Here is a 57,671-nt window from a genome sequence, read left to right on the forward strand (position 1 = left end):
CACAGAAGTTAAGCTTCTTAGCGCCGAGAGTAGTTGGGGGATCGCTCCCTGCGAGGATAGGACGTTGCCATGCAAAGTTAGGATCAGCTGAGGCTGGTTCTTTTTTTTACATCCAAATCAATTATGCCAAGACTATAGCGCCGGTAGGGGTTCCTAATGAGGAATCGCTACCGGCGCTTTTTTTGCGTGCGAAAAGGTTTTGGCATTACTGACTGATGATTAAAACTAATAGACCCTACTTATTATAGTGGTGGTTATTGGTTATCCCAGGGCACAAAAATAAAGCTGTTAAATGAGCTGTGTCAATCAACTCGTCATTAAAAATTAAATATTAAAAGATAATTTAAATACTATAAAAAGAATTCAATGATAATATCACTAAACCCGATGAAAATATTGGTCTAGTAAAAATAAATATGATATTATTTTAAGTACAGGTGCTTATCTATATTGTTGATTAACCATTTATGGGCGTTATATCTATGAATAATAAATAAGTTATAAAAGATAAGCATTCGGCATCAATATGACTATTTTGAATAAATATATATGGGGATTAATCACGCTATTTAGTTACTTTGACTAATAAATATATTTAGATTCAAATGACTTTCGACAAGTGGAAGGGGACCATCATGAAGTTAGAAAATCAAAAATCACATTATAAGATGTATAAAAAAGGTAAGTTCTGGATTTTTGCTGGTATGACGTTGCTTACGCTGAGTGCTAATACGGCCATTGCGCATGCGGATACTGACCAAAATGCAAGCGCTTCCGACAACCAAGAAAATACCGATCAATCTGCTTCACCATTACAGGACACGGTCGTTCCGTTAACAGCTGGAACGACTCAGTCTGAGGAGACTAGCAATGAAACCCCAACATCAGCTGACAAAAAAGACGAGCAACAAGAAGAGACGACGCCTGGGTCACAGGAAGCGACTTCTGAAGATCAAGGCGCGTTAAAGACGTCAGCCACTCAAAATATTCAATCAAAAGTTCAAGCCCAGCGTTCAGTGGCTAACTCGCCAGTTAAATCGGATGGGGCTAAGACGGAAACCGTTACTGAGGAATCTGATAAACCAGCACCAGTTAGTGAGACTAACGAAGAGAAGATCAGCAGTGAAGAACCAACGACGCAGGCCGCTCCTGCTGAACAGACTGCATCAATGCAAATGGCTAAGCAGGCCCGCGCCGTTAAAGCGGATGCAACCATTGTTGATAGTAATACGTTATCAGTTGCCGGTGGTAGTTCATGGACCATTGATAGCGATGGTGTTTTAACAATTGGTGCAGGTAATTGGAAAAGCATTGCGGGTGATGATAATTCCTGGGCCAAAAGTTCTCAGTGGAACAAGGTAACGACTGTTAATATTACTGGACGGGTCGACGGCGATGGTACACTGGTTAACGCCTTTTTTAAACGCGTCATGTTTACAGTTAAACCAATTACTAGCATCACTGGATTAAAGAATGTTCATACTGACAATGTGACTAGTTTTAGCGGTATGTTTAGTGGAAATAGCATTACAGACTTCACGGGAATTGAAGAGTGGATTACAAGTAAAGTTACTAGTATGAACAATATGTTCTCAAGTAATCAAGTCACCGATGAAAAGCTACTTCCAGTTAAAAACTGGGACGTCAACAACGTTACTGAAATGGACGGCATGTTTTCTAACATGCCTTTGACTAGTCTTGATTTAAGTAACTGGCGCCCGACAAGCTTAACATCAGTTGGTGGGATGTTTTTGAGCTCGAGTAAACTAGCCAGTGTAAATTTTGACGGCTGGCAGACTAGCACCATAACACAAGCTGCAAATATGTTTTCTGGAGACAGTAGCCTAACATCTTTAGATCTCTCTGGGTTTGACTTGACTGCGCTAAAGCCAGCAGCTGTTGTTACTATGTTGGCGGGTACAACCAGCCTTAAACAGCTGACATTGGGTGATAATTCGCGTTTAATGGTTGATACCGCTAATGCAGGCTTGCCTGATATTCCTGCTAATGCGAATTATACTGGCAAGTGGGTTGCCGCTGAAAAGGACGCTAATGGGAACTGGGTCGCTGCAACCAAGGATGCGGCTGGGACCAGTGCCGAGTTAATGGCGCTTTACAGTATGGGGAGCACCGTTCCCGCTGGAACCATTACCTATATTTGGCAAGAGGCCGAACCCGTTGGTGCTGGAAAAGTAAACGTTCGCTATGTCGATGAATCCGGCAAAGTGATTGAGGTGGCGGACGAAGCCACCTATCCAGATGGTCAGTGGGTCGGCAAACAGTATACGACCACACCTAAAGATATCGCCGGCTATGAATTTTTCCAAATAGCTTCCGATGGTCTAGCTGCTAACGGGACGTTAACCGCAGATGGTGGTACGGTCACGTATATCTATCATCAAACTGCAGGCAAAATCAACGTTCAGTACGTTGATGAGGCCGGTCACGTCATTGATACGGGCGAAGCCGACTATCCGGATGGTCAGTGGGTCGGTTATAAGTATACGACCGAACAAAAAGATCTGGATGGTTATGAATTTGTCCGTGTAGATTCAAAGGACTTGGATGCAAACGGAACGTTAACGGCGGATGCAGGCACGGTGACGTATGTTTACCGCCAAGCCGCTGGCAAAGTGGACGTTCAGTACGTCGATGAATTTGGCAACGTCATTAAGACGGGCGAAGCCGTTTATCCGGATGGTCAATGGGTCGGTCAGAAGTATACGACCGAACAAAAAGACCTAGATGGTTATGAATTTGTCCGTGTAGACTCAACTGGTTTAGACGCCACCGGCACGTTGACAGCTAATGGTGGCACGGTCAGGTACGTCTACCGCCAAGCTGCTGGCAAAGTAAACGTTCAGTACGTTGATGAGGCTGGTAACGTCATTAAGACGGGCGAGGCCGATTACCCAGATGGTCAGTGGGTTGGTCAAAAATATACGACCGAACAAAAAGACTTGGATGGTTATGAATTTGTGCGCGTAGATTCCGAGGGCTTAGCTGCCGATGGGACGCTGACAGCTAATGGTGGTACGGTCACGTATGTTTACCGCCAGGCTGCCGGCAAAGTAAACGTTCAGTACGTCGATGAAGACGGCAAAGTTATTAAGACGGGCGAAGCCGCTTATCCGGACGGTCAATGGGTCGGTCAAAAATATACGACCGAACAAAAGAACTTAGATGGTTATGAATTCGTCCGTGTAGACTCAACTGGCTTGGATGCAAACGGAACGTTGACTGCCAAGGGTGGTACGGTCACTTATATTTACCGGGCAATTCCCGCTACTCAGGGAACGGTCAACATTAATTTTATTGATGATACGACCGGTAAAACGTTAACAACTAAAACGCAAACGGGCGCTGAAGGGACGCAAGTCGACTTCAGTACCGCGGATTTGATCAAGTATTATCAATCATTAGGGTACGTGCTAGTGAGTGATAATTATCCTGCTAACGGTGCCACTTATAACGATGGTACGCAGACGTTTAGCGTTCACTTGAAACATGAAATGATCGCCGTTCCCGCCGAAAGTAAAACTGTGAGCCAAACGATTCATTATGTTTACGCAAATGGGCAAACCGCAGCGGAAGATTACTACGCAAAATTGGTCTTTACCCGCCAAGGTCAACGTGATTTAGTCACTAATGAAATTGTCTGGAGTGCGTGGACCGCGGATGCAACGACGTTTAACGCGGTTACATCACCAGTACTCAAAGGGTACCATGCTGATCAGCCAACGGTCGCAGCAGTTACGGACGTCACAGCGGATAGCGCGGATCAAGTTATCACCGTAACGTATACGGCAGATGCGGTTGATCCAGAAGAACCGGTCGACCCAGAAGAACCGGTCGACCCAGAAGAACCGGTTGATCCAGAAGAACCGGTCGACCCGGAAGAGCCGGTTGACCCGGAAGAACCGGTTGATCCAGAGGAACCAGTTGGCCCGGAAAATCCTGGTGAACCTGACGTCATCGATCCTGACAAACCGGTTGATCCGGGAACGCCAACCGTACCAGTTACACCGACATTACCAAGCAAGCCTGGTACATCGACTCAGGTTGATAAGGATAAAATTGTTGGGACTCGTCCAGGTCATACGGACGTTGCCGATGCCACCGCACCAATTAAGCGTGCGACGGCAGTGACGCCAGCGACTGCCCAAGCAACCGGCGACCTACCACAAACTAATGAAAACCGGCAGCGTGGCGTATTGTCATTAGCGGGAGTCGGTTTACTAGCCATGCTAGGATGGTTCGGTTACCGCCGGAAGTCGTAATCAGAACTAATGAATTTAAGTCGTTCTTTGTCAGCAACTGTTGATAACGAACGAAAAAGGAAATCAATTCATTTCGAATTGGTTTCCTTTTTGTGTCCTGAGCTAATATTGATAATCGTATTGGTTTTTATTAAAGCCGACAATTGCGGTTACCTTATCATGGTTACTCAGGCCTAGTAATAATTTGTCATTATGACTTTTATCAATGTACATCACGACTTTACCGTATCTATCGGTGTTAAATGTGATGTAATGAGGCCCTAACAGCTGTTTCACTTTATTTAAAGTCATCCCCAGTGCTAAACCGTTGTCAAAGTGTGAACGACAACCGGGGACTTTATCTACCAATTTTAAACCGACAATATCATTGTTAGCAGTTGTCGTAACGTAAAAGGCGTTCATGCCGCGGTAATTATAGTCGTTCAATTTTGCCGTGTCACCTTCTTGTTTAACATAAGAAGAATCGGGTTTGAATTGACGACCTAGACTCAGCTGGTCATACGTGAGGTGACTTAAGTCAGTCTCTTGAACGGATAAAGAACCAAGCCGTTCCTTTAAAGTATCCCGATAAAGAAATCCAAGTGCTATGACCAGTATGAGTAATATTGGAATACTAATTTTCCAAAGCTTTTTCATGCTATTTCCCCGTGCAATCCGCGATGAACAATTGGACTGTATTTATTGTTTTTAAATTTTGATCCCTTAGAACATTATAATATATATCATGGTAATTATTTTTGGCAGTTAATAACGTTGGCTAATTTAATCATGGTCGATTTTGGGTGTAAAAATCGTGTAAATTCGTGATCATTAATTGTTATTAATAGCATTAAGTGCTATGTTATTAGCATATTTTATGAAGTGGAGTGATAGTAATGGCTAATATTGCTGTGGGAGATCGGGTTAAGTGCCAGAAAAATGGTAATACCGATTACGATTTCTATGCTAAAGTGGAAAAAGTTTACGAGAACTCCGCGTACGTCACGATTACCCATTATGATTTACGGGATGATATCAACGTGGGTGAGCTTCAATACCGGGCCGTGATTGCTTTAAAGAAGATGAAGGTTGCCCAACCAACGGACAGCGAAAAAGAAAAGATGCAGGCGGTCAGTGCAGCCATGTTGGCTGAATAAGCGCTCCGTCTAAGTACCTGCTAGTTCCATGTAAAATGAATACTAAAGTTAAGGCTTGGGTCGATTGTGCTCAAGCTTTTTTTCGTGTCGCCAAACTTCATTAAACGTCTTCCATGAAATTTTGTCAGTGCGATAGCTGAATATCCCTGTACATCATTGCTTAGAATGGTACAATGGATTATAGCAGTTAATAATAGTTCTAAAGTAAGAGGGAGGAATTTATAATGAATGAAACCGATAAGACGCCGTCATTAACGGGTCGGCGACGATTTTGGTTCATTTTTACATTGTTGACTGGGACGTGGACGATGTCCATTAGCCAGTCTTCATTGTCGACGGTTTACCCGACGTTTATGCGCGACTTTGGGATCTCCGCCTCAACGGTCCAATGGCTCACAACGGGCTTCATGTTGACGATGGTTGTCATGATGCCAATCAGTCCTTGGTTATTGAATAACATTGGGTTTAAGAAGTTGTTCTTAACAGTTCTGGTCCTGTTTGATGTTGGATCGATTATTATTTATTTTGCGTCAAGCTTTCCGGTTATGATGGTTGGACGCTTAATAAAGGCCGCGGCGGTCGGAGTCCTGTTTCCTTCCTACCAGTCAATCTTACTGACGATTACGCCCGAAGAAAAACGTGGTACGACGATGGGGGTCGCGGGTCTGGTCATGGGATCGGCATTAGCCTCTGGCCCAATTATTTCGGGGGTCGTTTTAAAGTTTACTGACTGGCACGGGTTGTTTGCCGTCTTCATTACGGTTGCGACAATCTTAATTTTACTGAGTTTCCTAACGATTCAAGACGTGATGGTCAACAAACCATCGAAACTCGATTTGATTTCTATCGTGACGTTACTAGGCTTTGCGGGAATTTTATACGTGGTCAACGAAATTGGTAAACCAAATGTTAACTGGACGTTCGGTTGGGTCTTACTGATTGTGTCTATCTTGGCCGTGGCCTACTTTACGTACCGGCAATTTCATTTGGAAACGCCGTTATTGGAACTGCGCGTACTTAAAACGTTTAATTATGATTTAGCTATTTTTCTAACGGCAATTTCGTACGTTGCGTTGATCGTGGTTACGATTATTTTCCCACTCTACTATCAAGGTGTTCTAAAAGTATCGCCCTTTGTATCCGGGATGGCATTAGTTCCCGGCGCGGTTTTCTTGAGCATTTTAAACCCATTAACGGGGCGTTTAGCGGAAAAAATTGGGTATAAACAGATCATGTTACTCGGGATGAGTATGATTGTGCTAGGTTGGTTGATCTTAGCGCTCATTAGCCAAGAGTTAAACTTAGTCACGATGATTTTGATTGCGGCCCTGATTGAAGGTGGGAACGCCTTTGTCATGATGCCAGCGGTGACCCTCGGTGCGAACTCGTTACCGAATGAGTTGATTTCTCACGGGACCGCCGTGATTACTACGGTACGGCAGATTCTAGGATCAGCCGGCGTTGCCGTCGCAACGCTAGTTTTATCTAACGTAACGGCTGCACAGCTGAAAGCCGGGGCACCGACCTTGACGGCGAACTTACAAGGTTATCACACGGTTTTCTGGATGATGTTAGGAATTGAAATCATGGGCTTACTCTTAGCGTTACTGTTACGGGATGGTCGCCAAGCCAAGAAATAAGGCATATGACATAAATTATAATAAAAGCAGGTTTTCCGGATGAAATAGCCACCCGGAGAACCTGCTTTTGTCATGATCAATTAATTGAGACAGTGTTTACTTTTGTCGTTCGTTAGTTTGAATTTTAGCTAATTGCTGGTATTGGCTGAGCATCCAGCTTTCATAAGTCTGGTGGGCGGGTAACGTTTCGGTCACTTTCAGGACCGGGACGTCGTACTTCTTAGCTAATTTGACCATGTTGGTGATCAAATTACTATCTGTTTGGGTGTTTTCCACAAAGAAGGCGATGCGATGGTGCTTGATATCGCTTTGCATGCGGGAGATGTCTTGTGGTGACGGGTCAGCACCGTCCTCGATTGATTTGGCAAAGTGATTATTGCTGATTTTGTAGCCCAGTGCCTTCAATGAATAGTCGAAAACCGGTTCGCTAACGGCGACGCGTTGTCCGTGAACGTGTTTTTTGAGTTCGGCGAGTTCTTTCGTAATGGGTGCTAGACCATCTTGATAAGCGCGTGCTTGTTGCTCGAAGTAACGTTTATGTTGAGGTTGGATCCTAGCCAAGTCGGCCGCTATTTTATTAGCTAACCGGGGCATGGTCGTCGGGTTATACCAAACGTGTTCGTTGGCACCATCCGTTTGTTTCGCAATCGTCGTGCCGACTTCAATCACCCGTGTACCAGGTTCTTTGTTAACGATGAGCTTTTGCATCCAATCATCGTACCCAATGCCATTGTAGATAATTAGTTGCGCTTGGCTCGCTTTTTTAGCCGTTGCAACGGTTGGTTCAAAGCTGTGTGGATCAAGGCTGGGGCGATCAATAACCGACGTCACGTTGCCGTATTTACCCGCGACTTTTTGCGCCGTTTGCCCGTAAAAATCGAGGCTCGTAATAATGTTGATTTTGCCATCAGTTGTCTTCGGTGCGGCGCTCTTAGACTGACAGCCGGCTAACAAGACACTGATTCCTAGTAACAGGCCGAGGTAGCCCCATATTCGACGGTAAGACATGTTTAAATCCCATCCTTTTTAAATCGTAACAATTACTATTGACTTTAGCGAAAAAACGGGTTGCCGTCAAGTGTTAAGATAACGTTTAGATCTGGTCGTTATCGTACCCGTTACCCGGGTAACCTGCTAAAATAACTGTACGACTAAAACAAGGGGGGCGACGTAGCGCATGATTTTTACAATTGTCATTTTATTTTTGTTAGGAACAGCCATTTTTAGGGGCTTTCACCGTGGCTTTGTGATTGAGATACTCCACCTAATTGGGACCATTGCGGTCTTGATCTTTGCGCGGTTACTTTACCAACCGCTTGCACAGACGATTAGTCATATTTTAACGGGTCTTCATCTAATTGAGGCTTCGATTGCAAGCACCCTGATTATTAATATTATTGCGTTCTTTATTTTGACGTCGCTAGGGTGGGCCGTTGTGCGGCTACTAGCCCGCGTTTCACGGAGCATCACCTGGTTACCCGTCATCAAGCAAGTCAACAGCATTGCGGGTGGAATCGTTGCCTTTACACTTTCCTACCTCATCATCTTTGTTTGCTTATCGTTGGCCAACTTATTTAATACCGACTTTATTCAGACTCAAATGGATCAGTCACCGCTCGCAACGTTTATCGTTAAGAAAACGCCGGGGTTGACCAGTCAATATTTGGGAACCCTGATCAAGTTTGAAACGGGCACTCAAGATTCATAACTAATTCAAAAGTAGCGACTGGAAAATAATTCCGGGCGCTTTTTTTAATTGAAATTAAAGATTGAAAGCTAAATTAATTCCGGTTGTCACTGATGACATGCGGTCGTGGGACCGGGGCCAGCCTGGGAAGCGGTCTAGCCCCTCGCCCAGAACAATTGCAAAATACGCAATTGTCCTGGACCGTCCGTGGTGTAGGCCCGGCAAAAAAATCGCCGCGCCAACACCACCAGCACGACCGATGCCATCAGTGGCAACCTCCGAGCATCCGACTAAAATAATAATAGTAAGACTATTAGGAATTCAAAGACGTCGGCTATCGGTTTTGAATTGAAGTCCCGGACCATCCTGTGGCTGAAGGATCAAACTTGACTAGTTTGTTTTAAAACAGTCTTAGCGTAGTCGGCAGAATTAGCGGGCCATGTCGGCACTGTTAGCTGGCGTTTTTTGCCAGGTTACAGTGCGGGGCGACTTGAAAGACTCGTTCTTTGAGGCTTTCAAGCGAGGCGGAAGACCGTTGTTTGTCTGCAGCCGACCCCATGGCCCACTGATTCTGCCGGCGAAGCGGGAATAGCTATCACTACTGTTACGCTGCTAAGTGTGATTTTAGATTTTTCAACCTTTAGATTGAAATATAAAACGTTTCTGAGATGAGTCGGGGTATTTATCGGCTTACTGACGCGTTTCATGCTATGATTATAAGTAAAAATGAACTTGAGAGGGATACTTATGGGAATGATTCGAATTAACAACTTACGCTTCCATACGTTTAACGGCGTGCTACCGGAAGAACGGCGGAACGGACAGCAATTAGGCTTGGATATCGCCATTAAATATCCGATTGAAACCAAAGTTTTACATGATGATGTCCACGAAACAATCAATTACGCGGAAGTTCGGAATGTCACCGAACACTTTATTACAACGCATTCGTACAAGCTAATCGAGTCACTGGCCAACCATTTGTTGGAGACTTTACTGGCCAGTTTTCCAACGGTTGATTCGATAAATATCAAAATTCGTAAATTTAGTGTGCCAATGCCAGGAATTTTTGATAATGTTGAAATTGAGGTTCAAGGGGCGCCCGATGCCAAGTAACGAAGAACGCGTTTACTTGAGTATTGGCTCCAATATTTATCCGCGGGTCGCAAATATCCAGGAAGCCTTAACGCGTCTACGGGCGCTTAATGCGGTTGACGTGCTGGCAACGTCACACTGGTATGAGACTGAACCGTGGGGCAATCGCGACCAAGCAAATTTCTATAACGTTTCGGTTGCGTTGACGACGACCTTGACACCGGATGAACTACTAGACCAGCTCCATGAGATTGAACAGGCGTTACACCGCCAACGATTGATTCACTGGGGCCCCCGAACGATCGACCTCGATATTATTTTCTGGGGGGCTAGGAAACTACATACGGCAACGTTGACAGTACCGCATGCGCAGGCAGCCCACCGGAACTTTGTGTTGCTACCGACCCAAGAAATCGCGGCGGATGATCCAATCGTTGGTCCCCAAGTCGACGCGTTGATTGCGCAAAATCAAGATCAGAGTTGGATAAAAAAAGTGAGAAATGTGAGTGAGTTAGATGATTGATGAACAAAATAAGGCAAAAATTGAACGCGCCGTTCGTGATATTTTAACGGCGGTAGGTGAAGACCCCGACCGGGCCGGATTAGTTGAAACACCTGAACGGGTGGCACGGATGTACGCGGAAGTTTTCTCCACCAAGACTGCGGCGCCGTTTGATAATTACAAGTTATTTAAAGTGGAAGATCCGACTGAAATGGTCTTATTGAAAGACATTCCGTTCTATTCAATGTGTGAACACCATTTGTTACCGTTCTTTGGCACGGTTCAAGTGGCGTACGTCCCACAGCATGACCAAGTGATCGGGTTAAGTAAGATTCCACGGCTGATTGATTACTGTGCCAAACAACCAAACGTTCAGGAACGGTTAACGGTCAACATTGCAAAGGAACTTCAACGGATTTTAGACCCCGCTGGGATTGCGGTCTCAATCACGGCCCGGCATATGTGCATGGAGATGCGTGGTGTTTCTAAACCCGGTGTACATACCGAGAGTAGCTATTACAGTGGTCAATTTAAAACAAATTTGGATTTGAAACGCGAATTTTTACAACGAATTGCAAAGTAGGGTGATCGTGTGGACGCAGCGGCGGTAATGGAACAATACCAAGCATTATTAGGACAATTGAATCAAGCCATGCTGGCGAATAATCATCAACGGGTCCCGCTATTACGGCGAATTATGGCACATCTGGGTCACCCCGACAATTACTTTCACGTCATTCACATTGCCGGAACGAACGGTAAGGGCTCGACGGGTGCCATGTTAGCCAGTATTTTACGTGCGCAAGGTTACCAAGTCGGGCGCTTCAGCAGTCCGGCCATTAATGATGACCGAGAGCAGCTCCAATTAAATGGCCAGTGGATCAGTCCGGCAGATTTTATTGATACCTACCAAGAAATCGTACCAGTCTTGACCAACATGGGATTACAAGTGCACGACGTCTCAATTTTTGAGTGGTTCTTCCTTATTAGTATGGTCTGGTTTCGGAACCAGGACGTTCAATGGGCCGTGGTTGAAGCTGGCTTAGGTGGGCTATACGATGCCACTAACGCGTTAGCTGGTCCCCAGTTGACGGTCTTTACTAAGATTGCGCTGGACCATACTCGCATTTTAGGACCAACGATCAAAGCAATCGCCCAGAATAAGTCCAAAATTATCAAATCACATACAACGGTCGTGACGTTAGCAGATCAGCATCCGGATGCGTTAGCCGTCTTAAAGACGGAAGCCTTGAATCAAGGGGTGCCACTGGTAACCGCTGAACAGTTGCAAATGACGATGACGGAAGCATCGATCGACGGCATGGTGGTAACGGCCCACAGCCAACTGTTCGATTGGTCGGATCTGCACGTTAATTTATCGGGAACCTATCAGCTTCAAAACCTCAGTTTAGTTTTGACCGCGGTGGCCGTCTTAGTTCGTCAGCACGTGACAATTACTCAAACCGCTGTGCGGACGGGCCTACAGCACGTGACGTTACCGGGCCGCTTGACGGTGTTGCAACGCAGTCCGTTAGTTATTGCGGACGGGGCGCATAATCCGGATGGGATGGCGGCACTAGTCAAAAGTGTGCAGCACCTGCTACCGGACCGGGAGCTCATTTACGTGGTCGGCGTTTTGCGTGATAAGGCGTACACTCAGATGCTCCAAAGTCTGTTGCCAACTGCTAAACTCGTGATAACGAATACGCCAGCCAATCCTGAGCGGGCCATGCCGGCGGACGAACTTGCGCAAGTCGCAACGAGTTTAGCGGGCGCGCACGGACCAGGAATTATCGTCCAGCCGACCATTGTTGCGGCCTTAGACCTTGCGCAACAACGGGCAACGGAACACAATGTCATTATCGTGACCGGGTCATTTTATGTCATGCGCGAATTACAACAAGCTGGCTGGAAGGGACTGAGCCAATGACGTGGTTAATTGCATCGAATAATGGTGGGAAGAGTCGGGATTTAGCAGCCTGTTTAGCCTATTACGGCTTGTCAGCCGAACCGTATTTTCAGACGCAACCTCACTTAGAATTTCCGAACGAAACAACCACCAGTTACGTGGAGAACGCTGTGACGAAGGCGCAGTTTGCCGCTAACCGGTTAGGAGTTGCGGTGATTGCAGATGACAGTGGCTTGGAAGTTCCCGCAATGCCCGATTTTTTAGGGGTGACCACGGCGCGTGACCTTGGTGTCCGGGTGGGTGGCTTTGATCGTAATCAGGAGATTATTCGAGCGATGGTCGCTTTACCAAACTCACAACGTCGAGCAATCATGCGGGCAACGTTAGCCGTTGCGTGGCCCGACGGACGGGTCATCACGGCCCAGACGACGATTACGGGCTACATCACACGTCATCAAATTGGCCAGTATTCAGGGGGCTTCGATCGGTTATTTTGGTTACCCCGATATGGTCGAACCCTAGCCGAGTTACCTGATTTGTGGCGGATTCCGCTAACGCATCGGGGCCAAGCCGCTCGCAATTTAATTCAACAACTGAACGAGATGAAAGGATCGGTGGAATAACATGCAGGTACAAGATATCACCAGTTCATTAGCACAAGCGAAGGATTTTACTAACGTGGCACTTAACGCTCAAGTTCAGCGCCAACAAAAAGTAATTTTACGTTTCAGTGACTACAACCGCGAGCAACAGATGCGGTTGGTTCAGCTTTGTCACCAGTTGGACGGGACCGTTCAAGCAAGTCCGGAACAACTGACTGTTTTGTTGGATCAAGCAGCGGGGCGGTTACTAGCTAAACGCTGGGCTGATTTCTTTGACGACCAACCAACCGTTCAAATTCAGTTGACCCAAATTATGAAGCAATATGATATTTTCTGGCAGGCCGGCGAGCACCGGTTTAACTTAACAAAGCGGCCAATGATTTATGGCATCATGAACATTACCCCGGATTCGTTTTACGACGGCGGGCAATATAAAACGATGGATGACGTGTTGAATCACGTTGGCGACATGCTTCAGGCCGGAGCGGATGTGATCGAAGTTAATGGTCAAACGACTCGTCCAGGGTTTAAAGAAGTGACCCCGGAAGTTGAATTGGAACGGACGTTACCATACGTTCAAGCAATCAAACAACGTTTTCCGGATGCGGTCTTAGCCGTGGATACTTATAAATACCCCGTCATGAAAAAGCTGATGGCGGCGGGTGTTAGCATCATTAATGACGTTAACGCGTTTACCGACGACCCCCGTAAGCTGAGCTTGATGGCTGAAAGTCACGTGGGCTTATTAACGATGCATAGTAGTCGGGACCGTGAATACCCCGACTTAACTAGCGGGATGCGTGCGTTTTTTGAACATAACTTAGCCACTCTAACGGCTGCCGGAATCGATATTGAACGGATCGCCCTGGATCAAGGCATCGGCTACTCACAAGTTGCTCACGGCACTCAAGATTACGTGATGATGCGCAACATCGATGAATTCAACTACTTACGGCGACCAATGATGGTGGCTATTTCACGGAAGGGCTACTTAGGATTACTACTTGGACTAAAGAAGGAAGATCGGTTGCCGATGACCTTAGTGACCGAAACCGCGATGATGCTTAAGGGTGGCCGTATCATTCGGGTGCACGATATTGCTGAAACCAAGCAGATGGTGACCTTGTTGGATCGCATCGAGAACGGTTACTGGTTGGTCAGCGACCATGATTAGTCCCACTGATTTTAGTGACATTGCGGCAAACGGCGCTAAGGACTACGATGCATACTTCGGCACGCCCACGTACGATGATCACGTCTTATTTGAGCTGTTAATCGTCGGTATTTTGCAAGTGGGACTGGGCTGGCAAGTTGCTGCGAGTCAGTTGCCAGTCTTGCGTGAGCACATGGACGGGGTGCGCATTGAAAAAGTAGCTGGTTATGAGGAACCGGAATGGGAACGGCTGATGGCGACGCCCAAAGTGATGCACAACGGTCGCAAACTGCGTGCCATCATCACGGATGCCCGTGGCATTATGATGATTCAGCGGGAATTTGGCCACTTTAGTGACTATCTCTGGCAGTTTGTTGATGCCACGCCGTTATTAATGCCCGCTCCAGATGACGAATTACCGCACCAATCACCGCTTGGTACGCGGGTTGCTAAGGATTTACATCGACGGGGCTTTACGTTTGTTGGCCCCGTGGTGACCCACATGTTCCTACTGGCTGCGGGGATAATCAAAGTCGATTAAATGAAGGGGATGCGTTGAGCACCTCTTTTTTTTAATGGAAAGATTAGGATCAAGCTGTAAGTTATGATAAGACGTATGGTATCCTAATAGAAGGAATGATAGGGGGCAGGACGGATGAAAACTGAAACGTGGGCGTGCCAACGAACGTTTATTTGGAACCTGATTAAAGTGGGTATCATGGTTTTACTAATTGGGACGTTTAGCGCCGCACCACTCATAATTTTCTTTACTTGGTATCATTGGTGGACGGTGCTACTGGGATTCTTGGTCTATGCGCTCGAAGTCTGGGCGCTTTACGCGATTTATCGGCGCTATGCGCGCATCCGGCGGTTAAAATTACCGGACTTAACAGCGAAAATGGCCCCACGGACTATTATGATGATTGGCGTTGCACTGGTGATTTTAGTGTTGCTAGCGTTGGGCAACGCGGTGTTAACGAACTGGTTACACCTACCCGTTGCGGAGAACCAAGTCGTTATCGATCGCATGATGAAAGCACATCCGGTTCCTTTAATCATTGGGGCTTCTTTCTTTGGTCCGATGTGTGAAGAATTAAACTTCCGGGGGATTTTTGCTAACTATACCGTGTTTGGACAATATCAACGGCGGACCTACACGGTGGTAGTATATCTTGTTAGCAGTGTTCTATTTGGGTTTACACATACAGGGTTCAGTAATTTTCCCCAGTTTATTTATTACACCTTGTTTGGGATGGTCGTCGGTAGTACGTACTGGCTATCGGGACGCGACATTCGGGTCAATACCGTGACGCACATGCTTGGCAACTTGATCCTTACACTGATTTGATGGCCGACTTCGCTAAATATCGTTTTAAGGGTTGGCGGTTACTACGGATAGCAATTAATTTTTAGGTAACAGCTAAAGATTGAAAGTCTTAGAACTGGTTCTGCCGGCTACGCTGAGATTGGTTTAAAGCAAACCGGAAGCGGGAATCTTAACAAATTTATTGGTACTAACGGTGCGATATCAGTATCTAGACCAATACAAATTAACTATTTATGAGTTAGTCTGGTTACCGCTGATGACTTCCAATTATCCGATAGTAATAGCAATAGTAAGACTATTTTGAGCGCAGTCGGGTAGTGTTGATGTGCTGTGTCGGCAAAATTGGCAGGTGTTTCTTATCTGCCAATTTTGCGGGGCGATTCAAAGACGTGGGCTGTCGGCTTTAAATCGAGGCGCCAGACCGTACTTGGCTGGGGCCGTCCCCCATAGCACATCAACATTACCCGGCGGAGCGGATAATTTAGGAATGACTATCGGTACTGTTACGGTGTTAATAGCGGTTTTAGATTTTTCAACCTTTAGGATAGCAGTCAAAAAAGGCACCGGACGATTCTGCAGTGAAATACTGCGTTTGTCCGGTGTCTTTTTAATTATGGATAACTGACTAAATCGAGTCATCGGTGGTTTCAAAGTCCACCTTACCCAGTTCAACCTGGATCGTGATGTGGGTTAATGGAAACTGCGAGCTTAAGTCTTTATTGAGTTTTTCCAGAAATTCGTTGTTACCATCGAGTGTCGAACGACAGAGGTGAACGGTCATGGCCGTTTCTGTCGTGCTCATGCCCCAGATGTGCAAATCGTGAACTTGATTGACCGTTGGCTGTGCCACTAAGTAGTCATGAATCGCCTGTTGGTCAACATTACTAGGCACCGCTTCGAGGGAGTAGTTCATGGCGTCGCGTAATAGGCCCCACGTGCCAATCAGGATGACGATGGCAATTAACAGTGAAACAACTGGGTCAAGCCAGAACCAACCGGTTTGTAAAATAATGAAACCCGCGATCACAACACCGACTGAGACGCCGGCGTCCGCCGCCATGTGCAAAAAGGCACCCTTGATATTGAGATCGTGCTTTTGCCCCTTCATGAAGAGAAAGGCGGTAAACCCGTTGATTACAACCCCTACGGCGGCCACGATAATGACGTCCCATTCAGCGACGGGGCCGGGATGTGAGAGTCGTTGCAGTGCCTCAACGGAGATGGCGCCAATCGCCACTAACAGGAAGACCGCGTTGAAGAGGGCGGCTAAGATAGAAGAACTCTTGTAGCCGTACGTGTATTTCGCGTTGGCGCTTTTTTGGCCGAGCCACAGTGCTAGCCATGAAATGAGTAAGCCTAAAACGTCGCTGAGGTTGTGACCAGCATCGGCAACGAGGGCTAATGAACCGCTAGCAAAGCCATAGCCAGCTTCCAGTACGATAAATGCTGAGTTTAATAGGACACCAATTTTAAAGGCGTTCGTTTGTTGTTGGATTTGATGACTGTGCGCCATACTTAACACCCGTTTCTTAAGTGAGTCTTAACAATCAGGACTCATGATTGTTTTTTATATATGAGTAGATAAACATATGAATGGTTGCTCATGTGTATTGTAACACGCTAATTAGCGGATAACAACCTGAACCGGGACCACCAAATGTCATGAAAATCGACGTTTGATTTTCGTTAACAGGATACCTAGTTTTAATAACTAGATGTATTGATATCAACACGATATGATGGTATGCTAATTACAATAAAAACATGAGGTGATTAACATGAAGCAATCCTCGCGACGTTATCAAATTACAAATGAAGTCTTAAACTCAGTCACTCACGGAATTGGATTGGCGTTAAGTATTGTTGGGTTTGTCTTTTTAATGTTAAAAGCTTATACGGATGGTAGTTCCATGGAATGGGCGGCATTCATTATTTATGGGTGCTCGCTATTCGTGCTATATACCTGCTCAATGCTATTTCACGGGTTGTATTTTACCCGGGCACGCGAAGTTTTTCGCATCTTTGACCACAGTGGTGTCTACATTCTCATTGCTGGAACGTATACCCCGTACAGTTTGTTAGCGATTAAGGGCTGGTTAGGCTGGACAATCTTAATGACCATCTGGGTCTTAGCAATTACCGGTATCGTTGTGAATGCGGTGTGGCCCGGCCGGCTACGCAAGATTGAAACGGTGATCTACGTACTGATGGGCTGGATGTGTTTAGCTGGGGGCAAACAGTTATGGACTAACCTTGGGGTAACTGGCTTTTGGCTGCTAGTTGCTGGTGGAGTTGCCTTTACCTTGGGGGCGCTGCTCTACAGTTTTCCGCATATTAAATACTTACACGTGATTTGGCACTTGTTTGTCATGCTCGGGACGACGTTAATGTATTTTTCAATTTATTTCTATATTTAATTGAAGGCTACAAGGTGATTTTGAAATAACCACTAAAGCGATATTTGTGAAGACATCGAGTAATGATACTCGGTATCTTCATTTTTTTAACCGATAAATTGGTCATTTGGGCTTGTAACAAAACTGTAATCAGCCAGGCGTCTCTTTTTGATTGTGTTTTTGCTAAAACTTCCGTAGAATGGTAGGACAACTGAAATTTTAGCGAGGTGATCAAAATGGCATACGGTTTATTGTTTGGTGGCATTTTTATGGAAGTAGTCGGGAGCTTTTTCTTGAAGCGCGCGAATGGTTTTCGAAATTTAATACCCACGGTGATGGTGTTAGTCGGGTATTTTAGTTCGTTAGTGTTAGTAACCTTGGCGATGCAGCACTTACCACTCGGGGTGACGTATGCCATGTGGGCCGGTTTGGGAACCTTCGCAACCGTTGTTTTAGCGGTTGTTGTTTACCGCGAACGGCTCAACCTAGCACGGATTAGCGGATTAGTCGCAATCGTTCTGGGCGCAATCTTGTTAAATGTATAGGGGGAATTAAAAATGCGAGCATGGGTACAATTGATTTTTGCAATTGGCGTTGAAATTGCGGGCACGAGTTTGTTGAAGTTGTCCGCGGGGTTCAGTCACCCGTTTATCGGGATGGCAGGCATGTTGCTATACGGCTTAGCCATTTTTAGTTTCTCACGTGCGTTGAGTCAGATTCCATTAAGCGTTGGCTATGCCATCTGGGCCGGCGTCGGTACGGCAATTACTGGATTAATCGGCATTATCGTTTTCGGAGAATTGATGACCGCAATTAAAATTGTGGGCTTTTCCGCAATTATCGTTGGCGTTATTCTCCTGAATGCACCAGTTAAAGCGCCAACCGATGAGGCCACTGTGAGGCAATCTCGGTGGCGCACGCGGATTAACCGTTAGATTTTAAAACAATTAAATTTAAAGCGTAAACGCTCCTCAGAAAGCTTCAGATTTCTGAGGAGCGTTTTTTCTTTGGTCAATTGATGATGACAAACGGGGTGAAATCAGATAAGCTGATTAAAAATAGTCGAAGAAGATGATTGAATGCAAAAACCAATGGCGCTTCGGCGCGGAGATCAAGTTGCCATCGTTAGCCTATCCAGTGGGATTTTAGGCGAGCCTAGTAGTGCGCACCAACTCAAACGTGGTCTGATGCGGCTCAAACAGATGGGACTAGTTCCTAAAATGATGCCAAATACTTTGCGTGGCTTAGCCTATATTAAGGCCCATCCGGAAGCACGGGCGGCGGATTTAAAGCGGGCTTTTTTGGACAATGCAATCAAAGGAATTATTTGCGTTATTGGTGGCGATGATACGTACCGAATCGTCCCTGAGTTAATGACTGATTCTGAATTTGTGGCGGCCGTCCGCGCTCACCCGAAGTTGGTGACGGGGTTCTCTGATACGACTGTTGACCACTTAATGTTTTATCGATTAGGATTGCAGACCTTTTATGGGCCTAACTTCCTAAATGATTTGGCGGAGTTGGATACGGCGTTACTACCTTATACTGCGCAGACGTTGGCGCACTATTTTGAGAATCCGGCTACGACGGCCATTACAAGCAGTCCCGTCTGGTATGAAGAACGCACGGATTATAGTGTGGCAAGCCTAGATCAGCCACGGATTAGCCATCTTGAACGACGACACTATGAGGTGTTACGTGGTACGGGACGAGTCAGCGGTCGATTGCTGGGCGGTTGTTTGGATAGCTTATATGAATTATTGACGGATTCCCGGTATCCGGATGAAGCAGTTGTCGCAAAAAAGTACGGGTTAATCCCGGATCAAGCCGATTGGATAGGAAAAATCCTTTTCATTGAGACGAGTAACGAGCGGCCGACACCGGCAAAGTTCACTAAAATGTTGGCTAAATTGCGGTCGGTGGGGATTTTGGGAGCAGTAGCCGCCATCGTTGTGGGCAAACCACAAAATGAACAGTTTTATGAGGCGTATCGTGAAGCGCTACTCACTGAGATGGCTGGCACGCAAACGTCCATTTTGATGAACGTTAATTTTGGCCACGCCTACCCCAGAACGGCCTTGCCTTACGGGGCATTGGCAACGATAGATTTCGATGCCGGTACCTTTATTATTGATGAACCTTTCTTTGATGGCCCGGTGATGACCGATTAGTTAGTCCGGTTGTCACTGATGACATTCGGTCGTGGGACCGGGCCTAGCCTGGAAAACGGTCTAGTCCCTCGTCCGGAACGCTTACAAAAAACGTAAGTGTCCCGAACCGTCCGTGGTGTAACCCCGGCAAAAAACGCCGCGCTAACACCACCATCACGACCGATGCCATCACTGGCAATCTCTGAGCATCTGCTGGCGAAGCGCCGAAATAATCTTCTAATGATAAGTAGTGCTATGGCAACGATTGAACTCGTTTAGCACTTTCAATCTTTAGTAAAGAAATAAAACAGGCTCGAACCACTGGTTAACAGTAGTTCGAGCCTGTTCTATAAAAATCTGACTTAAGCTTCTGGCCAGACGGTTTTAGCCGTATCGATGACGAGTTTTAATTTGGCCCATTGCTGATCTTCACTTAACTGATTACCTTCTTCAGTTGACGCAAAGCCGCACTGAGTGGATAACGCTAAGTTTGCTAGGGGAACCTTTTTGCTGGCTGCTTGGATACGCGCCTGAATGTCTGCAGGATTTTCTAGTTCGGGAAACTTAGACGTCACGAGGCCCAAAACGATCCGCTTGTGCTCGTCGTGGTTCCAAATTTGATCCAAAATTTCGAACCCACCAGCCCGTTGGTTATCGTATTCGAGGAATAGGCCATCATAGTTTAACTGTCCGAGGTACGGCGCAACGACGTCGTAACTTCCAGAGAACAGGTAGGTGGATTTGAAGTTACCACGACAAATGTGGGTGGTGACCGTCAAGTCTTTTGGTAAACCTGCTAACGCTGCGTTAATGACGGTGACGGCGTCGGTGGCCATCTTGGTGTATTGAGCGTGATCAGTTTGGTCATCGTTTAACTTGCTGATTAGAAATGCCCAAGTCGTATCATCCAACTGAATATATCGGCAGCCAAGGTCGTAAAAGTGTTGGATGGTTTCGTGATAAGCTTGCGCTAAGTCGGTTAAGTAGTCTTCCCAACGGTCGTAAAACTTGCTCCAGTTGTCGCTACGGTTATCACGGAAGAGCATCGTTGGTGATGGAATGGTCTGCTTGGCGAAGACACCGTCGGGAACGAGTGACTGTAAGTATTTGAAAGCGGCAAAGAACGGGTGATCTGGGTTATAGGCGACTTTACCAGTGAGTTCAGCATTGTCCGTTCTGGTGTGGTCGCCTTTGAATTTATAACTCTTATGGTAATCATATTTGCCGACACCGGTTAAGCCCCAGAGAAAGTCTAAGTGCCACCAGCTTCTTGAAAATTCGCCATCAGTGACGGCTTTTAAGCCTAACTTAACTTGTTCGGCGACGATGCGCTTAATTTCAGTTTGTTGAATAGCTAATTCTTGATCACGAGTGATTTCACCCGCGGCTAATTGTGCGTGGGCTTGTTTCAGACTAGCAGGTCGTAAGAGACTACCAACGACGTCGTAACGGAAAGGTGCTTGGATTGTAGTTGTAGTTGTCATAATATCAAACTCCTTATTTTTAAATAGATTGAGAACGAAAAAAGCGTCGTCCTAAATGATGTGATTCATCATTCAGGACGACGCTTGGCCGTGGTACCACCTGGTTTTAAGTAGTGCTAACTACTTACTCAAAGCGACTGTTAAAGTGCCAATCGCCAACTAGGTTAACGGGTAGTTAAACCGGCTTTGACTAACCATTGGCTCATCAAAGCGAACTGTTACCGAGACCATCTTCATTGGTTGCTCCGGTATCGTTCCACCAACCCGATACTCGCTGTACGGTTACGCCAACTACTCATCTTTTAATCGTTCTCTAATTATTGATGTTTATCTTACTGGGTTTTTAATTGAAAGTCAAATTAAAGTTAAGGAAACGGGCAATCACTCCCGGTGAACTTATCATCATGCTATAATGCAACTAATATAGCAGATGGGGGCTCACGATGGATCGAATTATTCGTTTTTTTAAGCGGGACGACGTCGATATGTACTTAACATTGGCGTTTCTTATTATTGTTATTTACTTAATGCGGGGGTTTGCGACCGTCATTTTACTGACAACGATCTTTGCATTTTTAGGGATTAAGGTCAGTCGGTGGTTGAATTTAAAAACGCACTTACCTTATTGGATTGCGGTCATTGTCACGTACCTACTAGTTATCGGGATCTTTGTTGGGGCGTTATCCTACGCGGCACCAACACTAGTCACACAGCTAAAAGTGATTCCGGATATGCTGACTAAGGCCATCACGAATCATCCTGTTTGGAATGCCAACATTGATAAGTGGGTGAACCAAGCCATTCACAGTAGTGAACTGATTCAGAATGGTAAGTCACTACTCATGACCGGTATTAAGGAGTTAGGGCACGTTGGGACCGGCTTTACCCACGTGATTATAGCGATCTTTTTGAGTTTCATCTTTTCCGTTTCGCGTGGCCGAATGATGGCGTTTGGCCGCCAATTTACGCATTCGAAATTTAAAACCTTTTTTGGCAACGTCTATTACCTTGTCCATAAGTTCGTTATGATTTTGGGCAGGATTATTGAAACGCAGTTAGTCATCTGCACGATTAACACGATTTTAATGACAATTGGATTCATTATCATCGGGATGCCAAGTATCATGGTGTTGGCCATCATCGTCTTTATCTTAGGCTTGATTCCGGTTGCCGGGGTCTTACTCTCAATGATTCCGTTGACCTTACTGGCGTTTGCTTCTGGTGGCATTATGCGGGTCGTCTGGGTGGTTATCCTTGTTATCCTGATTCACGCGTTTGAGTCGTACTTCTTACACCCACGTTTAATGGCGGACCGGACGGATTTACCCGTCTTTGTCACTTTTATTACGTTGATCATCATGGAAAGTTTACTAGGCGCATGGGGATTAATGATTGGGATTCCAATCGTGTCCTTCTTCCTCGACGTTTTAGGTGTCCAGGATTCGGAGCCACACCGGGTGACGTCCACGAATAAAACGAACAGTTAAAGTGGAATAAACTGCTTTTGGCGCATGTTTTAACCGTAATACTAAAAAAGTCGTTCAGAAAATAATTCTGAACGGCTTTTTGGTAGTCATCGAAATTTAAATTATGATTAGTCTTGTAGCGTTTTACCGTCACTAGCAATCACTTTTTGGTACCAGTAATAGCTGTCCTTAGGGTAACGCGTTAGCGACTTGGCATCCGTATCGTTACGGTCAACGTAGACAAATCCGTAGCGTTTGTCATAGCCATTTAGCCAACTCAACAAGTCGGTAAATGACCAAGCACAGTAGCCGATAACGGGCACGCCGTCATCCAATGCACCCTTAAGGGCAAGCAAATGTTGTTGTAAGTATTTGATCCGGTAATCATCGTGAACTTGATGCTTTTCCGTCAGCTGGTCAAACGCGCCCAGCCCATTTTCGGTGACGAAGATGGGAAGCTGGTACTTCTCGTAAATCTGGCGAAAGGCCACTTGAAAACCGATTGGATCAATTTCCCAGCCAAAGGACGTCTTTTCCAAGTGTGGATTTTCAACTGAATGGAAGAGGAGTTTTTCAGGCGTGATCCCGTTTTCAGCGTCACCAGCCATCAAGTAAGGGTCGATGTTAGTCAACTGCTTCGTATGTGCAGGTGTCGTCATGGTTGGTGCTTCGACCGTCCCGCCGTGGTAGTAGTTGAGCCCGATGAAATCGGGGTGCGCTGACTTCAATAACTGGTCGTCAGCGGACGTGACTTCAGGGGCAATACCGAGTGTTTGTAAGGTCTTCATGATTTTAACCGGATAAGTTCCCCGGCAGTAAACGTCCATCCACCAGTCGTTATTGAACTGGTTGGCGTTTACAGCTGCCAAGACATCGTTAGGGTCACTCGTTGCGGGGTAAACTTCCCCGTAACCAAAGCTAGGCCCAATCAGACCGTTGGGAACCAGCTTGTGAAAGAGGTTGATAGCAGTGGCGTTAGCGAGGTTAACGATGTGATTAGCCGCGTACATCCGTTTAATATCTTTGACGTTAGGCGGATGGGAAGCCCAACGATAGCCTAGCGCAGTAAAGACGTTTTGTTCGTTGAAGGTGACCCAGTACTTAACGTCAGCACCCAGCCGTTCAAAAACGACCCGGCAGTACTTGGCGAAAGCCGCAATGACTTGGCGCGATTCCCAACCACCGTACTTATCCTGTAAGGCTTGGGGCAGATCCCAGTGATAGAGGGTGACGACTGGTTCGACACCGTGTGCTTTGAGGTCGGCGACCAGGTCGACGTAAAATTGAAGACCGGCTTGATTGATTGCACCATCACCATCTGGGATGATGCGGCTCCAAGCGATGCTAAAGCGATAGGCTTTTAAGCCCATTTTTTGCATTAATTCGACGTCTTCGTGGTAACGGTGATAATGATCAACGGCGATATCACCATTGGTGCCGTTTTTAGTTTTCCCCAGGATTTTAGCAAAGGTATCCCAGATTGAGGGGCCCTTGCCGTCCGCGGTCGGCGCGCCTTCAATCTGGTAAGCTGCTGATGCGGCCCCCCAGAGAAAATCTTTAGGAAACTTAGTAGAAGATTCCATGGTAAAAATGCCTCCTTGAATGACTTGTTAACCCTAACTTAGCATAGCCATTCGGCAAAGTAATTACCGAGATATACGTAAAAATATAACAAAATGAAATTGATATACTTTTAGAAATAGAAATGACGGAACTTTCCGGGAGTCACGCGTTCAGAACGTTTGAACATCATGATGAAGTAACTGTAAGTGTTAAAACCGACCATTCTACCAATTTCCTCAACTGAAAGGGTGGGTCTGTTCAATAGTAACTCTTTAGCTTTTCGAATTCGGAGATCGATTAAAATCTGGTGGGGTGTATTGCCATAATAAGTCCGAAAAGTTTCTAGGATGTACTGGGTACTATAGTGGGTCACCCGCTGGAAATCCGTATTATCAAGGTTCTCGGTATAATGTTCTTGGATCAGTTCCAAGATTGGGGCAATAATCTTTTGGTAGCTTTGCTGATTACGCGGATTATCCAACATATACTTTTTGAGCATCAGTAGAAAGCTGTAGACGAGTTCGGAAGAGCCGTAGATTCGAAATGGATCCCGGTTCTCGATCTCATCGTAGTGATTTTTGATGAAGTCTTTGATTTTCTCATCGGGTTGGGCCAAGTATAAGTAGTCGTGAAAGCCCAGCGTCGTTGTAATCTCACTAACCAGGGCACCACCAAACGTGAAGTACCCGGTCCGCCATTCGGTGGTTTCATCAGAATTTTCACTATGGTAACGGTGCGCGATTCCTTGATTGATGAGGATGCCCTGACCCGGAGCTAACTTGAGGGCTTGATTTTCAATTTCTACAATCCCATTACCACTGTAAGTCTGGAGCCAATGAACATATGGATAGCCTTGGGGGCGGTTAACCGCCTCTTGACGCCAATCGTAGCCGATGCTATCTAAGTAAAGCGGCAGCGAACGGTCCTTATCTTTAAAACTATAGCGCATAGTTTCACCTTCAACTTGTGTTATTTAGTGAGCAATTTCTTTAATTACAATACCACAGGCCTATGGTATTGTGAATGTGTTGAAAGAAATTAGGAGTTGATAAAATGAAAACGCTAACTAATTGGTTCCAGAATAAATTTACGCCAGCTTTGGCCAAATTCGGGAACATGAAATACCTCGTTGCTTTACGGGACGGGATGATTATTACGGTGCCGTTCACGGTGTTTGGGAGTATCTTTATGATTATTGCCAACCTACCAATCAACGGTTGGGCTAACTTTATTAAGCCAATTCAGCCCATGCTTCAAGCGCCAGTTACCATGACGTTTGGTATCTTGGCTTTGATCGTTGCCGTTGGGATGAGTTACCAAACCTCTAAAGCCAACCATATTGATCCACTATCCGGGACGGCGATTGGGACGGTTGCCTTCTTACTAGCGATGTTGAACAGTAAGGGGACCATTGATCTCGCCGACCTCGGTTCTAGTGGGATGTTTACAGCCATTGTTATTGCAATTCTATCTTCTGAAATCATGCGCTTCTTTATCAAGCGTCACATTGTCATTAAGATGCCCGATGCCGTGCCACCGGCCGTTGCTAGTTCGTTTGCATCATTGCTACCTGGTAGTGCTGCTTTACTAGTTGTTTGGATCATTCGGGTCGTCTTTAACATTCAAATCAACAGTGTTATTCAGACCATCTTCTCACCATTAGTTGTTGGTTTGAACAGCTTCTGGGGTGTTGAATTTATCCTCTTCTTAACGTTACTCATGTGGACCGTTGGGATTCACGGGAACAACGTTATCGGGGCGGTCGCTTCACCCGTTTACTTACAATTCTTAACGGCGAATATTAACGCGGTCTCAAACGGCCACGCTGCTACTCACATCACTGCCGATGGTTTCTTAAACTTCGGGATGAACATTGGTGGTACCGGTGCGATTTTAGGATTAGTTATTTGTATGCTATTTGCTAAAAGTCAGCGTTACAAGCAATTGGGTCGCTTAGGCTTCTTACCAGCCATCTTCCAAATCAGTGAACCTATCATGTTTGGTTTCCCAGTGGTCTTGAACCCTGCGTTGATGATTCCATTTATTACTGTTCCAATGGTCTTGCAAGGAATCAGTTACTTCTTGATTAAATACGGTGTTATCGGCATGGTGATCGCACAAGTACCATGGACAACGCCAACCATGATCAACGGTTACCTCATTACAGGGGGCGACTGGCGCGCACCAGTTTGGCAATTGATTCAATTAATCGTGAGTGTCGCTTGTTACTGGCCATTCTTTAAGCTCAGTGACCGCAAAGCTTACGCTGAAGAACAACAATCAGCTGCGGACACCGAAGCTGTCGATGGTGTAAAGAATCCAGCTTAGGTCAATAATTATAGGTTGAAAATAAAATTTAGGAATTGATTACCGTTGTATCAGTATCTAGATTAATGTAAATTTTGCGAGCTATTCCGGTTGCCACTGATGATATGCGGTCGTGGGACCGGAGCTAGCCTGGGGTGCGGTCTAGCTCCTCGCCCGAGATAATTGCAAAAAGCGCAATTGTCCCGGACCGTCCATGGTGTAAAGACCGGCAAAAAAGCGCCGCTCTAACGCCACCTTCACGACCGATACCATCAGTGACAACCTCCGATTATCTGACGGTAATAACAATAGTAAAGTTATTTCTAGCGCAGTCGGGTAGTTTTGCGTGCTGTGTCGGCAAGATTGGCAGATGATTTTTGGCTGCCAATCTTGGGGGGCAATTCAAAGACGTGGGTTATCGGCTTTGAATTGAGGCGCCAGACCGTACTTTGGCTGGGGCAGTTCCCCCCATAGCACGCAAGGCTACCCGACGGAGCGGCTAATTTGGAAATATCTATAAGTGTTAAAGTGAAAGTTGTCGTGTTTAGCATCATCAAAAAGCGGTATTACGGAATTTCTTCAAGTTTCCGTAATACCGCTTTTTGATGGGTGCGTAGCAATGAAATCAGTCGTCATTATCGGATGATTTAGCGTGATAGGGCTTGCCTCTTTGGGGATGCATCGCGTGGCGGACGGTCAGACTAGTTAACGTTGGGTCCGTTGCCGGCGTTGTAAATAATGGCGTCGTTTCTTCCAAGACATCACTGAATTCCAAGCCGTACCAAATGGCCGGCGAAGGGGTGATATTTTGTAGAAGGACGCGTCCGCCAATTAAAAAGCGGTCCAGTTGTGGCATCGCCGGGTAATTTGCGAGATCCATCACCTGCTGATTTTGAACGACGAATTTAAAATCACCGACTAACCGGGGGTGAAGCGTTCCGTAGGCGGAGCGCTGAGTGTCAATACTGTGGTTATTGATTAAAGTTGTCACGATTTGGCGGAGGTAGAGGTTCACGTGTTGGGATTTACGAAATCCTAAGTTTAAGCGAACCTCGACAATATTGCGGGTTCCTAACATGTCCACGCTGTAGTTACAGTCGTAAGGGCGGTTAGTTTCGTTAATCGTGATGAACCAGTAAACTTTAGCCCGCTTGGGACGCTTATCTAAAATGGAGTACAGAATGGATCGTTTGACCCGGTGTTGCCGGTCGATTTTTGCCAAATAGACCAAGTTCGTGGCAAAGATTGGGATACGGTCGTCGTGGCTAAGCTGGATCAGTTGCTGGCGGTAGTTTAGAAGGCAGATTTGCTCATTAGCCTGGTTGTATTGGAGCCGTCTGCGGTTACCAAAGAACCAAATTACCATGATTAAGAAGATGGCTAGCGTTAGGCCCAAGGTTAAATAGCCACCATGAATGAACTTCGTTAAACTGGCCGTCAGAAAGACCGTTTCGAGTAACCCAAAACCTACTAAGAGCATTAGCGACAAGCTGCGGTGTCCCCGCATGCGAATCCACTGGCTGAGTAGGATCGTTGTCATTAACATCGTAATGGTAATGGCTAGTCCGTAGGCGGCTTCCATCCGCGCTGAAGTTTGAAAAATCCAAACGATACCCAACGTAACGGCACATAGGAGCCAGTTAATGGCACCGATATAAATCTGACTGCGCACGTTACTGGGATGTCGAATGAGCATGCGGGGCAGAAATTTAAGCCCGATTGCTTCGTCCACGAGGGTGTATGAGCCGGTAATTAAGGCTTGCGAAGCAATGATGGCGGCTAGCGTTGCGACTACGATCATGGCAATCCGGAGGTTTACTGGAATCATTTCGTAAAATGGATTGAGGTTGGTCGCGCTTTGCCACGGCGCGTGGTTGTAGTGTCCGATAATCCAGGCGCCCTGGCCTAAATAGTTTAAGGTCAGTGTTAGGTAAACAAAGGGCCAGGTCGCGTCAATGTTGGCTTTGCCAACGTGGCCCATGTCGGAGTACAGGGCTTCCGCACCGGTCGTTGCAAGAAAGACGCTCCCGAGAATGAAAATTCCCATTTTATTGGTTGGACTAAACAGGACTTGCAAGGCGTATAGGGGGGAGAAGGCTTTAAGAATTTCTGGCGCTTGCCCGATGTTGAGTACACCGAAGACGCCAATCGCACTAAACCAGAGCAACATGATGGGGCCAAAGGAACGCCCAATGACGGCCGTGCCAAAGCCTTGGATCATGAAGAGGACTAGCAAAATCACGCTGACGGTTATCGGAACAAGCCGCGGGTGTTGGCTGAAGACCGTAAAACTGGCGATGCCCCGTAAGCCTTCAACGGCAGAAGTGACCGTCACGGCGGGGGTGAGCGTCCCGTCAGCTAGTAGCGCGGCCCCGCCAATTAATGCAATGAAGATCAACCATTTGGCCCGGTGACGAACGAGTGCGTATAGCGCAAAAATACCGCCTTCGTGGTGGTTATCCGCACGTAAGGCGATTAAAACGTACTTGATTGTCGTAATTAACATTAGGGCCCAAAAAATAAGGGAGACGCAGCCAATCACGTATTCGGGCGTGGCTTTCCCCAATGAGCCGTTATCGTTAATAATGGCGTTCATAACGTATAGTGGCGATGTTCCGATGTCGCCGTAAACGACACCCAGGGTAATCAACATGCCAAAGATTGACCGCTGTTGAACTTTTTGACTCTTCATTGGTATGCGACCTCCGCTGTTTCCCAATCAATAAGTGCCTCATACTATACTAGTCTTTAGTCGGGATTGAATAATTAGCCACTTGGAAATGCCGGTTTTTAATCAACTTTATGATGGGATTTGTAAGCTGAATGAAGTTTCAAAACACGCCGATTTTACAGCCTAAAACAATAAATCGACGGGTAACCAAGTCGGCATTGCAGCCGGTTTGATCATCCGTCGATGGGAAGCATATTGAGGTGTGTGACTAAGGAATTACTTGATGCCCTTAGTCTCGTTCTTGGTTAGGACCGTGGTTTTCTTGGCCATGATACCGTTAAGCTTAGAATGCTTGATTGAGTAGCCAAAGTAAACGCACATGCCGATTGCTAACCAGATAACGAAGCGTAACCACGTAACGGGTTTCAAGTTGATTAACAGGAAGACACAGCTGATGATTGACATGATGGGTACGAATGGAACCCACGGGGTGCGGAATGGCCGCCGTAAGTTAGGTTGGGTCTTACGAAGGTGTAGGACGGAAAATGAAACCAAAACGAAGGCGGTCAGCGTCCCGATGTTAACTAATTCAGCTAAGGCTGCGAGGGGAATAAAGCCACCCATGATAGCGGCGATAAAACCGAATAGGACGGTTGATTTAACGGGTGCGTCCGATTTTTTGCTGATGTCGCTGAACAGGTGAGGGAGTAGGCCGTCTCTAGACATTGAGAAGGAAATCCGCGTTTGACCGTATAAGCAGACCAACATAACGGTGGTCATGCCAAGAATGGCACCAATGTCGACGATCCCGGCAATCCAGTTTTGACCGGAGTAGATCAAGACGGCGGAAATGGGATGGTCGATGTACTTAGCAAACATCCGGAAAGGCACAACGCCGGTCATGATAGCAGAAACGGCAACGTAGAGAATGGTGCAGATGCCGAGTGACGTTAACATGGCGCGGGGCAAGGTCTTGGAAGGTTCCAAAGTTTCTTCAACACTTGATGAAATGGCATCGAAACCAATGAAAGCAAAGAAGACACTGGAAGCCGCGGTAAAGACGCCTTTCATTCCGAATGGAAGTAGTGGTGACCAGTGGGCGGGTTTGATGAAACGAGCGGCGGTGAAAATAAAGAGGACAACGATGGCAAGTTTGATGACCACCATGATGTTGTTGACCCGCTTCGTTTCTTTAACGCCCACGGATAATAGTGCGGTGATCAATAGAATGATAGTAAATGCTGGTAAGTTGAAATAGCTGGTGACACCTGGCGTGGAGCCCATTGCAGCGCTCAATGCTGCGGGGAGCTTTAAGCCAAAGCCGGCAATAAATGATTGAAAATACCCGGACCAGCCAGCGGAAACGGTTGAGACGGCGAAGAGGTATTCAAGCATCAGGTCCCAGCCAATAATGAAGGCGATGATTTCGCCTAACGTCGTGTAGGAGTAAGTGTAAGCTGACCCGCTTTCGGGAACCATTGCGGCGAATTCAGCGTAACATAACGAGGCAAAGAGGCAGGCAATCGCAGCGATAACGAATGAAATCATTAACCCGGGTCCGGCTGTCAGTGCCCCGGTCCCCGTTAAAACGAAGATCCCGGTTCCAATAATGGCACCAATTCCGAGCATGGTAAGGTCAAAAGTTTTCATTTCCTTGTGAAGGGGACTGTGATAGTTGGCGAGCATCTCATTAATATCTTTCTTACGAAGTAATCGGTTGTGTGATAAGTCCATAAACATCGCCCCAATTCGTTTTAGTGGTGCCTATTTTAGGCGGGTTCCGATAATATGTAATGGCTAATTAATCCAAATTAAAAAATTGTTTTAGGCGATTTCACTAAAGCGCCAGTTGGGCCGGAAACATTAAAGTCGGTAAAAGTGCGTAAAATTAAGCTTTGTAAACGGTATCTAATTTACAATTATAAATATAAAAAAATAGATTCCGACGGTTGTCGGAACCCATTAAATAGAATGTTTTTTAACGATGCTTACGAAAATAATTGTAGGCAACTGCTAGTAGAATAATGATTAATAACAGGCCAACTGCGGCCCGGGGACCAGCCACTCGTTCCGTCATGTGAAACATCCGGATGGGGCCAAGTCCGTGAACGCCAAAGATTGCTAACATTGCGAATCCTCCCTAATAAACAAGATTATTACTGTTTTTATGTAGAAATGCAAAAAATACATTCGCAAAAGATTATTATTGCTATGGGTTCTGCGGTAAAATGAAATTATTATTAGAATAGGTGGGTGCCTTCATTGCAATATATTTTGCCAATTTTTAACGTCATCGTGATTATTAACGCGGTGGCGGCAGTTATCACGGTCTTTCGCGACCGGCGTGATATTGCGGCGACGTGGGCTTGGCTGTTAGTGTTGATCATGATTCCGGTCGCCGGTTTCGTTGCGTACGCGTTCATTGGCCGGAAGCTACCGAAGAATCGGATCTTCCGTTTGAAAAAGGAAACTCAGATTCGATTAGACCAGATGATTCAACGCCAACGCGAGGAGCTGGGGGCCGAACTAATGCCGGCCGATGCGGTTACGAGTTCGGTTCGCGGGATGGTCAGCCTGTTTTTGAATTCGGACGGGGCACTGTTAAGTCGTAAGAACCGGGTTAAAATTTTTACGGATGGTCATGAAAAGTTTCACGCCATGTTTCAGGATATTGAAGCGGCGCAAAAACATATTCATATTGAATATTACACGTTTTACAATGATAAGATTGGAAACGAACTATTACACTTGCTCGAACGTAAAGCGGCTCAAGGCGTGGACGTGCGGGTGCTCTATGATCCGTGGGGGTCAATGGGGACGTTCCGCAGTTTCTTCAAGCATTTAGAAGAACTTGGCGGGCACGCGCGGCCGTTCTTGGGTGCGCATTCCGCAGTACTCGACTTCCGATTAAACTTCCGTGATCACCGTAAAATTGTGGTGACAGATGGTCGTGTCGGCTATGTCGGTGGTTTCAACGTCGGTGACCAGTACCTTGGGCGTGACAAGAAGTTCGGTTATTGGCGCGACACCCATTTGCGCATTGTGGGTTCCGGCGTCTTCGAACTGCAAGAACGGTTTATTCGTGATTGGAACGCAACGGATGCGGAACATCGCATTATTCCAACTTCTGAAATGTTCCCAGTGATTAAAGTAAAAGGGAACACGTCGTTACAAATTGTTTCGAGTGGTCCCGATAGTGATGGTCAGCAGATCAAAATGGGATACATCAAGATGATTATGACTGCGCAACACCGGCTGTGGATTCAATCCCCGTATTTAATCCCCGATGATTCCGTGCTAGACGCCATTCGAATTGCGGCGATGTCCGGTGTCGATGTTCGGATTATGGTTCCAGACAAGCCGGACCATGCATTTGTTTACCGGGCAACGCAATATTATGCGCGTGAACTCGCTGAAGCCGGCGTGAAGATTTATTATTACAATAATGGCTTCATTCATGCCAAGACCATCGTCATTGATGGTCAGGTCGCTTCGGTCGGTTCAGCCAATATGGATTTCCGAAGCTTCAAGTTGAACTTTGAAGTGAATGCCTTCTTATACGATACGGATCTCGCCAAAGAATTGGAAAGCGTCTTCCTACGTGACCAAGCGCTCAGCAGCCTAATTACGGTTCAAGATTTCGAAGATCAGCCTTTCTGGTTGAAGTTTAAGCAGACCTTTTCACGGTTGCTATCGCCGATTCTCTAAGTATTAGTCAAACAGACAAACTTAGCGTTGATTAATTAGTCGCTTCCGGCTGCCAGCAGCGCCTGCACGGCCGATAGCGTCACTGGCAGCCTACAGCTAGACAGTAGTTCTGAATTAAAATAGTTGAAGCTTAAGCGTCCCATTATCAGTAACAGTCTGTTGCTGATAATAGGACGCTCTTTTTTTGATAGCTTGTTTAAGGTTGAAAGGTGAGCGGTAGACTTGAGCATTATTGGATTAACACGCAAGCTGAATTAATCATTTATAACCTAGTCCGGCTGGTTATGCTTCCAAATAAAGTTCCTTTAGGTCGTTGATGTCAGCAATCGATAGGCCGAGGACGTTGTGCAAATAGCCCATGCCGCCGCCGTAGAGGTCGTCGAATACCTGGAAAACCATTTTTAAGTTGTCCGCTTCAACGGACATCGCCACGTTGAACTGACTTGCGAGGTCACCCGCGTTGGCTTTAGTGATGATCGTATCAGTATCCATACTGTCAGCGGCCATGAAGACGGCGTTGGTGAGTAGGTAGTCTTGCATAATCGTCTCACGCGGTACGTCCAGCGCCGTCATAATGAGGGCCCCCGCTACGCCGGTCCGGTCCTTGCCAGCCGCACAGTGAAATAGGACTGATTGATTCGGTTCGGTATTAGCCAGTAAAGTGGCGAAAAACTGTTGCCAGACTTTAACGGGATGACTATCAGTAACCATCTGTGCGTAAGTTTGCGCGTTAAAAGAATCGTCGACCACGAGCCGTTTTATCAAGCGCTTGACGCGCCGATCGAACCGACGATTATCTGCGAACGGGTAAACGGAGGTATTAAGGTACTTAGTGTGTTTAGGATACCGGTCCGGTGACATTTGAGCCTCGGCTTCCTGGCGCAAGTCGATGTCATAACGGAGACCGTATTGATCTAAATAGGCTAAATCTGATTTGGTTAGGAGGGACATGCCGCCACAACGAAGCAGTTTCTGCCACTTGAGGGTCTTACCGGCTGCGTTCTCGTAACCACCCAGCTCACGGAAATTAATGCCGTGTTCCAGGCGTAAAACTCGATTATGTTCCATAAGTGCTTACCTCGATTAGTGATATAGCTTAATTATAACCGCTTTCATTGTGATTGTCAGGGCAAACTGTGGGAGGTCAAAAAAATGAAACATAATGATAAAAAATAACGGATCAGAAATATTGGCTATTTCTGATCCGTTATTTGAGTTTGTACATTAAAGTGAATCGCCGTTATAAATTGAATTTCTAACGATGACGTAATCACACTTCGTAATCGCCTTGAGATCCCGACCACCGGCGTATGAAATGGCGGACTGTAAGTCTTCTTGCATTTCATTTAAAGTATCTGCCAAGTGTCCACGGTAAGGGACTAACATTTGCTTACCTTCAACGTTTTTGTGTTCCCCTTTTTGGGTCTCACTCGCTGAACCGTAATACTGTTTGTAAGTCTTACCGTCAATCTTAATAACGTTACCAGGTGATTCTTGATGACCAGCTAACATTGAGCCAATCATGACCATGGTCGCACCAAACCGAATGGATTTTGCAATGTCACCGTTAGTCCGGACACCGCCATCCGCAATGATGGGTTTTCTGGCCGCCTTGGCACACCAACGAACGGCCGCTAACTGCCAGCCCCCGGTACCAAAACCGGTTTTGATCTTCGTGATGCAGGCCTTACCAGGACCGACGCCGACCTTGGTCGCATCGGCACCGGCGTTTTCCAAGTCACGAACGGCTGCCGGCGTCGCAACGTTACCAGCGATAACGAAGCTGGCGGGTAAGACCTTTTTGATGTGCTTGATCATTTCAATCACGCTGTCGGCGTGACCGTGGGCGATGTCAATCGTGATGTATTCAGGAACGGCATCGTGCATGGCCAGTTCATCAATAAAATCGTATTCGGACGGCTTGACCCCGACGGAAATCGAGGCAAACAAGTTGTCCGCGTGCATACTTTCCACAAAGGCCCGCCGAGTTTCGGGGGCGAAGCGGTGCATGGTGTAGAAGTAATCGTGACTAGCCAGCCATTTGGCGAGGTCTTCATTAATAACGGTTGCCATATTAGCGGGAACCACCGGAATTTTAAAGCTTCGGTCGCCCAATTTGACCGTTGTATCAGCTTCCGAACGACTATTAATCACACACTTATTCGGAATTAATTGAATATCATCGTAATCAAAAATCTCCATTGCCATAAACGAACACTCCCTTGATTAGTTCCAGATATCGTGGTCGATCACGTTAGTTTGTTCACGGTCAGGGCCAACTGAGAAGGTTGCAATCTTAACGCCAACGAGTTCTTCGATCCGCTTTAAGTAGTTACGCGCATTTTCTGGTAATTCGGCTAACGTCTTCACACCAGTAATGTCTTCGTCCCAACCAGGTAGTTCGTCGTAAACGGGTTTGCAAGCTTCCAATTCTTTCAAGCTAGCAGGGTAGTGGTAAATGGTCTCGCCGTTTAAATCATAGGCGGTACAGATCTTGATCGTCTTTAAGCCGGTTAAAACGTCTAGGCAGTTTAAGCTCAGGTGAGTTAAACCAGAAACGCGTTTGGCATGGCGAAGTACGACACTGTCAAACCAACCAATCCGGCGAGGCCGCTTTGTAACGGTGCCGTATTCATGAGCCGTTTCCCGAATGAAGTTGCCGACTTCGTCAAATAATTCAGTTGGGAAAGGACCGTCACCAACCCGAGAAGTATAGGCCTTTAAGACACCGACACAATTGTCGATCTTAGAAGGACCAACGCCGCTCCCGATAGTCACGCCACCGGCAACGGGGTTTGAAGAAGTGACGTAAGGGTAAGTCCCTTGGTCGATATCGAGCATGACGCCTTGGGCACCTTCGAAGAGGACACGTTTGCCATTATCGAGGGCGTCGTTAATGACAACGGAAGTGTCGGTCACGAACGGCTTCAAAGTTTGACCGTATTCGTAGTATTCTTCAAAAATATCATCAAATTTAAGTGGTTCCAGATCGTAAAGTTTGGTAATAATCTGGTTCTTTTCTGCTAAGTTCCGCTTCAAGAGTGCGGCAAAAGTATCCTTATCTAATAAATCTGCGATACGAATCCCAATCCGTTCAGCCTTGTCCATGTAAGCTGGGCCGATTCCTTTGTTGGTCGTTCCAATCTTACCGCTAGCTTTAGACTTTTCTTGGGCACCATCTAAAACGATATGGTAAGGCAAGATGACGTGCGCACGGTTAGAAATCCGGAGGTTATCCGGGTTAACATCGTTGTCACGAAGATACTGTAATTCTTCAACTAACGACTTAGGGTTTAAAACGACGCCGTTACCAATTACGGCAAGCTTGTCGTGGAAAAAGATCCCCGATGGAATCAGCCGTAATTTAAAAGTCTTACCATTAAATACGATGGTGTGGCCAGCGTTGTCGCCGCCTTGGTAACGTGATACCACATCTGCTTCCTGACTTAAAAAGTCCGTGATCTTTCCTTTACCTTCATCGCCCCATTGGCTACCTACTACTACGACTGATGCCATGTTTTCCACCTCATTAAAATAGTTTAATTATGAATGTTCAATAGCAAAGAGCAGTGAAACGTTCACCACTCCAACAGGAATGAGTATAGCAATTTTTATATCAAAACGCAACTTTAAAACCGAATGTTCTTGTTTAGAGTTCTTTTTAATGTTCATAGTTACGACGGGTTTACTGAAATATAAGCGGTTTTATGACGTAACTAACGAAAAATAAGTAAATGTTTTCATTGTTCGTCCCTACCAATAACTGAAGGAGTGTGATATAATAATGTTCGTGTTTTGTTAGTGAATAAGTGAATAGAAATGAGGATTTGCAATGATTGATCGTTATACGCGTCCTGAGATGGACAAAGTATGGTCGCTAGAAAACCAGTATCAAGCTTGGTTAGAAGTAGAAATTGCTGCGGATGAAGCTTGGGCAGCCTTAGGAAAGATTCCGGCCGAAGATGTTGCAAAAATTCGGGACAACGCTAAGTTTGACGTTGACCGGATCGCCGAAATTGAATCCGTGACGCATCACGATGTCGTGGCGTTTACCCGGGACGTTTCCGAATCATTAGGGGACGAACGTAAATGGGTCCACTACGGCTTAACTAGTACCGATGTGGTTGACACGGCGCAAGGCTACCGTTTAAAGCAAGCAAACGCAATTATTCGTCAGGACTTACAGGATTTACGCGCAACACTAGCACAACAGGCTAAAAAATATAAATATACCGTTGAAATGGGCCGGACACACGGGGTTCATGCGGAACCAACGACCTTTGGGCTTAAATTAGCGCGTTGGTACTCTGAAATCAATCGCAATATCGAACGGTTTGACCACGCGGCAGCGGGCGTTGAAGCGGGTAAAATCAGTGGTGCGGTTGGTACTTTCGCCAATATTCCACCATTTGTTGAACAATTTGTTTGTGACAAGTTGGGGATTCGTGCGCAGGAAATTTCAACGCAAGTATTACCACGTGATTTGCACGCGGAATACATTGCCACCATTGCTTTGATGGCAACGAGCGTTGAAGTGATTGCGACCGAAATTCGGGGATTACAAAAATCCGAAACGCACGAAGTTGAAGAGTTCTTCAACAAGGGGCAAAAAGGGTCCTCCGCAATGCCACATAAGCGGAACCCAATCGGTTCAGAAAACGTTACTGGGTTGGCACGAGTTTTACGGGGCCACATGATGACCGCGTATGAAGATGTTCCGTTATGGCACGAACGTGATATTTCACATTCTTCCGCTGAACGAATTATCTTGCCAGATTCCACCATTTTAATTGATTACATTTTGACACGTATCAATAAAATTGTTTCAACGTTGACGGTATTCCCAGAACGAATGAAGCAAAATATGGATGCAACGTACGGCTTAATTTACAGCCAACGGGTACTTTTGAAGTTGATCGATACGGGCATGTCCCGTGAATCAGCGTACGACTTGGTTCAACCATTGACTGCGAAGGCGTGGGATGAACAACTCCACTTCAAGCCGTTAGTTGAAGGTAACGAAGAGATTCGTAAACACTTAGACCAAGCGGCGATCGACGATGCGTTTGATTACCATTACCACTTACGGCACGTGGACGATATCTTTAAGCGTTTGGGCTTAGATGATTAAGTCATAACATAAAAAACTAAAAACCGGAGTACTAACTGCCATTGATTGGCAATTAGTACTCCGGTTTTGTCTTAATTGGTGTTCGGTTACTTATTTAATAATTTCTTTTTGAATCCGATCATCTGGGAGATCCCGTGGTGTGAATGTTTCGGTCGTTTGGCCAAGGGTAAGGACGATCAAAGGCTTGAAGCCGGCTGGTAAAATATCAGCTGGAATTGAACCGAGGCTAGCCATGTTATAGTTAGCACCCAAACCAAGGTCTTCGGCAGCGAGTTCCATGTTATGCACGATAACACCGGCAGAGACGGCTTCCATAGTTGAAGCAGCACTAGCTGCGACGATGATAGCTGTTGGCGCACCGTGCAGGCCGTTTAATTGTGAAATGATTGCTGGTTTTTGAACGGCAATGATGCGGTAGTTTTCGAACTGGCTCATCCCTACGGCACCGGCATTTCCAGCCTTTAAAATCGTTTGTAATTGTTCGTCAGAAATCTGACCACTGAATTCCCGAATGGCTTTCCGGGATTGAATCATTTTAAGTGCTTCCATGTAAAAATACCCCCACTTGATTTGAGATTACTTTAATCATAACTGTTTTTGTATCCGTTTGCACGACCGTTTTTACTTTGTGCGGTGGCGACGCTTAGGTTGGCGTTCATATTTACGTTGTAATTTTTTCGATAAGGTATGTTCCTTAGCCTGGTTCTGCTTTTGCTTTTCAAACGGCCGTTTTTCAGCGTAAAACACGTAGTAACCGTTTAATTCGGTGACTTCAACATTTCCAAAGGTGCTCTTGAGCTTATTTTCATACCAAGTGCGCCGCTTGGTAACCATGTACATGTGTCCGCCCATACTTAATTGATGCTGGGCATTTTCGATGAAGCCCTTTGCGATCGCAAAATCGGTGTGATAGGGCGGGTTTGACAGGATGAGGTCAAAGGTCTGACCAGTGAGCTTTTCAAAACCGTTACTTTGTAAAATCGTTGGGGTGACGTGGTTACGTTGGGCGTTCATCTTGGACAGTCCGACGGCGTTTTGATCGACGTCGACCATGGTTACCCGGTCGTGGGGGTACTGAGTGGCAAGGTAGATGCCGACAAAGCCGAATCCGCAACCGAGGTCTAAAACGCGGAGCCCATCCTTAGTGTGAAGCTGTTCCATCATGGATTCGGTCCCAAGGTCTAAGCCGCTTGGGGAAAAGACCTCCGGATCAGTTTCAAATTGGAGTGATGTTGCTTGGTAATTAATTGTTAACATGTTGTTCTCCTTAGTAAGTGTCTTCTCGACAAGCATACGTGTTCTAGGGGCGTGAGTAAAGCATGGCGCGGATTGTGTCGATGATTATAGACGCTTATACTGAAAATAACTAAGGTTTAAAGACAAAAGACTTTTAACTAATCGTCTTAATAAATAAAGAGGGTATTGGCATGCACGCATTAATTGCAATTGATTCGTTTAAGAATTCTATGACCAGTATGGTAGCTAATCAGACCGTGGCGGACCAGTTGGCTAAGTACGGGGTTACTGCTAGTCAGGTCGCAATCGCTGACGGCGGTGAAGGAACGGTGGCGGCCTTTTTGGCAAACCAACCGGGTGGACAAGCCGTTGACGTTGAAACGGTCGATTTGGCCCAGCGTCCGATTGAAGCGACTTACGGTTATTTTGCAGCCCAACAGCTTGCCGTGATTGAGGTGGCGGCGGCCTCGGGAATTCAATTTTTGACGTCGGGATTGAATCCGGCTAACACGAATACTTACGGGACTGGGTTGTTGATCAAAGCGGCCGTCGAACGCGGGGCGACCAAAGTGATTTTGGGCCTTGGTGGCAGTGGAACGGTTGACGGTGGTGCCGGAATTTTGCGCGCGTTAGGGGTACGTTTCTTCGATGCGACGGACCAACCGTTGTCGATGGTTGGCGCCGACCTTGGCCGTGTGAGCCGTGTCGATACTAGTCAAATGTTACCGGCATTGCGGCAAGTGACGTTTGTAAGTGCCGCTGATGTGACCAATCCGCTGACTGGAAAATTAGGGGCAGCCCGAATTTTTGGCCCTCAAAAGGGATTGGCATCAAACCAAGTGGCGTCCTATGATCAGGCGATGGCGCACTATATGCGCACTGCGACTGGCGCCGTCAGTGATCATCCAGCGGACGGGGCTGCCGGCGGAATCGGGTTTGCGCTCCGGTACTTTTTACACGCCCAGGTCCAATCTGTTTTTGAATTGATTGCTGAGCTGAGTCAACTGGAAACCCGCGTGCAACAAGCGGACTTCGTGATTTCCGGTGAAGGTCAGGTTGATGACCAGAGCTTTATGGGAAAAGTGCCGATTCAAATCAGCCACCTAGCGCAAGCTGCGGGGAAAAACTGCTACTTGCTAGTTGGTCGGCAAAAAGGGGCGGGGGCAACCTTTGCAAAACAAGGGGTGACTGCGGTGTTACCGATTGTGGATCAAGTGATGACACTGAAAGCAGCGTTGAAACAGGGGCCTGAGAACTTAGCCCGGACGGCCGATCGTTTAGCACGTCTGATCACGCATCCCGTTTAAAAATTAGTGCGACCGTTTTTGTCTAATATAGTTGACAACACAGCCTAAATAGCTTAATTTAGTCAGTAAAGAGTGTCACATATAGTTTACATTGAAAGGAACTGGACTGAATGAACCGGGTCAAAGAATACCGCCAACGGGCCCATTTATCACAAATGGGGCTGGCAGAAGCCATCGGGGTGGCGCGTCAGACGATTAACATGATTGAAAATGACAAGTATAATCCCTCATTGGCATTATGTTTGAACTTGGCCCGTGTACTAAATACGGACCTAAACACGTTATTTTGGCTGGAAGCCGACACAAAGGAATAGTTGGACGGACGGGGGGAAATCATGATGGAAAAAAGCACGTGGTCACAACGACTCATAAAATGGTTTTACGGGCTCGATCGAACGCTTGATGAGTATGAACAACACGTTCTTGACCGTGCGGGGCATCATATCACGGTTGGTCTCATGGCTTATTTATTGTTAAGTGGTCTTGGAGTGTCCTTTTTGGCGGGGATGGTTGGCGTTAACACGAGCCTGGTTATTTGGCAGTTCACCAATTTGGGCGTCTGCTTAGTGGCGTGGGGCTATCTGAGTTGGGCCATCTACAAGCTGCATTTAAGTGATATTGAAGTCACGACTAAACAGTATCAAGGTGCGATTAAGGCCGTTTTAAAGAAGTCACAACGACAAACGTTAGTGACGGTCGTCTTGTTTCAGATGATCGATTCCTTAAGTAACGCTTGGTTAGATTCCGCTTCGTACTGGCAAACATTTTTCAGTTGGCCACAGTTACGAACGTTACTAATCTTTGCAGTTGTGATGGGTGGTGCCAGTGTATTAATTGGTATGGCCCGCGTTAAGGTGGTTTATTAAAACTAAATTAAATAAAAGTCCGTTCAGAAATATTTCCGAGCGGACTTTTATTATGGTCGCAACGTGTGACAAAAGATAGTTTGTTCCGCTTAACCCGGCATTCGTGACTATTCCAAACCCAGAAATAATCACGGATGCCATGTTAATGCTCGCAAATTAACCACCTTTTGTCACACTCTAGCAGATAAATATTGGTCGAGAAAGGCCGCAACGTGTTTTTGGTAGGTCGCGGGATCAATCCAAAAACTCTCCGCATGAGTAGCGTCTGGTACTTGCCACATGGATTTGGGCCCGCCAGCCGCCTGGTAGTTCTTTTTCAACATCCAGCTAGGGACGTAAACGTCCTTTTCACCGTGAATGAAGAAAATCGGTCGGTCGTTATGGCGAAGCTGTTCAACGGAACTTACGTCGCTCAAAAAGTAACCCATGCGGTGACGGTTAATAAAACTAACGATTGGGACGAAGGGATACTTCGGTAAGTGGAACTGGCGTTTAAGCAAGTAGGCGAGTTCCTCTTCAATGCTAGTATAGCCGCAGTCGGCGATGATGGCTTTAACTTGTTCGGGTAACTGTTCACCGCTCATCATTTCGACGGTGGCCCCACCCATGCTGACCCCGAAGAGCACGATTTGAGTCCGTGGACCGCTGTGCTTAATGACGCGGTCGATCCAGCCAAGGTAGTCGCGGCGGTCTTGCCACCCAAAACTGATGTATTTACCAGCACTTTGACCGTGACCGCAATACCGTCATGAAAACTCACGCTGATGATGGCGCCTTCTAAACTAGTGTCCGGATGCTTCCAGACGTAGGTTTTAAGTGAACGTTGTGCGACGGTGGTCACGTTATTAGTCTGGCTCGGTTGACCGAGGAGCGCGTGGACTTGCTCGATGGTACTGGCATAGTCGTCGGGTTCAATTGCTAATTGAATCCGATCAAAATTCGTTCGTGTGACACCGGGAACGCGTTTGCGAGGTGCGGTGCGTGCCGTGGGTGCGTCGTCGTGGTGATTAGCGGGGTGCGTTGAAGCGGTGTGTCCACACGCCGTTAACGCGATAAGTGCCCAGCCTGAAAGCACCACGATGATGGTTCTTAACATGCTTAAGTCCTCCGTAAAATGAAAGTAATGCGAGTTGCTTTCAATAACGATACCATTTATTCACAGCAATGTACATAACTGTATGAAAATAGGAATGTAAAAAAACCACCGTATCGGGGAATACGGTGGAAAAAGGAGTAGGGTAGACATGTGACGGGGAATCACATGCCACTATGAATTTCATTACTTTGGAGGAGTAAATGAAAAATTTTAGGTTGTGTTATAGCTGATTGAGTTAACCTCAATTGCTATGATGCTATCATACCGAGGTCGTGTGAAGAATGTGTGAACGAATCAGTTCAATGTAATGAAAAAAGTAATAAGTAAAAATTAAGCATCTTCATCAGTGCGGTTAATTATCATCCCGGTTTCCACCGAAGAGCAGGATCAGCCGCAATAATTGTAAGAACGTTGATAGTGCGGCAGCAACGTAGGTGAGGGCTGCTGCAACGAGTACTTTGCGCACCATCGGAATTTCGTCGCGGGTGAGCACTTGACCGTCAGATAGAATCTGCAAGGCTCGGCGGGATGCGTTAAATTCAACGGGTAACGTGACTAATTGGAACAGTAGCGCTAAAGAAAATAGGAAGATCCCGATGTGAATGATGGTCTGATTGTAACTTAGCAGTACCCCGACGATGATAATTGGTAGTGAAAGGGTTGAGCCAAAGTTAGCAACTGGAACGATGGCGGACCGTAAGCGCATTGGCCAATAGTTCACGTGATCTTGAACGGCGTGCCCGCATTCGTGAGCGGCGACCCCGATGGCGGCAACGGACGTGGAATCCGCGGTCGCTTCAGATAAGCTGAGAACTTTTGTCTGACCGTTGTAGTTATCAGTCAAGTCACCGCTGATTTTTTGGACGCCGACGTTATTAATACCGGACTGCGCCAAAATAAAGCGGGCGGCGTCACTACCAGAATAGTTGGACTGGCTACGGTAGTTGTCAAAATGCCGGAACGTGCGGTTAACGTAACCGGACGCCGCCATGGAAATGAGCAGTCCGATGATGACTAAAAAATAGGTTGGATCAAAAAATGAATAGAACAAATTAATTCCTCCTGGGTCGTTTGATTGTTAATCGATATTTTATCAGATTTGATTTGCAGTTACCAAGTTTAGAAAGTCAAAAGTGTTTTTTCTGTTAACTAACGAATTGGCTCGGTATAATGCGGTTGTCTAGAAGTGACACGCATTTAAAGTTAGGGGTAAGCACGAATGGAAAAGACTTATCGGACGCTAACGTATGGAAACATGCCGTTAAAGCTAGATTCTGGCAGTAGCTGGATCTTTCCAAAGGGTGTGGAAGTGAAGGCAAAGGTTGATTTGGAAACCGGACAAGTGACGTTCTTTGTGGATGCTAAGGACTTAGAATTATTGCGATCAGTTGATAAATAATAAAAGTGGGGCCCAAGATAGCTTGAGGGGCTTGCGTAAAAAAGCTGCTCAGAAGTCTGGGCAGCTTTTTTACGTTTTAAAATTTAGTTTCGTCCGCGCGCCGTTGATGCGGTTGTGGATCGTTGGTAGGTAGTGTATTGGTTGGACTGTAGTTGTTGCTGACTAAGAAGCGTTGTAACTTGAAACTCGAAGCTAGTTTGAAACAGGTCTCCGCGTCATGCAGGTCACAACCGGTGAGTGCCGTGATGTGGCTCAAGCGATTACGTAACGTATTCGGATGGATGTACAAATTTTTAGCCGTTTGCGTCAGGTTACAGGTGGCACATAAATAACCGTCCAGGGTGGCGACTAAAGCGGTGTTGTTTTTAGCGTCGTAGGCAAGTAATTCTTGTAGCGCCGGATTAATAAAGAAGGGTAAGATTTCAATGTGATTCACCCGGTCAAAGGCAAGGTTGTAAAATTGGTCTTCACAAAAGACGAGTCGGCCCCGGTACGTCTTAAGCCGGTCAGTTCGGTTACAAACGGTGTAAGCGGCGAACGTGTCCTCCGGGTTAACGTAGTGCTGCGAAACGATGAGGCGGCAGTCGGCTTGTTTGGTAATTCGGTGTAAGGTGGTCTTAAACTTGGGACTGTTATAATTCACCAGGCTGATGGAAATTAGGGCGAAACATTGCTGTTTAAACGTTGAAACGAGCACTTGCTTGAAGTGGGGCACCAGTAAGTATTGCAGGCGCTGCTGGAGGATATGAGCCGACTGGTTAGTCAGTGGGTCACATTTAATGAGCACCATGGCATCCGGTAAAACGGCCCGTTGTTCTTCGAATTGCGCTGCGAAGGTGGTACTCTGGCGTTCAGTTAGCAGCATGTTTAAGAGTTGGTCGCGCTGAGACTCCGAGGTCGGCATGATTTGATTCTTAACGACGGAGCCGGCAATCACCTGACCAATTTGGTTGATCAATAGGGCTTGGACGTCGTTTAACGGTGTTTTCATAGTGGTCATGACCAAATAGCCGATGGGTTCATGTGCATTGGCTAACGGGGTAATCAACATGGGTCCCGCGGCGAGATCGTCGTTAACCATGTAGACCTGAGTCAAAAAATTAGGGTTGTCCGGGGCAAAGCCGTGTTCTAGTAACCAACGGGCAATCTTATTATTTTCAATTGCGGCGTGGATACTGGGACCGTTAATATTCGTGGTATGTGAACGGGATAAGATTTGACCATTGAGGTCGATGATGGCCACTGGATTTTGCAATAAGTTGACTACGGCCTGTAACGTGGTGTCAAAGTCGGCGGTGATGGCGTTGATCGCTAACGTGTTGATATCAGCCTGCAGTTTATCCGTTGGGCCTAGTGACTGGCCGATTTGGATCAAGAGTTTCAGCAACTGGCTTTGAAGGGCAATCGTTGTTGTCGAGTGCGCGCCAAGTTTAATGGACCCAATAACGATTTCCTGCTGGTGTTCCCAACAACTCAGTTGAACATCGTAATCGTCATTAGGACGCAAATACAAGCAGTTTGATTTGTGGTCAAACTGGGGATCGGAAAAGGCAGCCCGCTTAATTTCTGGATTATGGTGATCCAATGACATGGTGGTCGATAATTCAAATTCTAAGGCAATTTTTTTAAGTAATGATTTTAATTTCATGACGACGTATCCCCCATATGTCAGTCTATAAGTTCAACTTAATGATAAAGAATGAAAGCGCTTTTGTAAAGACGGGTAGGTTGAGTAAAAGCGACAAAAGCACCTGCATGAACAAAGTTGTTCAGCAGGTGCTTTTGTTAAAACTAGGAATTAAAATTTAAAGGAAGTCTGTCTGAGTTTTAGAATCGTAACGCGTTGTGTGAAGTGGCTCTTTAGCAGCTTTCCCAATTGCGACCCCCATAACGGGAACGTAGCGCTTTGGATCTAAGCCTAAGGTTGGAATCATCTTTTCGAAGTCAATCCCAGAGAAGGCGTTGGCGTCGTAACCGTGGGCCCGTGCAACTAAGAGTAATTGCATCCCGACGGTTGAGCAATCAATCGTTGCGTCAAACTTTAAGAAGTCTGGGGTGGCATTTTCATAAAGTGGTAAGAACGTGCCTAGAATTTGATCCAAGCGTTCCTTAGTGATGTTACCAGCCTTGTAAACTTTGTTCCAAACGTCGCGGTAAACCAAGTGTGACTGGGTATCGCCGGCGATGAAGACGATGGCTGAAGCGCTGTCCACTTGTGGATAGTTGAATTTCATCACAGCTTTTTTGAATTTTTCTTTAGCTTCAGGGGTATCGATGACGACGAAGTGCCATGATTGTAAGTTGCATGCGGATGGTGCGGTGGCTGCTTCCGAAATCATTGTTTGCAATTCATCGCGGTTGATTTTAACACTAGGGTCAAAGGCCCGAACCGAGTGACGGTTAAACATCACGTCGGATAAGTCGTTATTTACTAATTCTTTAGTGGTTTCTGACATAGTTGAACCTTCCTTTCAAAAAGTTAATCGTTAAATGATATACGTCGTGTCTTTCTGGTTAAAGAAGCCCCGGTCGTAGCGGCCCGTTAATAGTTTCGGCATGGTGACGTCGGCATCGACCGTGTCGAGTTTCAACGTATTGAACATAACCGATGTATCCATGTGGAACCAAGCGGCACCTAATGGCTTCAATACTTTCAATTCGCCCAATGGATCGTCAGGGGTTGAATGCATTTCAATGTCTAAGTGGCCTGGTTCAACTTGGTCACAGAGTGAACGGAGTTGGGTGGCAACAAGTTGGACATTTTCAAAGTGGTTAGTCCCGTCATCATGTTGGTCAATATCATACTTGTAGAAGAAACTGTTCATTTCAGCTTCTTTACCTAAAGCTAATTGGCCAGCAAACTGCTTCATGATTGACGGATCGTTGAGTTCGCCCGCGTCCCATGAAACCTTCATTAAGGTCTTGCCGTGACGGTCAACGGTTGCGTATGCGCCGTCGTCGGTCCGCCGTAATTCGATGGCGTCGGCGAGTTTCTTAGGAATACCAGCGCCTTCACGGCCAGCAATTACACCACTTTCAGCACCAGGGCCGTGGAGCAATAAGGTCAATGGGTAAGCGCCCATCATCTTATCTTTGTAGCTAACTAATGCGAACAAGCTTTGTTCAAGGTATGGGCCGCCAAAGGTTGGTTTGCCCATGTGAACAACGTAGCCGCAAACAACGGGCGCAACTAATTTGAGTGGTGCGGGAATGAGGCTAGCTAACGTTGCTGGATCGGTTGCGTATGCGAAGCCAATCCCTTCTTGATCATTCATGCTAGGTGACTTTAAGAAGTTCTTTACATCATCGTTACTTACTACAAATGCCATAATAAACACTCCTTTTGAATGACTACGTTACATGATGCCGTCCATAATGTGGACGTCTGGTTTGCCATCGTTGACGATCCGGTTGACCCGGTCGCTAATTAATGGGTTGAATTCTGGGTGGGTCAAAATGTAGAAGCGGTTATCTTCCAAGGCTTTAAAGACGGTCTCTTCGATCGTGTCGATTGGTTTACCGTTGGTGATAACGTACTTCGCAAATTGTTGTCCCTTTAAGTAAGCTTCGCTTTGATAGTATGGATCACTTGGGTCACTGTATTGTTCTGGCCGGTGATTTTCGGTATGGTACAAATCGGTTTGAACGAAGCCAGGGCACATCACGTGCATGTCAATGTCAGCTTTGATCCGTTGCAAGTCGTAAGCCGTCGCTTCGGTCATCCCAACTGAGGCAAACTTGCTAGCGTGATATGACGGCATCCCGGGGGTGTCGACTAAGCCGGCAATGGAGGCAACGTTTAAAATGTCGCCATGGGTCTTTTGCTTCAACATGATTGGAATGACACGTTGCATGGCGTAAACCTGACTCATCAAGTTAATATGCATGATCCATTCCCAATCGCGGCTTGGTAATTCCCAAATCCGGCCGGGAAGGGCGATACCGGCGTTGTTGATTAGTAAATCAATCTGGCCGAACTTGTCCATGGTTTGTTGAATGGCATTGTCCACGTTATCTTCAACCGTAACGTCGGCGGTCACCATAATCGCTTCGGCGCCTAAATCATCAGTAATGGTTTTGTAGGTTTTCTCCAGGGCGGGACCGTCAATATCAACGAGAGCTAAGCGCATGCCGCGCTTGGCACCGCCTTCTGCGATCACTTGGCCAAAACCATGGGCCGCACCCGTAATGAACATTACTTTGTTTTTAAAATCTTTCATCGTAATACCTCCTCCAAAATTAGTTGTGATAGTTTTATAAAAGTCGACTCTTATGGGCGGGAATCATTTCACCCTCCTTAACAAGGTCTATCATAACTTAAAATTGGAAGCGCTTTAACGGTGAAAAGCACCAAAGTTATTGCCAAGACACTGTGGACTATCTACATGTAAATAATTTCACAATTAAATTTTGGGCTGAAAAAATACCAACAAAAAACCTCCGTACGGGGAATACGGAGGAAAAGGGAAAGTAAATATTTAAGTATACACACACATCTATTCATTGCTTGGGGAGGTAATGAATTGAAGTTAGGGGTCGTTAAGGAATGGGAAGTTCCTTAATGACTATAAATATAAATACAGTATAACGAGCGGTCGTGAAGGAAATGTGATGTCAAAATAGTAAAAACGTGATTTTCATTTGAAAAAATGATTTTTGGTTGCGTAGCACACGCTTTTACAAAGTTTATAATCGATTTACGACATACAGGCAACTAATCGGTGTACAGAACGCTGATTTACCGCGGGTTTCAGCTTCCCCCAAATTGACGATGCTATAATAAGTCTCAAATTCGTTGAAAGCGGGATTCCTTATGAGCATAAAAATCGTGACCGATTCTGCGGTGCGTCTGACCGCAGCAGAAATTGAACAATATAACATTGCAGTCGTACCATTATTAGTCGGGTTTGGGAGCGATTTGATTGCTGATACGGCCGTTGACCCCGCCCAATTTGACCAACAAATGCGGGTCAGTCCCAGTTTACCCACAACCAGCCAACCACCGATCGGCAACTTTGTCAGCATTTACGACGCGTTGACTGCGGATGGTAGCCAAGTCTTATCACTTCATCTAACGGAGACGTTGAGCGGGACCGTTAACGCGGCCCGACAAGCGGCTGAACTATGCGATGGGGACGTGACGGTGATCGATACGCAGAGTGCGGATCGCGGGATGGCCTTTCAAGTTTTGACGGCGGCACGAATGGCGCATGCCGGTGCCACCTTAGACACAATTTTAGCCAAAATCACGGTTATTCGTGAACACACTAAGACCTACCTATTTGTCGATACTTTGGACAACCTGGTTAAGGGTGGTCGGGTGCCGAAATTAGCTGGCGTTGTGACGAATTTGATTAAGCTGAAGTTCGTTTTCGAATTGGCTGAAGGTAAGCTGAAACTTTATACCCGTGGACGCGGGAAGAAAGCGCTGATTAAAGCTCAGGAACGAATCTTAGCGGAGTTACAAGATGCGACGCGGGTCGAAGCGGCCGGAATTTCCTACGTGGGCGATCCTAGTGTGGCGGATGAACCGGAAGCCCTGTTGAAAAAGGTGGCGCCACAAGCTGACTTAATGGTTGCGAGAACTAGCGCAGTGATTGCGACCCATGCCGGAATTGGCGCATATGCTTTGATGTTTTATACTGTAGATTAAATTATGGGTGTCATTGTACTATTAAATTAATCTTAAGTATGCTATAATTAAAAAATGATAATTTAGAGCCGTGTTGGTGCACTGTTCTGAGCCTAACCACCATGAAAATGATGACTAGACCCGGATGGGGCGCCTTTTTTGTTACTAATGGACACTTAAAGAAAGTAGGAAAATGTGTGAATTATCTTCTCAATAATCCATTTTTTGGGATTGGACTATCGGTCCTAGTTTATGGGATTGGCGAGTATTTATATCACAAAACAAATCGCTTCGTACTATTCCAACCGTTGTTTTTTGGAATGCTGCTCGGGATTGGTTTATTGGTATTGATGGCGTCGATTCTACGGACACCTGTACAAAAAGTTTACGAAGCGTACCAGATTGGTGGCGACTGGCTGTTCTGGTTGGTTGCACCGGCCACGGTCTCGTTTGCCGTACCGTTATATAAGCGTAATGATATCTTCAAAAAACACTGGGACGTGATCCTAGTTGCCCTGTTTATAGGATTGTTGTTATCTCTGTTTGGCATTTATGGCGTCTCACGATTATTAGGCTTAACCGATGCAGCTTTGGGTGCGATGTTAGTTCAAGCGGCAACGACCGCGATTGCCTTACCGGTAGCTGAATCGGTCGGTGGTGATCAGGCGATCGCAGCCTTTGCGGTTATTCTGAATTCAGTCTTGATTTACGCCCTGGGTGATCACTTTATTCGCTGGTTTAAGTTGCATAAGAATCCACTAGGCGCAGGCTTGGGATTTGGGATTGCGGGTAACGCTGTGGGCGCTACGAAGGCCATTGAAGTGAGCGAAGCCGCGGGTGCAACCGGCGCCATTGCTTTTGTTATCGCGGGGATTTTAGTGAACTTCATGGTACCGGGATTTGCTAGTTTCGTTGGCTTAGGTTAGGAGGAAACTGAATGAAAAAAGGAATGTTTATTCGTCAGATTATGATTTACGGTGTGATTTTATTTGCCAGTAGCTTGCTGTCAAACTTATCCAGTCAGTTATGGCCAGCTTTTCCGATGCCGACCGCGTTGATTGGGATGATTATGTTGTACTTACTCCTGACCTTTAAAGTAGTTAAGCTGGAACACGTCGCAGGTGTGAGCAACTTCTTCGTCCAGATTATTAGTTTAATTTTTATTCCATCCGGGATTGCCTTAGTGACGAAGCTGGACGTGTTAAAAGCAGAAGGGTTACAAATTATTTTGGTCATCATGATTTCAACGTTGATGCTGTTGCTATTTACCGCTGGAATTGCGTGGGTGCTTATTCAAGTTAAGGAATGGCTACAAGCACGAGTTGGTCGTTCGGCTGGAGAAATTGAAGAGGATTAAATCTTGGTGGCATTGCATTTACTAAGCAGTAGATGTTGTACCAGTTAGATCTAGTCAATCATGAAACGTTGAGGGGAAAAGCGGTGGGGCCGTTGCTTTTTCCCTTTTTATTAGCCACCTCGGTAGCCAGAACCGGTGTGCTATGGGGGACGGTCCCAGCCACACTGCGGTCTGTGACCTCGATTCAAAGCCGATACCCCACGTCTGCCAATTTTGCCGACACAGCACACCAATTCTGGCTGCCTTCGCTAAATCGTGTTCTAATTTGAAATTCTTGCGTTGCTGAAGACAAGTACCGCTGATATAACAGGAATGAGATCGACTTTTAGTTAGAAAACTAAAAGTCTAAAACTGCTATTAACACCGTAATAGTAAGGATAGTTATGCCTGGATTACCCGACTGCGCTAAAACAGACTTACTATTGTGATTCGGATAACCGGATTAACTCGCAGGTAGTCAATCCCTAAATTTAACTTTCAGCCTTTAGTCAGAAAATAAAAAAAGCCACTACATCAAGGATGCAGTGGTCAAGGAGTAGGAAACATCAAAGTGGGGGCTTTGATGAACCCCATTCATAAGACTTGGGGGAGTCCATGAATGAAAATAATCACTAGTCGACGTTATGGCAGCAACGCCACTAATAATCTAAAAACTAAAGAATATTAAGGATTGACAGTCAGTTGGTCACTTACTATCAATCTGCGACTATTATAAGTGCAAACCCTAGCGGCTGCAACTAATTGAGCTGATTAATTATTTTAAGGTGATGCGTGGTTGGAAGTCGGCTGCAAATAATCCCATGTGGTATAAATCGTAGCGATGCCCGTCCCGCATGACGGCCCGTACGTTGGTCCCTTCGAATTCAAAGCCGCTATTTTGGTAAACTGCGATGGCGGATTGGTTTGTTGCGATGACGTCCAAACAGACCTTATAAAGGTTCAACTCGTTGAAACCATAATTGAGCATAAGATTTAACGTCTCGGTGCCATAACCTTGACCGCGATCGCTGGGGTCGCCAATCGCGATGGCTAACTGCGCAATTTGGTTTGTCCATTCGATATTGTATAACGTGACAAAGCCTAGTAAGCGATCGTCGTCTGAACTGTGGACGTGAAAATAAAACTCGGTATTTCGATCCAAATTACGGTAAGTTCGTTCCAAGTCTTCACCGGATAGCGGGCGTGCGGGTGCGGTGTCCATCCGCCGCATAAAGTCGGCGTCGGTGTACCAATCACTAATTTCATCAAAGTCTTCGGGTTGAGGCACGGCCAAAGTGACGCGCGGTCCGACTAAAATATTTTTCAAATAAGGTCCCTCGTTTACTAAATTAATTTTCTGAAAAGAAGTTTGATTCCATCATAAGCCACTTTAGCGTAAAGGGCTACTATCAAGAAATTTACAATTTTTTTATATGATGGGTTGGTTAAACTTTACGTTTGCTAGTTATATTATAGGTAGCCGTTTGGTGAATCTGCAAGGTAGAGAAGTGATTAGTATGCAGCGCTTACACGTGATTCAAATTTCTGATCCACATTTGACGCCCCATGGCCAAGTATCGGTGCACCACCAACAAATCGATCCTTGGGTCAAATTGGCAACGATTATTGACGACATCCGGCAACTGCCGTTTCAACCTGATTTGATTGTATTTACCGGTGACCTGATTCATGACGGTGGTGCTGATGATTATCAGCGGTTGCACGCCGTTATTCACACGATGAAGTCAGAATTTAACTGTCATGTCCGGGTGATCTTGGGTAACCATGACTGTCGGGAAGCCTTCTATGAAGGTTATTTACCCGCTGATCCGGGACCCTATTACGCGAACCGGATGCGGTTGGGCAACAATGACTTTTATTTTCTGGATTCAAAAGTCAGCGGGTATGAAGCTGGGTGGTTAGCCCCGGAACAGCTAAAATGGTTAGGCAAGCATCTGCGGCAAGCGCCGACGAAGCGGGCCTTTTTGTTCTTACATCATCCGCTAGACGGACCAACGATGACTAACATGCACTACGCAATTTTACAAAATACACCAGCGCTACTCTCAGTTTTGCGGGGCCATAACGTGGGTGGGGTGTTTACTGGGCACGTTCATTTCTCGACGAGCTACGTTATCGGTGACCACGTTTTAAACGTCGTTGCCGGTTCGGCTTCCTACGACGTTAATTGTATTAATCCGCATCAGCATCGTATCCGTGAGAGCAGTCGTTATCAGATTATTACGATTGACCACGGGCAAGTCGGGATTGTTGAGCGGCAATTACTACAAGGGTCAGCCATTATTGATCAGCTGTCCATTGGCAGTACGCGATTTATCGGCAAGCGACCGACCGGCTACTAAATTAGATAGCGCTTACACCGATTTGGGCGTATACTTGGTGCAATTAATATAAGGGGGCTTGCACGATGTTTAAACGTTGTTGTCAACACCACTCATCACGAAAACCACTTTCACGCCACGTTGTTCAACGGATTTTGCCGCTGGCGGCATTAGAAGTGACGGCTAGTGCAATCGTGATTACCGATATTTTAAAAGCGAAGTCCGTGCGCCGTGGGCATAAACTAGGTTGGTTACTACTGGCCTTTGTGCAGCCGATTGGCCCGTGGCTCTATTTTGCATTTGGTCAGAAACGTTAATTGAAATAAAGAAACGTGGATCGGGTTATCACACAATCAGAGGTGTGACGACCGATCCACGTTTTAACTAAAATACGATAGCTAACCGCTTCAACGTTTAATTAAGCTTCATTACGGGTTAAGTTCAACCGTCTTAGATCCGCAGTCTTTGTGACTTGTAAAAGTTTTTGGCAGTCGGGGCATAGCCCGTAAACTTCCATATTATGTCCCGTCACGAGGTAACCTGATAATTCGGCTGCCTTAGTTTCAACACCGGATAGGTCGGGTTCAAAAACGTCAGTAATTTTACCGCAATTTTCACACACGACGTGGTAATGAGGCCGTCCGAAGAAGTCGTAGTGGGTACCGGCGTCACCGTTTTGCAATTCGATGACAATTCCTAGATCCACAAAGAGCTTTAAAGTGTTATAAACCGTCGCCAAGCTTAGGTTCGGCAGTTGGGTATCTAAAGCCTGGTAAATGGTTTCAACTGAAGGGTGGTTGTGGTGCGTGACTAAGTAGGTCAAAATGATTTGCCGTTGCGGCGTTACCCTGATCTTGTGGTCTTTTAATTGTTGTAAGGCTTGTGCTAACATATCTTCTGCCATGACGCGGTTTCTCCTTTATAAGATTCAACCTTATTAAACCACACTTATTAGAAGGATTCCAATTTAGAAACGTTACTAAATGAAACTTTTGACAAAATTAAGCAATGAAATGGCACTGGCCGGTTTACGTTGGCCCAATTGCTCGTTACACTAACGATAATAAAGTCCTGATGTTGAACGTGATGGGAGGAACGACCATGAAGCAATACATTGTACCCGCATTACCAACGGAACGTGCGCAATATGAACGGTGTTACCAACTTGGTTTAGAATCGTTAGTCGCAACTGAACGGCAGTTGCGCATTCAGCAATCCCAGTGTGCGGGAGAGCCAGTTAGCTGGTTTCCCCAGTTCACCGTCCGCTGTCAGGCGTTTCATGCCGATCAGCGGTTGGACGAAGTGCGCCAAGTATTGAGTGAATTACAAATTAAACCAACGAGCATTACGGTCACGTCTGCGTGGGTCGAATTGACTTTTGAACTGGCACCCGGGTCGGCGACTGCGCCCGTTTGGCAAGCCACGGATGGCGGTCTGTGTCGGTTATACGATGGGCTCCTCAATAACTTCATCCAGACCAATGTTCAACCGCTGACGCAAATTCGAGTCGGACTATCTGACTTTGAAGTGGCTTCTGACGTTACGTCCCAGCTGATCCGGCCAAACTTCAAGCAGTATTCAGCAGCGACGTCTCGGTTGACGGTAATGACGCTGCCAGATGTGGCTAAGAAACAAGGACAACAATCGGTACGAAGGCTCTATCAATTGAAATAATAAGTATGAAGCACTCATTTAAATCAGCAAAATAGCCATTATCATTAGAGAATTACCTTTAATGATAATGGCTATTTTGATTGCTAGTCTGCTTATCCATTGGCTGGCATCACTTCATCACCCGTTGCTGGGGATGGCAGACTGGTCTGTGCCCAGACGAGTAATTGGGCTTGAATATTTTCCAAGATTTTCATTGATAATTGGTAATCGCGTTCAGAACCGCTGCTATTGAAGCTGAGCGTGCAAGTCCCCGCGAAGGTACTGGCTGCGATTTCCATGGCTGGGGTTGTTCGAAAGGCCCCAGAAAAGACGCAATTAACCACGGTTAAGCCGTGGAATTTCAAGCGTTGTTGATCGATGACGCCGAAATTCGTGTAGGTCAGCGGTCGTTGTGCCAACCAGTGCTTAGTCATTTTACGCATCAGGCTAACTGGCATCGTGTGATTCATTTTTTGCAAATTCGTCAGACGGTACAAGAAGGCGGCCCGTTCGCGTTCAGTCTCCAAAAGATCGTGAACTTGTTTGACCAAAGTACTAAATGGCGCATCCGCGTCAATTTTAATCGTTAAAAAGACGTTGCTAGTTAAGTTCGCAATGCGGGTCGTCTTTTCGACTTCAGGTGCGAAGCGCCGAAAGTTGATGGGACATGGCAAGGTAATTGTCGTGTGGCCGGTTAAAACCTGAAGCGCTTTAGCATACGCAGCTAGGATTGCTTCACTAATACCAACGTCTTGAGCCTTTGCTACGCGCCGCACGCGCATGAACTGTTTACTACTCAACATCACGTGACCACCGTGGCGTAAGGTGATGCCAGGGTAGTGCGGTAGTTTAACGGCGGTGGTGACCAAGTTAGGGTGTGGCCGTGGCCGGGAAAACTTGCGTTGTAATTGTGTCATGACTGGTTGGAGTCGACGTTCGTTTTGATAATCCTTTAAGTCGTCATAGTTGTAAGCCTGAGTTAGTAAGTAGAGGTATTCTTTGAAACCGGTGCTATCAGTTAATAAGTGGCTCATAAAGGCTTGTAAGACGTCGTACTGGTCATGATGAACAACGAAAAGCTGAAGTTGCGGACCGTGGTTGAGGTCAAACGCCGTATTTTCAGGGCTATACGGGCTCTGAACTTCGTGAACAATTTCGTTTATTGGTTGGTCGTCTGCGACTACGAAGCGGTTATGGTCGGCTTGGTAGCCGCCAAAGATTTCGGGGACAATTTGCGCCGAGGCGAGTACCGCGGCCTTCAATCGTTCGATATCGATTTTGCCTGAAAAGACGATTCGCAGCCGCATTAGCGGTGCGTCATCATCCGTGAGTAACTGATTTAAAAAGTCGAGTACTTCACCACGATAATACAATGTTAATCCCCCCAATCAATTGAGTTAACTAAATATAAAAACCGTTTAATGGCTGTAAGTAATTTATAGTAAACATGAGTGTCACCATAAATTGCCTAACCATTTCCTTAATCTAACAATCAGTATAACAGACTCCAATCAGTGGGGTCGGATGGTAAAGGGTATTTTGAAAAAAGTTAATAAACGCTTACGAATAATCGTGATTCTTTATTGAATACTTAAGGGTTGAAAGCAAAAATCTGTGCTTCGAGGTTATGCGATGCGTCGGGGCGTTTCCCACCTGATTAAATGTCACAATATGAAAATAATTATTGCAAAAGTGAAACCGGTTCCGAGTTTTGGCGAAAAACTGGTATACTAAAGTTAATCACATCTTAATTGCGGCGATACTAGTTAACTAGCATCGCCGCAATTAGGGACGCCGTTAATTAGCCACAGTCGACTAATTCGGGATTAAATAATAGTAAGGGGCTTTTTCGTATGAACAAGGAACGTAAGTTAGTTTATGTCATTTTAAATGATGAAGATGTCGAATATGATCTAGAAGAATTGCCAGATCAATACGTCGTCTACATTCGGCAACAAAAAGGCGATTCACGGGACTTAGCGTTAGTGAATACTGAAATTCAGAACTTATTTAAAGATGCCGGGTTAGACTTTGAGGAAAAGGTTAAACCAGCCAACCACAAAGCCGACATTGTATTAGCCGTTAAGCGCACAAGCGTTGATGACGACTAGTTACAAGAATTAGTGGGTTAATGAGGGGAGTTTGGGACAAAACCCAAACTCTTTTTTGCATCTCCGAATATTTATAGTCGAAACGTGCGATAAAAGACTTTGATGCAACCGAGCTACGAAATATGAACGATTGAAATGCACAATCATTCGTATTCCTAGGCTATGCTCGGTAGCAAGCCGTCTTTTGTCCCACTCTTCTCTTTTTGTAAGTCGTTGAATAAAAGCTAGAGTTGTAGTAGCATTCTTGGCGTTGAAGGGGTTGAACTTATAGTTTAGTTTCTATCACAAAAAGGGAGTCTTATTTTATGCGTTGTTCGAAGAAAATTATTTCTGTCATGTCAATGGCTGCGGTAGTCACCGTTGTTGGACCATTGAGCGTTAATGCCGCAACGACACAAGCATCAAAAGTAACGGCGGTTAAGACCAGTTATAACAGTAAGAAACACGCTGTTACCATCAAAGGTCGGGCGAACGTAGCTAAGTTGG

The 57,671-nt window shown here is 46.1% G+C and carries 54 protein-coding genes, 1 pseudogene and 1 other annotated feature (1 of these 56 running past the window's edge); of the genes and pseudogenes, 32 read left to right on the forward strand and 23 right to left on the reverse strand.

Annotation, left to right across the window (positions count from 1 at the left end):
* The first annotated feature begins 635 nt into the window (after positions 1–635).
* Positions 636–4,280, forward strand: a complete 3,645-nt coding sequence (locus IV64_RS01145; protein WP_057705328.1) for a MucBP domain-containing protein — start codon at positions 636–638, stop codon at positions 4,278–4,280.
* Between the two features lie 102 nt (positions 4,281–4,382).
* Here IV64_RS01145 and IV64_RS01150 read toward each other — a convergent pair whose 3' ends face one another.
* The gene (locus tag IV64_RS01150) at positions 4,383–4,916 is read right to left on the reverse strand and encodes a hypothetical protein (RefSeq protein WP_057705329.1); all 534 of its coding nucleotides are present in this window, start codon (positions 4,914–4,916) and stop codon (positions 4,383–4,385) included.
* A 239-nt stretch (positions 4,917–5,155) separates the two neighbouring features.
* On the opposite strand from IV64_RS01150, the gene IV64_RS01155 reads away from it, so the two are divergent.
* Together IV64_RS01155 and IV64_RS01160 are read left to right on the forward strand one after the other, a co-directional pair.
* A complete protein-coding gene (locus tag IV64_RS01155) occupies positions 5,156–5,416 on the forward strand; it encodes a DUF2187 domain-containing protein (RefSeq protein WP_057705330.1) in 261 nt (86 codons plus the stop codon).
* Between the two features lie 224 nt (positions 5,417–5,640).
* Positions 5,641–7,056 carry an MFS transporter gene (locus IV64_RS01160; protein ID WP_057705331.1) on the forward strand — a complete coding sequence of 472 codons (1,416 nt, stop codon included), beginning with the start codon at positions 5,641–5,643 and terminating at the stop codon, positions 7,054–7,056.
* A 96-nt stretch (positions 7,057–7,152) separates the two neighbouring features.
* On the opposite strand, the gene IV64_RS01165 is transcribed toward IV64_RS01160, so the two are convergent.
* Positions 7,153–8,064: a metal ABC transporter solute-binding protein, Zn/Mn family gene (locus IV64_RS01165; protein WP_057705332.1), complete on the reverse strand. Its 912-nt coding sequence runs from the start codon at positions 8,062–8,064 to the stop codon at positions 7,153–7,155.
* Positions 8,065–8,233: 169 nt separating this feature from the next.
* Here IV64_RS01165 and IV64_RS01170 point away from each other — a divergent pair, with 169 nt between their 5' ends.
* From IV64_RS01170 to IV64_RS01210, 9 genes are all read left to right on the forward strand, one after another.
* A complete protein-coding gene (locus tag IV64_RS01170; protein WP_057705333.1) occupies positions 8,234–8,764 on the forward strand; it encodes a CvpA family protein in 531 nt (176 codons plus the stop codon).
* A 726-nt stretch (positions 8,765–9,490) separates the two neighbouring features.
* The gene (gene folB / locus IV64_RS01175) at positions 9,491–9,859 is read left to right on the forward strand and encodes a dihydroneopterin aldolase (RefSeq protein WP_057705334.1); all 369 of its coding nucleotides are present in this window, start codon (positions 9,491–9,493) and stop codon (positions 9,857–9,859) included.
* Positions 9,849–10,361: a 2-amino-4-hydroxy-6-hydroxymethyldihydropteridine diphosphokinase gene (gene folK, locus IV64_RS01180; RefSeq protein ID WP_057705335.1), complete on the forward strand. Its 513-nt coding sequence runs from the start codon at positions 9,849–9,851 to the stop codon at positions 10,359–10,361. The genes folB and folK overlap by 11 nt, the downstream gene beginning before the upstream one ends.
* Entirely contained in the window at positions 10,354–10,923 is a 570-nt protein-coding gene (folE, locus tag IV64_RS01185) for a GTP cyclohydrolase I FolE (protein ID WP_057705336.1), read from the forward strand. Before folK ends, folE begins: the two co-directional genes overlap by 8 nt.
* Before the next feature lie 27 nt (positions 10,924–10,950).
* The gene (locus IV64_RS01190) at positions 10,951–12,270 is read left to right on the forward strand and encodes a bifunctional folylpolyglutamate synthase/dihydrofolate synthase (protein ID WP_237757289.1); all 1,320 of its coding nucleotides are present in this window, start codon (positions 10,951–10,953) and stop codon (positions 12,268–12,270) included.
* Entirely contained in the window at positions 12,267–12,872 is a 606-nt protein-coding gene (locus IV64_RS01195; protein WP_057705338.1) for a non-canonical purine NTP pyrophosphatase, read from the forward strand. The genes IV64_RS01190 and IV64_RS01195 overlap by 4 nt, the downstream gene beginning before the upstream one ends.
* 1 nt (position 12,873) lies before the next feature.
* Positions 12,874–14,025, forward strand: a complete 1,152-nt coding sequence (gene folP, locus IV64_RS01200; protein ID WP_057705339.1) for a dihydropteroate synthase — start codon at positions 12,874–12,876, stop codon at positions 14,023–14,025.
* A complete protein-coding gene (locus IV64_RS01205) occupies positions 14,018–14,545 on the forward strand; it encodes a DNA-3-methyladenine glycosylase I (RefSeq protein WP_057705340.1) in 528 nt (175 codons plus the stop codon). Before folP ends, IV64_RS01205 begins: the two co-directional genes overlap by 8 nt.
* Before the next feature lie 114 nt (positions 14,546–14,659).
* Positions 14,660–15,352, forward strand: coding sequence for a CPBP family intramembrane glutamic endopeptidase (locus IV64_RS01210; protein WP_057705341.1), 693 nt, complete (start codon positions 14,660–14,662; stop codon positions 15,350–15,352).
* 604 nt (positions 15,353–15,956) lie between these two features.
* Here the strand turns inward: IV64_RS01210 and IV64_RS01220 are convergent.
* Entirely contained in the window at positions 15,957–16,844 is an 888-nt protein-coding gene (locus IV64_RS01220; protein WP_057705343.1) for a cation diffusion facilitator family transporter, read from the reverse strand.
* A gap of 265 nt (positions 16,845–17,109) precedes the next feature.
* Here IV64_RS01220 and trhA point away from each other — a divergent pair, with 265 nt between their 5' ends.
* The 4 genes from trhA (at position 17,110) to IV64_RS01240 (ending at position 19,898) form a co-directional block, all read left to right on the forward strand.
* A complete protein-coding gene (trhA, locus tag IV64_RS01225) occupies positions 17,110–17,748 on the forward strand; it encodes a PAQR family membrane homeostasis protein TrhA (protein WP_057705344.1) in 639 nt (212 codons plus the stop codon).
* 215 nt (positions 17,749–17,963) lie between these two features.
* On the forward strand, positions 17,964–18,272 hold the full coding sequence (locus tag IV64_RS01230) for a DMT family transporter (RefSeq protein ID WP_057705345.1): 309 nt from the start codon (positions 17,964–17,966) through the stop codon (positions 18,270–18,272).
* 12 nt (positions 18,273–18,284) lie between these two features.
* Positions 18,285–18,662, forward strand: a complete 378-nt coding sequence (locus IV64_RS01235) for a DMT family transporter (RefSeq protein ID WP_057705346.1) — start codon at positions 18,285–18,287, stop codon at positions 18,660–18,662.
* Between the two features lie 144 nt (positions 18,663–18,806).
* Complete coding sequence (locus IV64_RS01240) at positions 18,807–19,898, forward strand: S66 family peptidase (protein ID WP_057705347.1); 1,092 nt, start codon at positions 18,807–18,809, stop codon at positions 19,896–19,898.
* 341 nt (positions 19,899–20,239) lie between these two features.
* Here IV64_RS01240 and IV64_RS01245 read toward each other — a convergent pair whose 3' ends face one another.
* A complete protein-coding gene (locus tag IV64_RS01245) occupies positions 20,240–21,361 on the reverse strand; it encodes a vitamin B12 independent methionine synthase (RefSeq protein ID WP_057705348.1) in 1,122 nt (373 codons plus the stop codon).
* Between the two features lie 70 nt (positions 21,362–21,431).
* Positions 21,432–21,677 (reverse strand) — a binding site (T-box leader).
* 127 nt (positions 21,678–21,804) lie between these two features.
* Between IV64_RS01245 and IV64_RS01250 the strand changes: the two genes are divergently transcribed.
* Positions 21,805–22,848 carry an AI-2E family transporter gene (locus IV64_RS01250; protein WP_057705349.1) on the forward strand — a complete coding sequence of 348 codons (1,044 nt, stop codon included), beginning with the start codon at positions 21,805–21,807 and terminating at the stop codon, positions 22,846–22,848.
* Positions 22,849–22,955: 107 nt separating this feature from the next.
* On the opposite strand, the gene IV64_RS01255 is transcribed toward IV64_RS01250, so the two are convergent.
* Positions 22,956–24,410: a glycoside hydrolase family 1 protein gene (locus tag IV64_RS01255; RefSeq protein ID WP_057705350.1), complete on the reverse strand. Its 1,455-nt coding sequence runs from the start codon at positions 24,408–24,410 to the stop codon at positions 22,956–22,958.
* A 110-nt stretch (positions 24,411–24,520) separates the two neighbouring features.
* Complete coding sequence (locus IV64_RS01260) at positions 24,521–25,339, reverse strand: AraC family transcriptional regulator (RefSeq protein ID WP_057705351.1); 819 nt, start codon at positions 25,337–25,339, stop codon at positions 24,521–24,523.
* Between the two features lie 104 nt (positions 25,340–25,443).
* On the opposite strand from IV64_RS01260, the gene IV64_RS01265 reads away from it, so the two are divergent.
* On the forward strand, positions 25,444–26,718 hold the full coding sequence (locus tag IV64_RS01265) for a PTS sugar transporter subunit IIC (RefSeq protein ID WP_057705352.1): 1,275 nt from the start codon (positions 25,444–25,446) through the stop codon (positions 26,716–26,718).
* A gap of 604 nt (positions 26,719–27,322) precedes the next feature.
* Here IV64_RS01265 and IV64_RS01270 read toward each other — a convergent pair.
* From IV64_RS01270 to IV64_RS14525, 3 genes are all read right to left on the reverse strand, one after another.
* Positions 27,323–29,389, reverse strand: a complete 2,067-nt coding sequence (locus IV64_RS01270) for a KUP/HAK/KT family potassium transporter (RefSeq protein ID WP_057705353.1) — start codon at positions 29,387–29,389, stop codon at positions 27,323–27,325.
* A 255-nt stretch (positions 29,390–29,644) separates the two neighbouring features.
* Positions 29,645–31,102 (reverse strand): branched-chain amino acid transporter BcaP, encoded by a 1,458-nt coding sequence (locus tag IV64_RS01275; protein WP_057705354.1) that lies wholly within the window; start codon positions 31,100–31,102, stop codon positions 29,645–29,647.
* A gap of 244 nt (positions 31,103–31,346) precedes the next feature.
* Complete coding sequence (locus IV64_RS14525) at positions 31,347–31,496, reverse strand: hypothetical protein (protein ID WP_191982882.1); 150 nt, start codon at positions 31,494–31,496, stop codon at positions 31,347–31,349.
* A 134-nt stretch (positions 31,497–31,630) separates the two neighbouring features.
* Between IV64_RS14525 and cls the strand changes: the two genes are divergently transcribed.
* Positions 31,631–33,076 carry a cardiolipin synthase gene (gene cls / locus IV64_RS01280; RefSeq protein WP_057705355.1) on the forward strand — a complete coding sequence of 482 codons (1,446 nt, stop codon included), beginning with the start codon at positions 31,631–31,633 and terminating at the stop codon, positions 33,074–33,076.
* Positions 33,077–33,358: 282 nt separating this feature from the next.
* On the opposite strand, the gene IV64_RS01285 is transcribed toward cls, so the two are convergent.
* The 3 genes from IV64_RS01285 to IV64_RS01295 all read right to left on the reverse strand — a co-directional run bounded on the left by IV64_RS01285 (position 33,359) and on the right by IV64_RS01295 (position 36,592).
* Complete coding sequence (locus IV64_RS01285; protein WP_057705356.1) at positions 33,359–34,144, reverse strand: tyrosine-protein phosphatase; 786 nt, start codon at positions 34,142–34,144, stop codon at positions 33,359–33,361.
* A gap of 156 nt (positions 34,145–34,300) precedes the next feature.
* Positions 34,301–35,278 carry a GMP reductase gene (locus tag IV64_RS01290; RefSeq protein WP_057705397.1) on the reverse strand — a complete coding sequence of 326 codons (978 nt, stop codon included), beginning with the start codon at positions 35,276–35,278 and terminating at the stop codon, positions 34,301–34,303.
* A gap of 24 nt (positions 35,279–35,302) precedes the next feature.
* Positions 35,303–36,592, reverse strand: coding sequence for an adenylosuccinate synthase (locus IV64_RS01295; protein ID WP_057705357.1), 1,290 nt, complete (start codon positions 36,590–36,592; stop codon positions 35,303–35,305).
* A gap of 316 nt (positions 36,593–36,908) precedes the next feature.
* On the opposite strand from IV64_RS01295, the gene purB reads away from it, so the two are divergent.
* The gene (gene purB / locus IV64_RS01300; RefSeq protein ID WP_057705358.1) at positions 36,909–38,207 is read left to right on the forward strand and encodes an adenylosuccinate lyase; all 1,299 of its coding nucleotides are present in this window, start codon (positions 36,909–36,911) and stop codon (positions 38,205–38,207) included.
* Positions 38,208–38,297: 90 nt separating this feature from the next.
* On the opposite strand, the gene IV64_RS01305 is transcribed toward purB, so the two are convergent.
* The gene (locus IV64_RS01305; RefSeq protein WP_057705359.1) at positions 38,298–38,756 is read right to left on the reverse strand and encodes a nitroreductase family protein; all 459 of its coding nucleotides are present in this window, start codon (positions 38,754–38,756) and stop codon (positions 38,298–38,300) included.
* Between the two features lie 72 nt (positions 38,757–38,828).
* Positions 38,829–39,464, reverse strand: coding sequence for a class I SAM-dependent methyltransferase (locus IV64_RS01310; RefSeq protein ID WP_057705360.1), 636 nt, complete (start codon positions 39,462–39,464; stop codon positions 38,829–38,831).
* A 170-nt stretch (positions 39,465–39,634) separates the two neighbouring features.
* Here IV64_RS01310 and IV64_RS01315 point away from each other — a divergent pair, with 170 nt between their 5' ends.
* From IV64_RS01315 to IV64_RS01325, 3 genes are all read left to right on the forward strand, one after another.
* Positions 39,635–40,750 carry a glycerate kinase gene (locus IV64_RS01315; protein WP_057705361.1) on the forward strand — a complete coding sequence of 372 codons (1,116 nt, stop codon included), beginning with the start codon at positions 39,635–39,637 and terminating at the stop codon, positions 40,748–40,750.
* Positions 40,751–40,860: 110 nt separating this feature from the next.
* A complete protein-coding gene (locus tag IV64_RS01320; RefSeq protein ID WP_057705362.1) occupies positions 40,861–41,064 on the forward strand; it encodes a helix-turn-helix transcriptional regulator in 204 nt (67 codons plus the stop codon).
* Positions 41,065–41,088: 24 nt separating this feature from the next.
* Positions 41,089–41,616 (forward strand): DUF3278 domain-containing protein, encoded by a 528-nt coding sequence (locus tag IV64_RS01325; protein WP_057705363.1) that lies wholly within the window; start codon positions 41,089–41,091, stop codon positions 41,614–41,616.
* 170 nt (positions 41,617–41,786) lie between these two features.
* Here IV64_RS01325 and IV64_RS01330 read toward each other — a convergent pair.
* Positions 41,787–42,353: pseudogene (locus IV64_RS01330) on the reverse strand (alpha/beta hydrolase); the annotation flags it as partial.
* Between the two features lie 711 nt (positions 42,354–43,064).
* A complete protein-coding gene (locus tag IV64_RS01335) occupies positions 43,065–43,763 on the reverse strand; it encodes a zinc metallopeptidase (RefSeq protein WP_057705364.1) in 699 nt (232 codons plus the stop codon).
* A gap of 168 nt (positions 43,764–43,931) precedes the next feature.
* On the opposite strand from IV64_RS01335, the gene IV64_RS01340 reads away from it, so the two are divergent.
* Complete coding sequence (locus tag IV64_RS01340; protein ID WP_057705365.1) at positions 43,932–44,111, forward strand: hypothetical protein; 180 nt, start codon at positions 43,932–43,934, stop codon at positions 44,109–44,111.
* A gap of 76 nt (positions 44,112–44,187) precedes the next feature.
* On the opposite strand, the gene IV64_RS01345 is transcribed toward IV64_RS01340, so the two are convergent.
* From IV64_RS01345 to IV64_RS01360, 4 genes are all read right to left on the reverse strand, one after another.
* Positions 44,188–45,759 carry a helix-turn-helix domain-containing protein gene (locus IV64_RS01345; protein WP_057705366.1) on the reverse strand — a complete coding sequence of 524 codons (1,572 nt, stop codon included), beginning with the start codon at positions 45,757–45,759 and terminating at the stop codon, positions 44,188–44,190.
* A 157-nt stretch (positions 45,760–45,916) separates the two neighbouring features.
* Positions 45,917–46,567 (reverse strand): nitroreductase family protein, encoded by a 651-nt coding sequence (locus tag IV64_RS01350; protein WP_057705367.1) that lies wholly within the window; start codon positions 46,565–46,567, stop codon positions 45,917–45,919.
* A 30-nt stretch (positions 46,568–46,597) separates the two neighbouring features.
* Complete coding sequence (locus IV64_RS01355; protein ID WP_057705398.1) at positions 46,598–47,443, reverse strand: acetoacetate decarboxylase family protein; 846 nt, start codon at positions 47,441–47,443, stop codon at positions 46,598–46,600.
* A gap of 24 nt (positions 47,444–47,467) precedes the next feature.
* Positions 47,468–48,331, reverse strand: coding sequence for an SDR family NAD(P)-dependent oxidoreductase (locus tag IV64_RS01360; protein WP_057705368.1), 864 nt, complete (start codon positions 48,329–48,331; stop codon positions 47,468–47,470).
* Positions 48,332–48,924: 593 nt separating this feature from the next.
* Between IV64_RS01360 and IV64_RS01365 the strand changes: the two genes are divergently transcribed.
* From IV64_RS01365 to IV64_RS01375, 3 genes are all read left to right on the forward strand, one after another.
* Positions 48,925–49,764, forward strand: a complete 840-nt coding sequence (locus IV64_RS01365; protein ID WP_057705369.1) for a DegV family protein — start codon at positions 48,925–48,927, stop codon at positions 49,762–49,764.
* 176 nt (positions 49,765–49,940) lie between these two features.
* Positions 49,941–50,669, forward strand: a complete 729-nt coding sequence (locus tag IV64_RS01370) for an LrgB family protein (protein WP_057705370.1) — start codon at positions 49,941–49,943, stop codon at positions 50,667–50,669.
* 11 nt (positions 50,670–50,680) lie between these two features.
* Positions 50,681–51,100, forward strand: a complete 420-nt coding sequence (locus tag IV64_RS01375; protein WP_057705371.1) for a CidA/LrgA family protein — start codon at positions 50,681–50,683, stop codon at positions 51,098–51,100.
* A 754-nt stretch (positions 51,101–51,854) separates the two neighbouring features.
* Here IV64_RS01375 and IV64_RS01380 read toward each other — a convergent pair.
* On the reverse strand, positions 51,855–52,406 hold the full coding sequence (locus tag IV64_RS01380) for a GNAT family N-acetyltransferase (protein ID WP_157060971.1): 552 nt from the start codon (positions 52,404–52,406) through the stop codon (positions 51,855–51,857).
* A 190-nt stretch (positions 52,407–52,596) separates the two neighbouring features.
* On the opposite strand from IV64_RS01380, the gene IV64_RS01385 reads away from it, so the two are divergent.
* Together IV64_RS01385 and IV64_RS01390 are read left to right on the forward strand one after the other, a co-directional pair.
* Positions 52,597–53,442: a metallophosphoesterase family protein gene (locus IV64_RS01385; RefSeq protein ID WP_057705372.1), complete on the forward strand. Its 846-nt coding sequence runs from the start codon at positions 52,597–52,599 to the stop codon at positions 53,440–53,442.
* A 65-nt stretch (positions 53,443–53,507) separates the two neighbouring features.
* Positions 53,508–53,738: a PLD nuclease N-terminal domain-containing protein gene (locus IV64_RS01390; RefSeq protein WP_057705373.1), complete on the forward strand. Its 231-nt coding sequence runs from the start codon at positions 53,508–53,510 to the stop codon at positions 53,736–53,738.
* A 101-nt stretch (positions 53,739–53,839) separates the two neighbouring features.
* Here the strand turns inward: IV64_RS01390 and IV64_RS01395 are convergent, their stop codons facing one another.
* Positions 53,840–54,325, reverse strand: a complete 486-nt coding sequence (locus IV64_RS01395) for a Fur family transcriptional regulator (protein ID WP_057705374.1) — start codon at positions 54,323–54,325, stop codon at positions 53,840–53,842.
* A gap of 197 nt (positions 54,326–54,522) precedes the next feature.
* Between IV64_RS01395 and IV64_RS01400 the strand changes: the two genes are divergently transcribed.
* Positions 54,523–55,095, forward strand: a complete 573-nt coding sequence (locus tag IV64_RS01400; protein WP_057705375.1) for a hypothetical protein — start codon at positions 54,523–54,525, stop codon at positions 55,093–55,095.
* A gap of 92 nt (positions 55,096–55,187) precedes the next feature.
* Here IV64_RS01400 and IV64_RS01405 read toward each other — a convergent pair whose 3' ends face one another.
* Positions 55,188–56,447, reverse strand: coding sequence for a hypothetical protein (locus IV64_RS01405; RefSeq protein ID WP_057705376.1), 1,260 nt, complete (start codon positions 56,445–56,447; stop codon positions 55,188–55,190).
* Between the two features lie 480 nt (positions 56,448–56,927).
* Here IV64_RS01405 and IV64_RS01410 point away from each other — a divergent pair, with 480 nt between their 5' ends.
* Positions 56,928–57,185, forward strand: a complete 258-nt coding sequence (locus IV64_RS01410; RefSeq protein WP_057705377.1) for a hypothetical protein — start codon at positions 56,928–56,930, stop codon at positions 57,183–57,185.
* Positions 57,186–57,490: 305 nt separating this feature from the next.
* Positions 57,491–57,671 carry the 5' portion of a hypothetical protein gene (locus IV64_RS01415; protein ID WP_057705378.1) on the forward strand. 446 nt of this gene lie beyond the right edge of the window, so the window shows 181 of its 627 coding nt (coding positions 1–181); the start codon lies at positions 57,491–57,493; its stop codon lies beyond the right edge, outside the window.

The sequence above is a fragment of the Lactiplantibacillus xiangfangensis genome, from assembly GCF_001438845.1.
GTDB classification, from domain to species: Bacteria; Bacillota; Bacilli; order Lactobacillales; family Lactobacillaceae; genus Lactiplantibacillus; species Lactiplantibacillus xiangfangensis.

Excerpts from the sequence above, each read along its gene's own strand:
- IV64_RS01315 (WP_057705361.1), top strand. The coding sequence starts at position 39,635 with ATGCACGCATTAATTGCAATTGATTCGTTTAAGAATTCTATGACCAGT.
- IV64_RS01310 (WP_057705360.1), bottom strand. The coding sequence starts at position 39,464 with ATGTTAACAATTAATTACCAAGCAACATCACTCCAATTTGAAACTGAT.
- IV64_RS01240 (WP_057705347.1), top strand. The coding sequence starts at position 18,807 with ATGCAAAAACCAATGGCGCTTCGGCGCGGAGATCAAGTTGCCATCGTT.
- folK (WP_057705335.1), top strand. The coding sequence starts at position 9,849 with ATGCCAAGTAACGAAGAACGCGTTTACTTGAGTATTGGCTCCAATATT.
- IV64_RS01260 (WP_057705351.1), bottom strand. The coding sequence starts at position 25,339 with ATGCGCTATAGTTTTAAAGATAAGGACCGTTCGCTGCCGCTTTACTTA.
- IV64_RS01305 (WP_057705359.1), bottom strand. The coding sequence starts at position 38,756 with ATGGAAGCACTTAAAATGATTCAATCCCGGAAAGCCATTCGGGAATTC.
- folE (WP_057705336.1), top strand. The coding sequence starts at position 10,354 with ATGATTGATGAACAAAATAAGGCAAAAATTGAACGCGCCGTTCGTGAT.
- IV64_RS14525 (WP_191982882.1), bottom strand. The coding sequence starts at position 31,496 with ATGTTAGCAATCTTTGGCGTTCACGGACTTGGCCCCATCCGGATGTTT.
- IV64_RS01340 (WP_057705365.1), top strand. The coding sequence starts at position 43,932 with ATGGAAAAGACTTATCGGACGCTAACGTATGGAAACATGCCGTTAAAG.
- IV64_RS01345 (WP_057705366.1), bottom strand. The coding sequence starts at position 45,759 with ATGAAATTAAAATCATTACTTAAAAAAATTGCCTTAGAATTTGAATTA.
- IV64_RS01220 (WP_057705343.1), bottom strand. The coding sequence starts at position 16,844 with ATGGCGCACAGTCATCAAATCCAACAACAAACGAACGCCTTTAAAATT.
- IV64_RS01245 (WP_057705348.1), bottom strand. The coding sequence starts at position 21,361 with ATGACAACTACAACTACAATCCAAGCACCTTTCCGTTACGACGTCGTT.
- folP (WP_057705339.1), top strand. The coding sequence starts at position 12,874 with ATGCAGGTACAAGATATCACCAGTTCATTAGCACAAGCGAAGGATTTT.
- IV64_RS01250 (WP_057705349.1), top strand. The coding sequence starts at position 21,805 with ATGGATCGAATTATTCGTTTTTTTAAGCGGGACGACGTCGATATGTAC.
- IV64_RS01385 (WP_057705372.1), top strand. The coding sequence starts at position 52,597 with ATGCAGCGCTTACACGTGATTCAAATTTCTGATCCACATTTGACGCCC.
- IV64_RS01365 (WP_057705369.1), top strand. The coding sequence starts at position 48,925 with ATGAGCATAAAAATCGTGACCGATTCTGCGGTGCGTCTGACCGCAGCA.
- IV64_RS01275 (WP_057705354.1), bottom strand. The coding sequence starts at position 31,102 with ATGGACTTATCACACAACCGATTACTTCGTAAGAAAGATATTAATGAG.
- folB (WP_057705334.1), top strand. The coding sequence starts at position 9,491 with ATGGGAATGATTCGAATTAACAACTTACGCTTCCATACGTTTAACGGC.
- IV64_RS01350 (WP_057705367.1), bottom strand. The coding sequence starts at position 46,567 with ATGTCAGAAACCACTAAAGAATTAGTAAATAACGACTTATCCGACGTG.
- IV64_RS01150 (WP_057705329.1), bottom strand. The coding sequence starts at position 4,916 with ATGAAAAAGCTTTGGAAAATTAGTATTCCAATATTACTCATACTGGTC.
- IV64_RS01230 (WP_057705345.1), top strand. The coding sequence starts at position 17,964 with ATGGCATACGGTTTATTGTTTGGTGGCATTTTTATGGAAGTAGTCGGG.
- IV64_RS01400 (WP_057705375.1), top strand. The coding sequence starts at position 54,523 with ATGAAGCAATACATTGTACCCGCATTACCAACGGAACGTGCGCAATAT.
- IV64_RS01375 (WP_057705371.1), top strand. The coding sequence starts at position 50,681 with ATGAAAAAAGGAATGTTTATTCGTCAGATTATGATTTACGGTGTGATT.
- IV64_RS01190 (WP_237757289.1), top strand. The coding sequence starts at position 10,951 with ATGGAACAATACCAAGCATTATTAGGACAATTGAATCAAGCCATGCTG.
- IV64_RS01320 (WP_057705362.1), top strand. The coding sequence starts at position 40,861 with ATGAACCGGGTCAAAGAATACCGCCAACGGGCCCATTTATCACAAATG.
- IV64_RS01160 (WP_057705331.1), top strand. The coding sequence starts at position 5,641 with ATGAATGAAACCGATAAGACGCCGTCATTAACGGGTCGGCGACGATTT.
- IV64_RS01165 (WP_057705332.1), bottom strand. The coding sequence starts at position 8,064 with ATGTCTTACCGTCGAATATGGGGCTACCTCGGCCTGTTACTAGGAATC.
- IV64_RS01270 (WP_057705353.1), bottom strand. The coding sequence starts at position 29,389 with ATGAAGAGTCAAAAAGTTCAACAGCGGTCAATCTTTGGCATGTTGATT.
- IV64_RS01155 (WP_057705330.1), top strand. The coding sequence starts at position 5,156 with ATGGCTAATATTGCTGTGGGAGATCGGGTTAAGTGCCAGAAAAATGGT.
- IV64_RS01235 (WP_057705346.1), top strand. The coding sequence starts at position 18,285 with ATGCGAGCATGGGTACAATTGATTTTTGCAATTGGCGTTGAAATTGCG.
- purB (WP_057705358.1), top strand. The coding sequence starts at position 36,909 with ATGATTGATCGTTATACGCGTCCTGAGATGGACAAAGTATGGTCGCTA.
- IV64_RS01205 (WP_057705340.1), top strand. The coding sequence starts at position 14,018 with ATGATTAGTCCCACTGATTTTAGTGACATTGCGGCAAACGGCGCTAAG.
- IV64_RS01325 (WP_057705363.1), top strand. The coding sequence starts at position 41,089 with ATGGAAAAAAGCACGTGGTCACAACGACTCATAAAATGGTTTTACGGG.
- IV64_RS01145 (WP_057705328.1), top strand. The coding sequence starts at position 636 with ATGAAGTTAGAAAATCAAAAATCACATTATAAGATGTATAAAAAAGGT.
- IV64_RS01395 (WP_057705374.1), bottom strand. The coding sequence starts at position 54,325 with ATGGCAGAAGATATGTTAGCACAAGCCTTACAACAATTAAAAGACCAC.
- IV64_RS01170 (WP_057705333.1), top strand. The coding sequence starts at position 8,234 with ATGATTTTTACAATTGTCATTTTATTTTTGTTAGGAACAGCCATTTTT.
- IV64_RS01290 (WP_057705397.1), bottom strand. The coding sequence starts at position 35,278 with ATGGAGATTTTTGATTACGATGATATTCAATTAATTCCGAATAAGTGT.
- IV64_RS01295 (WP_057705357.1), bottom strand. The coding sequence starts at position 36,592 with ATGGCATCAGTCGTAGTAGTAGGTAGCCAATGGGGCGATGAAGGTAAA.
- trhA (WP_057705344.1), top strand. The coding sequence starts at position 17,110 with ATGAAGCAATCCTCGCGACGTTATCAAATTACAAATGAAGTCTTAAAC.
- IV64_RS01285 (WP_057705356.1), bottom strand. The coding sequence starts at position 34,144 with ATGGAACATAATCGAGTTTTACGCCTGGAACACGGCATTAATTTCCGT.
- IV64_RS01410 (WP_057705377.1), top strand. The coding sequence starts at position 56,928 with ATGAACAAGGAACGTAAGTTAGTTTATGTCATTTTAAATGATGAAGAT.
- IV64_RS01265 (WP_057705352.1), top strand. The coding sequence starts at position 25,444 with ATGAAAACGCTAACTAATTGGTTCCAGAATAAATTTACGCCAGCTTTG.
- IV64_RS01390 (WP_057705373.1), top strand. The coding sequence starts at position 53,508 with ATGTTTAAACGTTGTTGTCAACACCACTCATCACGAAAACCACTTTCA.
- IV64_RS01360 (WP_057705368.1), bottom strand. The coding sequence starts at position 48,331 with ATGAAAGATTTTAAAAACAAAGTAATGTTCATTACGGGTGCGGCCCAT.
- IV64_RS01255 (WP_057705350.1), bottom strand. The coding sequence starts at position 24,410 with ATGGAATCTTCTACTAAGTTTCCTAAAGATTTTCTCTGGGGGGCCGCA.
- IV64_RS01210 (WP_057705341.1), top strand. The coding sequence starts at position 14,660 with ATGAAAACTGAAACGTGGGCGTGCCAACGAACGTTTATTTGGAACCTG.
- IV64_RS01195 (WP_057705338.1), top strand. The coding sequence starts at position 12,267 with ATGACGTGGTTAATTGCATCGAATAATGGTGGGAAGAGTCGGGATTTA.